Genomic DNA, 57183 nt, shown 5'->3' with positions numbered 1-57183 from the left:
GAATGGTGCAGGGCCTCGGCTACATCATCGCCGGCATCGGCGCGCTGGCCTGCGGCCTGATCCACAGCAGCACGGGCGGCTGGCTGGCCCCGCTGGCCATGTGCCTGGCTGTCCTTTGTGGACAGGTCTGGTGCGGCATCCACGCCGGTCGCCCGTACATCGTCCGGGCGACGCCGCTGCCGGTGGTGCCGCGCAAGGTCCGCCCGCTGCCGATCGTCCCGCTCGGCGAGCCGGCGGTCCAAGCAATCCAACAGGTTGTACAGCCGGTGATCCCGCAGCCGCGGAAACCCATCCTGCCGCTCATCCCGACGGAGCAAGCGACCGAGGCGACCTGACACGCAGGGTGATGTCCGAATATTGCCAGTCACACCGGTGTGCGTGCGCAATGCTATGGGCATGCGCACGCACACCACTGTGGACAGCCCGTGCGGCCCGCTGACGCTGGTCGCGCTGGACGGTGTCCTCACCGGCCTCTACATGGACTACCAGCGGCACCGCCCCGGGCCTGAGGTGTTCGGCGAGCCGGAACCCGAGGCGCTGCCCGAGGTGAAAAGCCAGCTCAGCGAGTACTTCGCGGGCGAGCGGACCGAGTTCGACCTGACCATGACGATGCTCGGCACACCGTTCCAGCTGCGGGTCTGGGCGGCGCTGAAGGACATCCCCTTCGGCGAGACCATGTCCTACGGCGAGCTGGCCGAACAACTCGGCAACCCCAAGGCGAGCCGCGCGGTCGGCCTGGCCAACGGCAAGAACCCGATCAGCATCATCGTGCCCTGTCACAGGGTTGTCGGCAGCAACGGCAGCCTCACTGGTTACGGCGGCGGCATCGAGCGCAAGCGCTACCTGCTGGACTTCGAACGTGCCGGGAACCTGCTTCCCCTCTAGGCGCCGCGTTTGTAGTCGCCGCTGCGGCCGCCGGACTTCTCCTCCAGGCGGATCGCGCCGATCGTCATGTCCTTGTCCACGGCCTTGCACATGTCGTACACGGTCAAAGCGGCGACGCTGACCGCGGTCAGTGCCTCCATTTCGACTCCCGTGCGGCCGGTGACGGTGGCCGTCGCGGTGATGCGCAGGACATCGTCGCCGTCCGGCTCGAGGTCCACGGTGACGCCGTCGATGCCGAGCGGGTGGCACAACGGGATCAGGTCCCCGGTCTTCTTGGCGGCCATGATCCCGGCCACCCGGGCGACCGCGAGAACGTCGCCTTTGGGCACGTCGCCGGTGACGATGCGGGCCAAAGTGGCCGGGTTCATCCGCACCTCGCCGGCGGCCACCGCGCGCCGCGCGGTCACCGGTTTCGCGCCCACGTCCACCATTCGCGCCCGGCCGGCCTCGTCGAGATGGGTCAGGTCGGTCACTTCAGCCTCCGCGCGTGTGCATTTCCAGGTGGGGATCGCGTTTCAGGCTCTCCACGCTGACGAACACGCGGCCGGTCTCCCGCTGCGACAGCCGGTCCACGGCGCCGCGGTCGGTGCGCCGCTGCCAGGTCCCGGCGATGAGTTCCCGCAGCTCCGCGTCGGTGGCGCCGTCGCGCAACGGGGTGCGCAGATCGGTTCCGGTCATCGCGTAAAGGCAGCGCAGCCACATTCCGTCCGCGGTCAGCCGGCTGCGGTCGCAGGTCGCGCAAAACGGCTGGGTGGTGGACGAGATGATGCCGAACACAGTGCCGTCCGGCAGCCGGAAACGATCAGCGGGCGCCACATCGGTTTTGCGAATTTCTTCGCAGGAACCGTAGTGTGACGATATTTCTTTCAGTATTTCGGCGCGGGAGAAGACTTTTTCTTTCGACCAGTGGGTCGCGCCGCCGACGTCCATGTACTCGATGAACCGGATCTCGGCGGACATTTCCCGGCCGAATTCGATCAAGTCCACCAGTTCGTCGTCGTTGAACCCGCGCATGACCACGGTGTCGATCTTGAGGTCGGTCAGCCCGGTCGCCACCGCGGCGGTGATCCCAGCCAGGACGTCGCCGTGGGTCCCGCGCCTGGTCAGCTCGGTGAACCGGTCCGGCCGCAGGGTGTCCAGGCTGACCGTGATCCGGTGCAGGCCCGCCTCGCGCAGCGTCTCGGCGTTGCGGCCGAGCAGCACGCCGTTGGTGGTCATGGCCAGGTCCTTCACCCCCGGCACGCCGGCCAGGCGGCGGACCAGGTCGGGCAGGCCGCGGCGCAGCAGCGGCTCGCCGCCGGTCAGCCGGACCTTGTCCACGCCGACCGAGACGAACACCTCGGTGAGCCGCTCGATCTCCTCGAACGTCAGCAGGTCGGCCCTGGGCAGCCAGGCGTACTCCTCCTCCGGCATGCAGTACCGGCAACGGAGGTTGCAGCGGTCGGTCAGGGAAATCCGCAGCGCGCCCATCGGGCGGCCGTGGACGTCACGGACCTGATTCGAGCCTTCCACCTCCCCAGTTAACATCATCTGTTCCCGAAACCGGCAATGTGACCGTGGCGCTTGGCGGGGACACGCCGAGGGGTTTCGGATGACGGAAGCGGCGCGGCGGGATCGGGCCGCCGGCTGCCGGAAACAGGCAGGCGGACGGCCGCTCAGTTGCCGATTGACAAGGTGCGCCGGTAGATGGTGTGATCCGACTCACTATAAGGAAACTTTCCTAACCAATTACCACCTCTTGACCAAGCCGCCGCCGCCCCGACCCTGCAGGAGGCATCAGTGGCCCGATCAAGATGGCCCGCGCTCGCGCTGGCCGGTTGCACCGCGCTCTGCGGGCTGGTCCTCGCCCAGCCCGCGAGCGCCGCGCCGGTCCGCTACGAGTCCGAGGACCAGCTGATCTCGCAAGGCCAGGTGGACTCGAACCACCAGGGCTACACCGGGACCGGGTTCGTCAACGTCGACAACCTGGTCGGAAGCTACGTCGAGTACACGGTGAACGCGCCCACCGCCGGCACCTACTCGTTGATCTTCCGGTACGCCAACGGGACCACGGCCAACCGGCCGATGAACCTGACCGTCAACGGAGGCGCGCCCAAGAGCGTCGCCTTCCCGGCGACCGGCGAGTGGACCAACTGGCAGAACGTCACCACCACGGCCACGCTCGCCGCCGGCAGCAACAAGATCCGCACGACCTCGACCACGGCGACCGGCGGTCCCAACACCGACTCGCTCACCGTCGACACCGCGGGCACCGACCCCGAGCCGCCTGCCGGCGACACCCCGGTGGCCATCAACGGCCAGCTGCACGTGTGCGGCACCAAGCTGTGCAACAAGTACGACAAGCCGGTTCAGCTGCGTGGCATGAGCACGCACGGGATCCAGTGGTACGCCCAGTGCGTCAAGACCGCCTCGCTGGACGCGCTGGCCAACGACTGGAAGGCCGACATCTTCCGGATCTCGATGTACATCCAGGAGGGCGGCTACGAGACCAACCCGCGCAAGTTCACCGACCTGGTGCACGGCTACATCGAGGAGGCCACCAAGCGCGGCATGTACGCGCTGGTCGACTGGCACCAGCTGACCCCGGGCGACCCGAACGCCAACCTGGCCCGCGCCAAGACGTTCTTCACCGAGATCGCCCAGCGGCACAAGGACAAGATCAACATCATCTACGACATCGCCAACGAGCCCAACGGGGTGAGCTGGCCGAAGGTGAAGAGCTACGCCGAGCAGATGATCCCGGTGATCCGCGCCCAGGACCCGGACGGCGTGGTGTTCGTCGGCACGCACGGCTGGTCGACGTTCGGCATCTCCGACGGCGGCAGCGAGACCGAGGTGTTCAACAACCCGATCAACGCCACCAACTTCATGTACACGTTCCACTTCTACGCGGCCTCGCACAAGACGAACTATCTGAACGCCCTGTCGCGAATCGCCGACCGCGTGCCGGTCTTCGTCACCGAATTCGGCACGCAGACCTCAAGCGGCGACGGTGGGAACGACTTCACGATGTCCCAGCAGTACATCGATCTGATGGCGAGCAAGAAGATCGGCTGGACGAACTGGAACTTCTCGGACGACAACCGGTCCGGTGCGGTGTTCAAGACCGGCACCTGTTCCGGCAACACCTTCGCCGGCACCTCGGTGCTGAAACCGGCCGGGGTCTGGGTGCGGGACCGGACCCGCACGCCAGACGATTTCCCGACCGGCTGACGTGAGTTCCCCGCGTGAGTGGCCCTCCCCCGAGACCGGCCACTCACGCGAGGAAGTTCTGGTTCCCAAGCATCTTCATTTCGTTACCTTCCGGCCCGGCACCCGCTGATGGGAAAGGTGTAGCCCGGAATCGATGTTCGGTGTCGGTCGAGCGAAGCCGAACGACGAGATCCGAACATCAGCGCGGGCAGGTGCCCGGCATCTGCTCGGCCCGCTGCGGGAAGTCCGCCCACATCGCCGTGCACAGCTGGCGGATGGCCTGACCTGGCTCGGTGGGCCAGGCGATGATCGTTCCGTCCACACTCCCGGACACGAGAACGCCGTTGTCCGCGGACCAGCCGAGTGCGCTGACCGAACCGGTGTGCCCGGTGAGCGTCGCGAGCCGTTGCCAGGTCTTGGTGTCCCAGATGACGACCGTGTTGTCCTTGCTGCCGGACGCGAGCATGGCGTGGTTGGGGCTCGGGGAAAGCGCGGTGACCGAACGGGTGTGCGCGGGAAGGTCGATGATGTGCTCTTTCCGGGCGGTGTCCCAGACCGAGATCCGGCCGTCCTCGTAACCGGCGTAGACATACGTTCCGGCCGGGTCGAAGGCCAATGACTCGACCTTGTTCGGCAGTGTCTGGAAGTTCGCCACGAGCTGACGGGTGGCCGCGTCCCAGACCCGGATGCGTCCCTGGCTGAAGGTCGCGATCATGCGTCCGGAATTGCCGTAGGCCTGTTTTCCGGGTCCGTCGGTCACGCTGGTGACGGCTTTACCGGTCTCGGCATCCCAGATCGTGACGTCCGTTTGTCCTTCGGTGAGTGTGGTGGCCGTCGCCAGCGTTTTGCCCTCGGAACCGAAACCGATCGGCACGGTGTCGCGGTCCGTTTCCAGCATGACGATCCGGTTGCCGGTGCGGGTGTTGAGGACGGCGGTCCGGCCGTCCGGCTGGGTGGTCGCCAGCCGGGACCGGTCCGGGCTGAACACGCTGCGGCCGGTGTCGATCCCGGAGGACAGCGTCTTCGGGTACGCGCGGGCGGTGGTGTCCCAGGTCTGCAACGGCAGCGTTGGCCCCGCCGCGTAAACCGTCTTGGTGTCGTTGAAGTAGGCCAAGTCGTCGGGCGTGCCGAAGGCGAGCACGGGCAGCCTGGCCAGGTTCCAGATGGTCGTGCTGGCCGGACCGACCACGACGATGGTGCCGTTGGCGCTGGCCACCGCGGAGGCGTCGTCGGCGGACAGGCGGACCGGTGAGCTGTGGTCCGTGCTCCAGATCGTCGTTCCCGCGCGCTGGCCGGACACGACGAGGTTGCCGTGGTCGAACGCCAGGCCGGTCACCAGGCCGGAGATCGGCAGCCGGCCCACGAGCTGCAGCGTGTCGACGTCCCAGATGCCGACGTCGGCGCCGCCGGACCGGCTGGAGGCGGCGATCCGGTCGCCCTCCGGGGTGAGCGCGAACGGCCAGTCGGCCACGTCCAGGTGCTGCTTGGTCTCGCCGGTCACCGTGTCCCGGAAGGTGATCTCCTGCTGGGCCGAGGTGATCAGCGTCCGGCCGTCGGGGGTGAACCGGAGCATGCCGGACCGGCGGCCGGCGTCCTCCCGGTCCTGGTTGCCCGGCCCGGGCCACCACCGCAGCTGGGTCAGGGTCCGGGTGTCCCACAGCCGGACCGTCCCGTCGAGGTCCATGGTCGCGATCCGCGTGTTGTCGTTGCTGATCGCCACCGACTGGATCGTGGGCGACGGGTGGGAGTCGTCCGGCACCGGGATCTTCTGCTCGCGCGCGTAGACCGGCACGGTCAGCGTCCACACCCGCAGCGAGCCCGAGTCCGAGCCGACCACCAGCAGGGTGCGGTCGTTGCTGATCGCCATCGCCTGGGTGACCCGGGTGCCCTGGCTCAGCGTGGTGATCTCCGTGTGCTTGACCAGATCCCACATCTTGACGACGTTCTTGTCGCTCTCGGCCTCGCGGCCGTCGCTGGAGGTCTGCACGCTGGAGATGGCCAGCATCGAGCCGTCGTTGCTGAGCGCGATCTCGCCGGTCGCCGGGATCATCCCGTTTGTGGCGGGCCGGCCGGCCACGCTGAGCAAGGCGCTGCGGGCCTCGATGGTGGGGGAGGCGTTCACCGCCTTGATCGCCAGCTGCATCGCCTGGCCGGTGTCCTGCTGGGCGACCGCGGTGGCCTGGGCGGCCAGTTCGCGGGACAGGCCGATCTGGCGTTGTTCCTCGGTGGACCGCTGGTTGGACAACGCGAGCACGGCCAGGCCCGCGGTGGCCACGAGCAGGATCGTCAGCGACACGGCCAGCCAGCGCAGTTCGCGGATCCGTTTGCGTTCGATGCGTTGGGCGGCGTTGGCGGCGTCGATGCTGGCGTTGAGGAACTCGCGCTCGCGTGGCGCCAGGGTCAGGTTCGGGCTTTCCTTGGCCGTGGCCAGCAGGCTGCCACGGTAGAGGGCGCCGGGGTCGCGGTCGAGGGACTCCCAGGTGGCGCTGGCCTCGGTGAGCTGGCGCTGGATCCGCAGCGTCTCCCGGTCCTCGGTGAGCCAGCCGCCCAGCCGGGGCCAGGCCGTGAACAGCGACTCGTGGGTCACCTCGATGGTGTCACTGTCCACTGTGATCAGTCGCGACTCGGTGAGCCTGCTGAGGATCAGCTCGATGTCCGGATCGTCCGCGTCCAGCTCGCAGCGGTGGATCCGGCGTTTGGTGTCGGTGGAGTCCAGCGCCACGAGACGTAGGAACAGCTGGCGCACCTTGGTCTGCTGGCCTTTGTCCAGCGCGGTGTAGTGCGCTTCGGCGGTCTGAGCGATGCAGCCCTGGATGCCTCCGGCCGCGTGGTACCCGTTGAGCGTCAACGTGGTTCCACGCCTCCGGTGCCAGGTTTCGCGCAATGCATGGGACATCAGCGGAAGCGCGCCGACCCGGCCGCCCGCCTCCGCGATCAGCTGCGCCACCAGGTCGCCTTCGACGCTGAACCCGGCCTGGATCGCGGGTTGGGTGATGGCCGACCGCAGTTCGCTCGCGGTCATCTGCCCCACGAGGACCTGCGAGTCGGACAGGGCCGCGGTCAGCTCGGGGTGTTCGGCGCACTGCGTGTAGAAGTCCGAACGCATGCCGATCACGACCCGGCCGTCGATGGTCGCCGCGAGCAGGGCACGGACGAACTCGGAGCGTTCCTCGGGGTCCGTGCAGAGGGTGAAGATCTCCTCGAACTGGTCGACCACCACGACGAGGTTCTTGGTGGCCTGGCGGATCACCAGATCCGGGCTCTGGGCGAGTTCGGTGTGCAGGCGGCCGGCCGTGGTCCCGGCGTGCGGCGCCAGCTGGATCGCGAACTCCGCCAACGGATGCGCACCGGGGGTGAACAGGATCGTGGTGGTGAACCGGGGAAGCAGCCCGGCGCGCAGCAAAGAGGACTTGCCCGCGCCCGACGGGCCGAACACCGCGAGGAACCGGCGGGTGGTCAGCCGGGCGTACAGGTCGTCGATCAGCCGTTCCCGGCCGAAGAACCGGGCGCAGTCCTCGGCCTGGAACGCGGCCAGCCCCAGGTAGGGCGACTGCGAGCCGGGTTCGGGCCCGGCCGGGGTGGCCAGTGCGGCGGCGAGCCGGTGCCAGCGGTGTTCCCAGTCCGCGGTGTCGCCGTCACAGGCCTGGACGTAGGCGAGGGTGACCGCGAGGGTGGGCAGCTTGCGGCCGCTCGCCGCCTCGGACAGGGTGCCGGCCGAATAGTGCGCCCGGCGGCCCAGTTCGCGGTACGGCGGACTGCCCGCCTGGTCGCGCAGTTGGCGTAAGGCCGCGGCGAATTCGGCGAGCGGGCCGCCGTCGGAGTCCAACGGCCGTTCACGAGCAGGCATATGGCCCCCTCCCGGACAGAGGGTCCATTGTCATTAACCACAGAACTGATCGCCACCAGCCAGCACTGTCGACCGTCAATCGGGTTAACACAGCGGTAGGCCCGCCGATCGGGCTGACCTGGGAGATCAGCAGGTGGTAGGGGCCACGTCGCGCAGGGTGAAGTCCACCCGGATCACCCCCGTGGACGTTCCTGACCAGTGATGAGGCCGGTCAGCCGGGAGTGCAACTGCCTGACGTAGAACTCCTCCTCCGGCTTCATCAGCACGCTGCGCAGGATCCGGCCCGCGTCCACGTCGGCGGCGACCCCGGGGTGGCGCGCGGTCATCGCGTCGGCGGTCACGCGCATGGTGGAGACGTAGACCGGATCGTCCGGGTCGGTCATCCCGGCGTGCAGGATCCGGTCCGAGTCCTTGTCTATTGCGGACATGGAGTCACCCGCGAAATAGGTGACGATGTCCAGCTCCGGCCGTTGGTACAGGGTGAACTCATCGGACTCGTCGATCAGCACGGCGAACTCCAGCGCCGCTCGCCTGCCCGCCGCGAGCACCTCGCCAAGACCGCTGCGGGTCAACGGGAACAGCTTGAGCGTCAGCCAGAACGCGGCCGCCGAGGCGCCGGACCGGGAGCACTCCAGGCTGATCTCACCGGGGTGCAGCTCTTCGGAGGTGAAGTACGTGTAGGGCGAATCGTGCAGGTAGAACCGGCCGACTGCGGGATCGCTGAACAGCACCGCACCGCAACCGTAGGGCTGGAGGCCGTGTTTGTGCGGGTCTACCACGACCGAGTCGCACCGGGCGATCGCCTGCCATGGGCCGTTCGGCTCGGCGAGCAGTGTGTGGAAGCCGCCGTATGCGGCGTCGACGTGGATGCGGACGCCGTACTTCTCCTTGAGCGCCAAGGCTTCGTGGATCGGTTCGACGACTCCGAGGCTGGTCGTCCCGGCGGTCATCACGACCGTGCCGATGTCCTCACTGGACAGCAGGTGGTCCAGCGCGTTCAGGTCCATCTTGCCGGTTTTGTCCACCGGAACCTTGTACGACGGGATGCCCAGCACGTGGCACATCCGGGGATGCGTGTAGTGCGACTCGGCGCTGTACGCGATTCCCTTGCCAGGGTGGGTTTCCCGGGCGACGAACAGGGCTTCGAGGTTGGCGATGGTCCCACTGCTGGTCAGGTGGCCCAGGTGGGTGCCGAAGCCGAACATCGTGGCCAGCTGGGCGACCACCTCGCGTTCCATCTTCGCGGTGGCCGGGCCGCCGTCGAGGGCGTGGTTGTTGGGGTTGTTCAACATCGTGGTCAGGTAGCCCACGACCGCCGCGGGGTGCGGCGGTTTCTGCATCTGCCCGGCGTAGCGCGGGTGGAAGTACGGGTTGTCACCCGCGAGGCGCTCGGTCAGCTCCGCGAACGCCGCGGCGAACTTGTCGTCCTCGACGTGCAGCGCCGGATGTGCCTGGTACTCCCCGAAACCGCCGGCCCAGGTGCCGAACGCGGTGGTGGCGTTGCCCAGCCAGGTCCGCAGGTCCATCACTTCTTCCTTCCGCGCAGCTCCCAGTCGCCGCCCAGGGCGGTCGACCGGACCTCGTCCGACTCGGTCGGCTGGGCGCCGACATCCGTGCGCACCGGGGCGCCGGTCACGATGTGGTTGGTGAGCCGTCCCAGGCCGTCCACTTCGACCTCGACGGTGTCGCCGGGCTGGACCGGCCTGGAGTTGGCGGGTGTCCCGGAAAGCAGGACGTCGCCGGGGTTGAGCGTGATCAGCCGGGCGATGTCGGCGACGAGGTAGTGCATGTCCCACTGCATCTCGCCGGTCGATCCACTTTGGACCAGCTCGCCGTTGACGTAGGTCCGGATGCCCTTGCCGTGGAAGTCCCAGCCGGTGACCAGGCCGGGCCCGAGCGGGCAGAACGTGTCGGACCCCTTGACCCGCAACATCGACCCGGCGTCAGTGTCGCGGAAGTCGTGCAGGCCGTAGTCGTTCGCGACCGTGTAGCCTGCGATGTAGTCGCCCGCCTCCTCGGGCGCGATGCCGCGGCAGGTGCGGCCGATGACGATGGCGATCTCGCCCTCGTAGTTGAGGTACTTGCAGCCCTCCGGCCGGATCACGTTGCCGCCGTGCGAGTTCAGCGCGGAGGTCGGCTTGTGGAAGTAGGTCGGCGCGGGCGGGAGTCTGGTCATGAACTCCTCGACCCGGCTGCGGTGGTTCAGGTGCACGGCGATGATCTTGCTCGGCTCGACCGGCGGCAGGTGGGTCGCGGTGTCCGCGGGAACACGCCTGCCGTCCCCGGCGACGAGTTCATCGCCGTCGCGGCTGACGGTGACGATGGTGCCGTCGAGCAGGATCCTTCGGGTCTCACTCATGTCGCTGTGGTCCATCCTTGGGCCGGACGGTCGAACCAGAGGTGCACCTGGCCGGTGCCGATCGCGTTCTCGTAGTCGCCGTACTGGCGGCCGGGCGCGGTGCAACGCTCCTCGCCCAGCGCGCCGATCATCATCAGGTAGTGGCCGAACTTGGCCTCGGGCTTGACTTTCAGGAACTCCGGCATGGTGGTCAGCACCCTGGCGTGATCGCCTTGTTTGAACCAGTCGATCCGCTCCGCGTCGGCGGCCCGCGCCTGGGCGCTGAAGATGTGCACGGGATCGCTGGCCTCGTGTGAGCGGAGTTCGCGCAGCGGCCAGAAGGTGTGCGACAGCGCGCCGGACGCGATGAGCAGCACCTTGCGGCCGGCATCCCGGATGCCGTCGCCGAGCGCTCGGCCCAGGCGCAGGAAGTCCTCGGTGTCCGCGGTCTGGCAGACCCCGATGGACACCCAGCGCTTTCCCGGCACCCCCAGATAGGTCCACAGGTTCAGGGTGGCGTAGAAGATCGGCAGGTTCTCGTCGTCGATCGGGGTGATCCAGGTCTGGTGCGTCTCCTGGTGGCTCGCTATGGCATGCGCCAGTTCGGGGTCGCCGTCGAAGTCGTAGGGCATCCGGCACATCCCGCGGGGGAGTTCCTCCGATGTGTACAGTCCCGTGCGGCGTTCGTGGGCTGTCACAACGAACTCGACCGTGGTCGCCCAGTGCGAGTCGAGCACGACGACGGTGTCGTAGTCGAGCTTGTCGAACACCTCGGCACGGAGTTGCTCGAGCCCGGTCACGAGGGAGATCTCCTTGCCCTCGTTGAGGTCCAGGCGATCCGCTTCGGGCAGAACAATGGTGGGCACGTGGGACAGCAGGCCCGCGCCGACGACTTCACCCATGAGGACTCACCGTATTCTTTACATCGCAATAGAAGTCGAAGCTCCAGTTTCCGCCCTCGCGGCCGATCCCGGACTGCCGTGACCCGCCGAACGGGGCTCGCAGGTCGCGGACGAAGAAGCAGTTCACCCATACCGTGCCGGCCACGAGCTGCCCCGAGACGCGTTGGGCCCGTTGCGGATCCGTCGTCACCACGACCGCCGCCAGCCCGAACCTGGTGCTGTTGGCCATGGTCACGGCCTGCTCCTCGGTGCTGAACGTCTGCAGTGTGAGGACCGGGCCGAACACCTCCTCGGTGACGATCTCCGAGTCTGGCGCCACGTTCGTGAAGAGAGTCGGCTGGTAGTACAGGCCGCCGAGGTCGGTGTTCGGGCCGCCGCCGGCCAGGGCGGTCGCTCCGGCGGCCTTCGCGCGCTGGACGAACCCGTCGATCCGGTCGAGGTGATCGGGGTGGATCTGCGGGCCGATGTCGGTGCTCTCCTCGCGCGGATCGCCCTGGTTGAGCATGGCTATCCGGTGCAGCAACCGCGCGGTGAACTCGCCGGCGATGCTTTCCTCGACCAGCAACCGTGTTCCGGCCAGGCAGACCTGACCGGCGTTGTCGTACTGCTCGATCGCGAGGTCGGCGGCCAGCGTGAGATCGGCGTCGGCGAACACGATCAGCGGCGACTTCCCGCCCAGCTCGAAACTCGTCGGCGTCAGGTTCGGCGCGGCCGCGGCGGCGATCAGCCTGGCGGTGGGCACGGACCCGGTGAAGCTGATCCGCCGCACCTCCGGGTGTGAAACCAACGGCGTGCCAACCTCTTCGCCGTAGCCCTGGACGACATTCAGGACACCGTCAGGCAATCCGGCCTCGGCGGCGATGTCACACAGCAGCGACGCGGTCATCGGCGTCCACTCCGCGGGCTTGAGCACGACCGTGTTGCCCGCGGCCAGGGCGGGCGCGATCTTCCAGGTGGCCAGCATCAGCGGCGCGTTCCACGGCGTGATCAACGCGCACACCCCGGCCGGGTCCCAGCTCACGTGGTTGGTGTACGTCCGCGTGTCGAAGCCGGGGTGGTGCAGCTCGCCGACGAGCCAGTCCGCGAAGAACCGGAAGTTGTGCGCCACCCGCGGCATCACACCGCGCAGGTGCGACCGCAGCAGCGCCCCGTTGTCCGATGTCTCCACTTCCGCGAGGACGTTGGCCCGCTTGTCCACGCCGTCCGCGATGGCGTGCAGGACGCTCGCGCGTTCCTCGCGGCTTGTCTTGCTCCAGGACGAGAACGCCGCTTTCGCCGCGTGGACGGCCGCCTCCACCTCGGCCGGACCGCCGCGGGCCACTGGGGTCGGCGGCACGCCGTCGATGGGGGAGTGGTCGGCGAAAGTGGTCTTCGATGCGACCCGGCGGCCGCCGATCCAGTGCTCGATCATCGCAGCGCCGCCCGTCGCTCCTCGCCGTGATCCTCCACTTGCGACACCACCTTGCGCAGTAACGCGGCCAGGGTCTTGGCTTCCGATGTGGACAGTCGCTCGGTCACGAAGGCCTCTTCCGCGTTGAAGGCCGGGAACAACGTCCGCATGAGTTCCTCGCCCTTGCCGGTCAGGGAGATCAGCACCAGCCGGCCGTCCGCGGCGTGTTTGGTGCGGACGGCCAGGCCGCGTGCTTCCAGGGTTTTCACCACGCCGGTCAGGGTTCCCTTGGTGATCCCGGCTTCCTTGGCGACGTACCGGGTCTCCATCTCGCCCCAGATCCAGACCACCCACAGCACCACGAAGGCGGTCCAGGTCAGGTCCGGGCCGCGCAGTACTGAGTTCTCGAAGTGCAGCCGGACGGCGGCGGCCGCGCGGTGGATGTTCGCCGCGGCCTGCATCTGTTCCCATTGCAATGGCAGGCCGCCGAGCTTGGCTTCGACGGCTTTCTCGGTGTCCTCAAGGGAATGGTGGCCCGTCATCGCGTTTGTCCCGAGGTCAGCAGGGTGCCCGCGTCCCAGCGCACGCCGACCTGCCGGTAGTAGGCGCCGATGATCTCGTGCACTTCCAGCGACGCCAGCTCCTCAGTCGGCGCCTCTAACAGTGTTAGAGAAGCGTCGCCGCGCCAGGCTGGACCGGCTTCGAACGATGACGCTCCACTTTGGACCAGTTCGTCCAGGGCGAGGCCGTTGCCGTCGATGGACTCCACCCAACGGTTGTGCGCCATCGGGTGGGCATTGACGAACCCGTTGGTCTCACTCGGTTCCCGCAGGGTGACGACGGCTTCGGCGAGCCGCCGGTCGGCGGCGGCGAGGGTCGCGCCGAACCGGGCGCCGGCCTCGAGGCGCGGGGCGGGGCCGTACGGGTGCGGCCGGGTCTGGTGAATCGAGCCGAGTTTCTTGGGATAGCCCTGGTGCAGGCCGCGGGCGATGGCGAAGTCCTTGTCCACCCAGATGTACACACACCGGGAGAACAGTCTTCCCTGGTAGCGGCAGCGCACGACGGCGAAGCACTCCTTGTACTGCGCCCGCACCGGGTCGAGGAGCTCCTCGCGCGAGGACCCGCAGGACTGCCAGTCCGCCCAGATCAACGCGACCGCGCCCGGGTCGTCCTCGGCGAGGTCCAACGGCGGCGGCAGCAGCTCGGCGACCCGGGCCGGGTCCGTGCGGTACTCGACGGTGAGCAGGTCACCGGAGTAGAACCACGGCGGCTCCGGCACCAGTGCGGACCGGCCGGTAGCGGATTTCGGGTACGAGAACCCTCGCATGAGCCACCTCCGGGCGGTATCGTTTGGATCCAAACAATAGGGAGGTCCGGTGGCTGAAGGCAAGGTCGACCTTGACGCGATCGAGCTGGTCCGGGTGCTCTGGAGCGACCTGCACGGCGTCGCCCGGGGCAAGGATGTGCTGCCCCAGGCGTTCGGGAAGATCGTCGAGCAGGGCATCTCGTTCGCCCGCGCGTCCCTGCTGACCGACCTCGGCGCGAACCCGGTCCACGGCCCGGAGAGCACCGGCAGCGGCTGGCCGGACGCCGTCGCCCGGCCCGACGTGTCCACCGCGATCAGGGTCGGCGACGAGCTGGTCTGCGTCGCGGACGTCGACGATCCCGGCCTGTCGTCACGATCCGTGCTGCGCGCCCAGCTGAACGGCCTGGAAGGTACTCCGATCGTCGGACCCGAGCTGGAGTTCTCCCTGCTCCGGCCGGATCCCTGGCGGCTCTACGTCGAACGCGACACCGCCGGGTACGTCGTCGGCACGGCCAACGACCCGGACGGCATGCTTCCCTTGCTGCTACGGACGCTCGCTCCACTTGGCGCGTACGCGGGCAACCAGGAGGTCGGCGGCGGCCAGTTCGAGATCAACCTGGACCACACGCCCGCGCTGACCGCGGCGGACAACGCGTTCCTGATGAAGCACCTGGTCAAGGAGGTCGCGGCGAGCAAGGGGCTGCGGGCCACGTTCATGGGCCGCCCGTTCGACGGTGAGGCGGGCAATGGCCTGCACATTCACCTGTCCCTCCGGGGTGACAACGGTGTCAACCTGTTCGACGACCCGTCGGCCCCGTACGGGCTGAGCAGGCGCGCACTGTCCTTTGTGGCCGGTGTGCTGGCGCACGCACCGGCGTTGTCGGCGATCCTCAACCCCACGGTCAACGCGTACAAGCGCCTCGGCTTCGGCCTCGCGCCGATCTCCGCCTACTGGGGCCTGGACAACCGCGCCGCGTACATCCGGATCCCGCCCGGCCGCGGCGAAAGCGCCCGGCTCGAGGTACGGATTGGCGACGGCGCAGCCAATCCGTACCTCGCCCTGGCGGCACTGCTGGCCGCGGGCGCAGACGGCGTTGACTGCGCGATGCTCCCGCCGGAGCCCGTGACCACGGACAACCCGGCGGGCGGCCCGCCTCTGCCCTCGTCCCTCGGCGCCGCGCTGGACGCGTTGGAACAGGACAAAGTCCTTGCCGACCGGCTCGGCGGCGGGTTCGTCGAGGCCTACCTCCGGCTCAAACGCCAGGAGCTGGACCGGTTCGCCAAAGCGGTGACCGACTGGGAGTTCCGGGAATATTCTTGGTTGCTATAGCGCCCACTGCGGACATGCTGCCGTGAGAATGTCCTGGGGGAGCGGGATTTCCAGCTCCTCCAGGAGATCGGTGACCCGCCTGGCATAGGTCACCAAACGGCCCGCGCCGCCCAGGACGTGTTCGGCGCTGTGCTCATAACCGCGCAGCATGTACAGGCAGCTGACCACGCCGGTCGCGATGGCGTAGGCGGCGTTGGTCAAGCCCAGTCCGGCACGGCGGCGGATTTCCGCCAGATACGGGTCCAGCGCCTTGTCGACGAGGTACGCGCACGCGTCGTCCGGGTCGCAGACGCCGACATCCGGCGCGTCCATGTCGGAGAAGTCATACCCGGTCAGGGTTTCCACCAGCCGGTCGCGCACCTCCTCGCGGGACGGCGCCGAGAGCAGCGACGTGGCGGCCCACTCCGCCTCCGCCGCCAGCTCCGGGTGGGCCCGCAGCAAGGTGGCCAGGACCTGGGCCTGTTCCCCGGTCCGTAGCGCGTCAAGGGCTGTAGCTGCCTGCACAGGCACGAGTTTCCTTCCGGCTCACGATGAACTGGTGTGCTCACATTGAGCCACCTGAAGTTACCCGCTGAGAAGTGCCGGAAGACCTACTCCATTCGGGTTCTACAGCCAGCCTATCCGGCCGGACAGCGCATTTTCCATCGGCGACGCCGCGCTTCGCGGACCCACCCGGTCCAGCACGGATGCCCATTCCAGGATGATTGTCGCCACGGTTTCGGCTTCGCGTTCCTGCTGCGAATCGTAGGATGTCCGGCGCAATGCGCGGCGGACCGCGTCCGGCGCGAGATCGGGGTACTGCGCACGCAACGTGTCCGGCTCCAGCCCGGGCGGCGGTTCGTCGCCGCCCTCGTCGCGGTGACCGGCCAGCAGGTGCCCCAGCTCGTGCAGGATGATGTGATCCTGGTGCGATTTCGAGGTTTCCCGCTGGTAGAGGATGTAGTCGGCGTCGCGGGCGGTGATCCACAGGCCGAACGGCCCCGGCACCGGGATCGGGTGGCTCACCAGGGTGATCGGCCTGCCGCGCTGCTCACCGACCCGGCGGCACAGTTCCGCCACATCCAGCGGTGGCCGGATGTCCAGGTCGCGCAACAACCTGCGGCACCGTTTGCGCAGCTCGCGTTCGCTCACAGCTCCAGCGCGCCCCGTTTCGCCTGCTCCAGCTGGTACACCACGTCCAGCAGATCCATCACCTGCTTGCGCCCCTTGGCCGACAGCTCACCGGCGCGCATGGCCATCAGCTGCACGTCGCTGCTGCCGGCCAGCTCGGTCAGCCGGTCCTGCTCGGCGCGCAGCATCGCGAGCTGCTCGTTCACCCGGCCGGTGACGTCGTCGTCGAAGAAGTACGCCGCCGGTACGCCGAAAAAGTCGGCGAGCGCCTGAACGTGGCGCAGCGTGGGGTTGTCTTTCTTGGCTTTTCGCAGTTGCCAGATATAGCTCTGCGAGATGGTGACACCCTTCGCGCAGATCGACGCGGCAACCTGTTCATTGCTGTACTCATGACCACTGCGCGGCCGGACATGGGCGAACAGGTGGTTGAGCTTGTCCGCTAAGCGGTTGCTCACCTGGTCGGACATCCCGCTGACTCCAAACCATTTCGTCGACACTGGCGCGACTCCTACGAAAGGGTAGGGCGCCGACGGCGTTTACACCAGTCGGTAGTGACACAATCCTGCCATGCTGCGAATCGGAGTTCTCGGCGCGGCCAGGATAGCGCCGCCCGCACTGATCAAGCCGTCGCAATCGGTCGCGGATGTCACTGTCAGTGCCGTCGCCGCGCGGGACCGCGTGCGGGCGCAGGCGTTCGCGGCGAAACACGGCATTCCGGGCGTGCACGGCTCGTACGAGGAGCTGCTCGCCGACCCGGACATCGACGCCGTGTACAACCCGCTGCCCAACGGGTTGCACGGCCGCTGGACACTGTCCGCTTTGGACGCCGGGAAACACGTGTTGTGCGAGAAGCCTTTCACCGCGAACGCCGAGGAGGCCGCGACGGTGGCGGACGCGGCGAAAGAGGCCGGGCTCGTCGTGATGGAGGCGTTCCACTACCGGTACCACCCGTTGTTCCAGCGTGCGGTCGAGATCGTGCGCGGCGGCGAGCTGGGCGAGGTGCGGCGCATCGAGACGGCGCTCAGCTTCCCGCTGCCCAGGTTCTCCGACATCCGGTACAACCTCGCGCTGGCCGGCGGGGCACAGATGGACGCCGGGTGTTACGCGGTGCACATGGCCCGCTCGCTGGCCGGCGCCGAACCCGAGGTCGTCAGCGCGAAAGCCAAGCTGCACAAGCCGGAAGTGGACCGGGCCATGACCGCCGAGCTGCGGTTCCCCGGTGGCGCCAGCGGCCGGGTGAGCTGCTCGATGTGGTCCAGCTCGTTGCTGCGCCTGACCGCCCGGGTGGAGGGCACCCAAGGCACCCTGAGCATCCTCAATCCCATTGCGCCCCAGGCGTTCCACCGGTTCACCGTGCGGACCGCCGCGGGGCGGCGGACCGAGTCGTTCCCGAAGCGGGCTTCCTACGCTTACCAGTTGGACGCATTCGCCGCGGCCGTGCTGCGCGGCGAGCCGACGCTCACGCCGCCTTCGGAGTCGATCGCGAACATGGCCGTGATCGACGCGATCTACACCGCCGCGGGGCTCTCGCCCCGGTCACCCTCGGCCTGATCCGGTTCGGGTTCGGGTCCGGGTTCGGACGGCAGGACCGGGACGTCCACCGGGCGTCCCGCCTCCCGCCGGCCGATGGCGCGGGCGCCGGTCATCCGGCAGGCCAGGTCGGCGAACCGGTCGGCCAGCGCCGCCCTGGTCAGCCGCCCATTGGGGTTGAACCAGTTGTGCACCCCGTTGCACATCTCCATGATCGCCAGCCGGGTGGTGGTCAGGTCGGCGATGTCGAAGTCGCCGTTGGCCCTGCCCTTGCTGAGCACATCCCGGAACAGGCCCTCGTAGGCGTCGCGCATGGCCATGATCTCGGTGCGGTTGCCACCGGTCAGCGACCGCACCTCGTGATCGGTCACGCGGGAGGTCAACGGGTTCGCGGACTCCATCGCGACATGCGCGCGGACCAGGCGGGCGAGTTGGACGGGCGGGTCGTCGCTGCCCGCGACGGCTTGCTGCCCGGCCCGCAGCAGCGCCTGCAGGCAGGCGCGCATGATGGACGCGAGCAACTCCTCCTTGCCGCCCGCGTAGTGGTAGAGCGTGGCGGAGTTCAGCCCCGCCGCGCCGCTCAGCTCGCGGATCCCCGTCGCCGCGAAGCCTCGTCCGGCGAACAGCCGCACCGCAGCCCGCTGAATCACCTCAAGGCTGGCCATACCCCCAGGGTAACCCCTTAGACAAGCGTCTGATCAGCCTGCGGAGCGGGTTTGTCGGGCTGGGGCGCGGTTCGGTTTGACATGGTCCCGTCGGCGGCCTCGGCAGGGGAAGCGGGCAGGTCCAAAGTGAGGCTCGCGGGGACGGGGTGGGGCAGCCCTGGGGCGGAGCAGGGGTGAGTGGGTCCTGCTCCGCCGTCGGGTTGGGTCAGCTGTCAGTTGTCGTGGCCGTGGTGGTGGAGGTAGTGGAGGCCGTAGCCGAAGGGGAAGAGGGCTGGTTTGCCGTCGCCGACGTTGATCGGCTGCTGGTCGGCGGACTGCATCCAGGTCACCGGGAGCCTGCCGGTGGGGTTGTAGTCGCCGAACAGGACGTCGGACACGCCGTTGCCCTCGGTGCCCGGGAGCCAGGCCTCGAGCAGGGCGCTCCACGATGGGAGCTGGGCCGCGATGTCCAGCGGGCGGCCCGACACCATCACGACGACCGTGGGGACGCCGGAGGCCTTCAGCTTCGCGAGGGTGTCGAGGTCGGCTTGGTCGAGGCCCATGGTGGTGGGGCGGTCGCCCTTGCCCTCGGCGTACGGGAGTTCGCCGATGACGGCGACGGCAACCTTGTAGGTGCTGTCGATGCCGGTGCCGTCCTTGCTGTAGGTCACCGTGGTCGAGGGATTCACGGCCGCCTGGATGCCCTGCAGGATCGTCGTTCCGGGGGTGACGGGGCCGCTGGTGCCCTGCCAGCCCACGGTCCAGCCGCCGGTCTGGTTGCCGATGTCATCGGCGTTCTTGCCGGCCACGAAGATCTTGTTGCCGGACTTGTCCAGGGGCAACACATCGTTGTCGTTCTTCAGCAGGGTCTGGGACTCGCGGACCGCTTGCCGGGCCAGGTCGCGGTGCTGCTTGCTGCCGATGGTGTTCAGCCACCGGCGGTCGGTCAGCGGCTTCTCGAACAGGCCCAGCTCGAACTTCTTGGTCAGGATCCGGCGGTTGGCGTCGTCGATCCGGGCCATGGTGATGTGGCCGTTGGCGATCTCGGCCCTCATCGTGTCGATGAACTGCTTCCAGGCGAACGGCACCATGATCATGTCGATGCCGGCGTTGATGCCCGCGGTGACCTCTTCGGGGGTGAACCCGGACTTGTCGTCGATCTTGTCGATGCCGTTGTAGTCGGAGATGACGAACCCGTCGAAGCCCAGCTCGCCCTTGAGCACGTCGTTGATCAGGTAGCCGTTGGCGTGCATCTTCACGGCGTTCCAGCTGGAGTACGAGATCATCACCGAGCCGACGCCGCGCTTGACCGCGGCGCGGAACGGGGGCAGGTGGACGCTGCGCAGCTCCTGCTCGCTGATCTCGGTGTTGCCCTGGTCCTTGCCGTTGGTCGTGCCGCCGTCACCGACGTAGTGCTTGGCGGTGGCCAGGATCGAGCTTGGGGCGCCCAGCCAGGGGCCCTGGAAGCCGTCGATGATCGTGGTCATCGACGAGGCCAGCTCGGGCACCTCGCCGAACGACTCGTAGGTGCGGCCCCAGCGGTCGTTGCGGGCCACGCACAGGCACGGCGCGAACGTCCAGTCGATGCCCGTACCGGACACCTCCTCGGCGGTGGCCTTGCCGATCCGGCGGGCCAGCTCCGGGTCGCGGGTGGCGCCCAGGCCGATGTTGTGCGGGAAGACGGTGGCGCCCTTGACGCCGTTGTGGCCATGCACCGCGTCCACGCCGTAGATCAGCGGGATCTGCAGCGGCGACTTCATGGCCGCGTTCTGGAACGTGTCGTACATGTCGGCCCAGCTCACGGGCGTGTTCGGGGTGGGCTGCGAGCTGCCCCCGGACAGCAGCGAGCCGATCCGGTATGTGGCCAGGTCGGTGAGGTCGGTGATACCCAGGCGTTCGGGCTGGATCATCTGGCCGAGCTTGTCGTCCAGGGTCATCCGGGACATCAGGTCGTTGACCCGGACTCGCACCGGCAGCCACGCGTCCTTGTACGCGGGACCATGGCTTGCCAGGACAGGTGGGGCGGTGCTGACTACCAACGCCCCGGCTAACAGCCCGAGCGTCAGTGTGCGTCGAACCCGCATTTCGCGGTTCCTCCTAGCGGCGGCGGAAACACCGATAGTTACTTCGAAACGTAAATTAACGGACCTCCCGGACGTGGTCCAGACCTCACCGGGTGGCATTGCCGCTGTTCACGGACGCGAACCGGCGCACTGTCCACATCAGATTGTCAGAAAGCTGTTAGGACCAGGGGTTGTCCGCCGAATGGCCCTATAGTCGCCGGTATGTGCGCACACGTGGTGCTCGCCGAGGACGACCACAAACAGGCCGAGCTGGTCCGCCGGTACCTGGAGCGCGAGCAGCACACGGTGGTCGTGGTGCACGACGGTCGCGCGGCGCTCGACGAGGTCCGCCGTCAGCGGCCGGACCTGCTGGTCCTCGACGTGATGCTGCCCGGCGTGGACGGGCTGGACGTGTGCCGGATCCTGCGCCGGGAGTCCGACCTGCCGGTGCTGATGCTCACCGCACGGTCCACTGAGGACGATCTGCTGCTCGGCCTCGACCTGGGCGCGGACGACTACGTGACCAAGCCGTTCAGCCCGCGCGAGCTGATGGCCCGCGTACGCACCCTGCTGCGCCGGACGAAGGCTGTTGACCAGCGGCAACCCGATCCGGTGCTGCGGGTCGGCGGGGTGACGGTCGACCCGGTGCGGCACGAGCTGCACAGCGACGGCGAGCTGGTCCAGTGCACGCCCGGCGAGTTCCGCCTGCTGGAAACCCTCGCGGCCCAGCCCGAGCGGGTGTTCACCCGCGCGCAGTTGCTGGAACGGATGCACGGGTTCGACCGGTACATCACCACCCGGACCATCGACGTGCACGTGATGAACCTGCGCAAGAAGATCGAACCCGACCCACGCAAGCCTGTCCGGCTGCTGACGGTGTACGGCGTCGGCTACAAGCTGACCGATGGCAAGGCGTAGGTTCCGCAGCAGCCTGCTGGTGCGGCTGCTGGTGGTCTCGGTGGTGGTGGCGCTGTGCGCGATCGCCGCGACGGCGTGGCTGGCCGCCGAGACGACGACGGTCGCGATCACCCAGCAGCAAGGCCAGGCGCTCGCCGACGACGCCAAGATCTACGACACGCTGATCGGGTACGCGGCCACGCACAACGAGTGGGCCGGGGTCGGGCCGGTGGTCGCCCAGCTGGTCAAGGACACCGGACGGCGGATCGAACTGTCCACACCGGACCGCAAGCTCATCGCCGGGGAAGGGTCGTTGCCGGACAAGGCGTCCGCGGTGATCGACCCGCTCGCGGTCGACCCCGCCCTGGCCACTGAAGCCGACGCCAACCGGGTCGACAAGCGAGCCGTGGGCCCGTATCTGCTGACGCCGGACGAGAAGACCGCGTTGGACCAGTCGGCGCAGGTGGTGCTCGCGTGCGTGCGCGGCCGCACCGGTGATGGGTCCATTGTGGAGACACCCAGTGGCCGCCCCACGGTGCGGGCGTCGAACCAGGCCTCGCTCAGCAGTTGTGAACGCCCGCCGCTGTCCGGGCCGGTCGGGACCGAGACCCGGGCGCTGGACCAGCTCACCGAGCTGACCAACCGGTGCCTGGCCGGCCGGAACGTCCCGCCGGTGCGGGTGAACCTGGACGGCACGTACAAGTACACGGAATCCGCGCCCGCGCAGGCCGAACCGTTGCGTGCCAACGAGGTCATCGCCACCTGCATCGCGACCGCCAAACACGACCAGCTTGTGCCCTACGTCGCCCCGGCGGCGCTGTTGTTCGTTTCCAGCCCAGCGGGTCGGGCTTCGGCCGGGCTGGACCTGTCTCCCGCCAACAAGGCCCGGATCATCGGTGTGGCTGCCCTGGTTCTGCTGGTCGCGGTGCTGGCGACGGTGTTCGCCGGAGGCAGGCTGGTTCGTCCGTTGCGGGCGTTGACCGGTGCGGCGCAACGGATGCGGGACGGCGACGACACGGCCCGTGTGCGGCTCAAGGGGTCCGACGAGATCGCGCAGCTGGCGTTGGCGTTCAACGAGATGGCCGACATCCGGTCACGCAACGAGCAACAGCGCAAGGCGATGGTCAGCGACATCGCGCACGAGCTGCGCACCCCGTTGAGCAACATCCGCGGCTGGCTGGAGGCGGTCGAGGACGGCGTCACCAAGCCGGACAAGGCGTTCGTCGCGTCCATGATGGAGGAGGCGTTGCTGCTCCAGCACATCGTGGACGACCTGCAGGACCTCGCCATGGCCGACGCGGGCAAGCTGCGCATCCACCCCGAGCACGTGCACCTGTCCGCGATCCTGTCCCAGGTCGCCGCCGCGCAGAACCCCAAGGACGTCTACCTGTCCGTGCGCACCGAAGGCGAGCCCGAGCTGGAGGCGGATCCGGTGCGGCTGCGCCAGGCCGTGGGCAACCTCGTCACGAATGCCCTGCGGCACACCCCTCCTGGCGGCTCGGTCACCGTCACGGGCCGCCGGGACGGCCCGTGGATCGTCATCGACGTGATCGACACCGGTGCCGGCATCGGCCCGGACGACCTGCCCAAGGTGTTCGACCGGTTCTGGCGCGCGGAGAAGTCACGCAGCCGTCAGGGTGGCGGCAGCGGGCTCGGCCTGGCGATCGTCCGCAAACTCGCCGAGGCGCACGGCGGAACCGTCTCCGCCGCAAGCACTTTGGGCAAGGGGTCGACGTTCACGCTCAGGCTGCCGAGCGAAGGCACTACAGGTTCCTGACAAGTTCCACATATCCGCCCGGCACTGTCAGCAGGTATGAAGGCACTCATCGGCATCGCCGCGGTCCTGCTGGCCGCGACGGCCTGTTCGTCCACCCCGGACGCGCAGCCACCGCGGAACAAGGTCGCCTCGCTGGCCACGTCGGACGCGCCTTCGCCGGCGGCGACGGCCCCGGGCCGGCCACCCGTCCGGGAACGGCCGCGCTACCGCATCGACATGACCGACCAGGAGCAGCAGGACCTCTACCGGGTCTACATGAACTGCATCAAGGACCACGGCGTCGACGTCGCGGCCTCCCGCCAGGGCGGCCCCAAGGTGGACAAGACCAAGTACGACGCGGCCGCCAAGGCGTGCGAACAGGTCCTGCCGCTGCCCGCGTGGGAGGAGGACGCCAGCAACCCGGAGGCGCTGGACTTCGCCAAGAAGGTGGTGGACTGCCTGCGCGGCAAGGGAGTCAAGAAGGTCGAGGTGTCCACCAACGAGGGCATGGTCGGCCCGGCCTTCGGCGGCCCGGAGAACGACCAGGACTCGATCACCAAAGGCCTCGCCCTCACCCCGCAATGCCAACGCGAAGTAGCCGCGGCGCCCAGATGACGGGTTACGATCGGGGCTGTGGAGCTTCCCGTGATGCCGCCGGTGAAACCGATGCTGGCCAAGGCCGTGCACGCGGTGCCGCATGACCCTGGGCTGAGCTATGAGCCCAAGTGGGACGGGTTCCGGTGCATCGTGTTCCGGGACGGGGCCGAGATCGAGCTGGGGTCGCGCAACGATCGCCCGCTCACGCGGTATTTCCCCGAACTCGCCGAACTGTTGCTCGAGGCCTTGCCGCAACGGTGCGTTGTGGACGGTGAGATCGTCATCGCCACCGAGGCCGGGCTGGATTTCGAGGCGCTGCAGCTGCGGCTGCACCCCGCCGCGTCCCGGGTGAACAAGCTCGCGGAGGAGACCCCGGCCAGCTTCGTAGCGTTCGACCTGCTCGCGCTCGGTGACCGGTCGCTGATGGACACGCCGTTCGTGCAACGCCGCCGCGAGCTGGAAGGCGTGCTGGACGACTCCCTCGCGCGCGTTCACCTGACGCCAGTGACGTCCGATCCGGCGGTGGCCGAGGACTGGTTCACCCGGTTCGAGGGCGCGGGCTTCGACGGGGTGATGGCCAAACCCGTTGACCTGCCGTACCAGCCGGACAAACGCGTGATGTGGAAGGTGAAGCACGAGCGGACCGCGGACTGCGTGGTCGCGGGTTTCCGGTGGCACAAGGACAAGGAGACCATCGGGTCGCTCCTGCTGGGCCTGTACGACGACAACGGCGTGCTGCACCACGTCGGCGTCGCCACGAGTTTCACCGCACAGCGCCGGCGTGAGCTGGTCGACGAGCTGGCCCCGTTGCGGGAGAACGCTCTCGACGGCCACCCATGGCGCCAGTGGGCCGAGTACAAGGCGGAGATGCGCACCCCCGGCGCGTACAGCCGGTGGGCGGTGGGCAAGGACCTGTCGTGGGAACCCGTGCGGATCGAGTGGGTCGCCGAGGTCCGCTACGAACACCTGCAGGGCCACCGGTTCCGCCACGGCAGCCGCCTGGTCCGCTTCCGCCCCGACCGCACCCCCGAATCGTGCACCTACGGCCAGCTCGACCAGGTCGCCCCGGCGGAACTGCACAAGTTGTTCAGCTAAGTTGAGGCCATGCTGTTGCCGAGGTACGGCTCTGGTGCGTTGTCCGATGTGGTGCCCTCGCTGCTCGCCGGTCTGGGCGTGCCCGGGATGACCGCCACGCTGGACCTCCCGCAGGTCCGCAAGGTGTGCCTGCTGCTGGTCGACGGCCTCGGGTGGGAGTTGCTGCGGCAGTTCCCCGAGGACGCCCCGACGTTGACGGGCATGGCCGGGTCGTCGATCACGGCCGGGTTCCCGGCGACCACCGGGACCAGCCTGGCGACCATCGGCACCGGGATGCCGTCGGGGGAGCACGGCGTGGTCGGGCTGTCGTTCGCGGCCTCCGCCGACCAGATGATCAACGTCCTGCAGTGGACGCAGCACGCCGCCGGCAAGCACGTCGACCTGCGCGACCAGTTCGTGCCCGAGGAGTTCCAGCCGCTGCCGACGACGTTCATGCGGGCGGCGGACGCGGGTGTGACGGTGCACCTGGTCACCGACGCCTCGTTCCAGTCCAGCGGGCTCACGCGGGCCGTTTTGCGGGGCGGTTCCTACGACGGGGTGTTCGCGCTGGGCGACCTCGCGGCGAAGGCGATCGCGGCCCTGCGCAGCGCGGACCGGGCGTTCTGCTACGGCTACCACTCCCAGCTCGACCTGCTCGGCCACATCTACGGCCCTGGCACGGAGGACTGGCGCTACCAGCTCCGGCAGGTGGACCGCCTGGTGGCGACGATCGCCGCGGAGCTGCCGTCCGACGGGCTGCTCGTGGTGACCGCGGACCACGGGATGGTCGAGGTCGGCGACGCCGACAAGATCGACTACGACACCACGCCCGAGCTTCAGGACGGGGTGCGGATGCTCGGCGGCGAGCCCCGCGCCCGGCACGTCTACGTCTCCGAAGGCGCGCTGGACGCGGTGCTCACCGCGTGGCGGTCGGTGCTGGACTCGCGGGCCTGGGTGGCCACGCGGGACGAGGCCATCGAGGCGGGCTGGTTCGGCCCGGTGGTCACCGACCGGGCGCGGGCCCGCATCGGCGACCTCGTCGTCGCAGCTCAGGACACGTCCGTCGTGGTCCGGTCCGGGGTGGAGCCGATGCTCACCCGGCTGGCCGGGCAGCATGGTTCGCTGACCGCGGCCGAGCAGCTGATCCCGTTGCTTACCCTTAGCCATGGCTGAGATCACCGACGAGTACATGCAGAGCGAGATCGCGAACATCAAGGTCTACGCGCTGTGCCTGCTGCACAAGGGCCCGGCCTACGGCTCCGAGGGCAGCGAGAAGATCATCTGGGAGCACGGGCGCAACAACTTCAAGCTCCGCGAGGCCGGCAAACTCTGTGTCATGGGCCCGATCCCGGGCGACTCTGAGCTGCGCGGCACCGGCATCTTCAGCACCTCCGTGGAGGAGGCGACCGCGATCATGGAGGCCGACCCGGCCATCCAGGCCGGCATCTTCACGTTCGAGATCTACCCGTTCAGGAGCTTTCCGGGGTCAACACTCCCTTAGCCAGGTGGTTCGTCTTCGCGCGCAGGGCGGCGAGGTCGTGGTGCCTGAGAACGCCGTCCTGCTTGACGATCCGGCCGTCCACCAGGACGGTGTGCACGTTCTCGGGGCCGAGGGTGGTCACGATCGCGCCTTCGACCTCGGGCGTGCCCAGCAGGTGTTGCAGGCCGTCGAGCAGAACCAGGTCGGCCCGTTTGCCCGGCTTGATCTCGCCCGTGTCGAGCCGGAGTGCCTTGGCGCCGTTGACGGTTGCCGCGGTGAGCATGTCCCGTGCGGGGATGGTCTGGTCGATTCTCCTTTCGTGGCAAAGGGTCGCCAGCATCTCGCTGAACATGTCCGGCCGGTTGTTGACCACCACGTCGACGCCGAGGGCCGGTTTCCCGCCGGCCTTGACGATCCGGTCGTAGGCGGGAGAACCGTGGCCCATCAACGACTCGACGATCGTGGTGACGGTCAGCGCCGACCCGCTGTCGATGATCATCTTGATCTCATCGTCGCTGCTCCTGTTGCCGTGCAAGAAATGCAGGTCCGGCCCGAGCAGGTGGCGCATGGCCTCGATCCCGCCGGGCCGCCGGCCGCCGATGTGCATCGACGTCAGCAGCCCGAGCTCGCGGGCCAGCGCGAGGTGCCGTTCGGTGTCCTCAATGGACAGGTAGTCCAGGCCTAGCGGCGCTAGCGCCGTGGTGACAAGGCCTTGGCGTCCGGCGTGTTTGCGGATGTCGGCCTCGTCGTCGACGTTGTTGTGCGCGAAGACCGCGCGGATCCCCGACGCTTCGAGCGCGGCGAGGCTGACCTGCGAGGGGATCGCCGCCGTGCTCCAGTCGATGATCGTGGTGATTCCGGCGTTCAGGGCCTCCGCCGCGCCCAACAGGATCGCGTTGTGGGCCTCTTCCTCGGTGAACCGCATGCGGCTGAGCACGTTCGTCAGGTAGTGCTCGAGGTTCATGTCCGGGCCGATCCCGCGCAGCGGCGCCTGGACCAGGTGCCGGTGGGTGTCCACGAACCCCGGGATGACCACCAGGCCGGTTGCGTCGAGGGTCTGGCCGTCCGATGTGGACTCCGCGATCACCCCGTCCTCGATGGCGATGTCCCGCACACCCACGCCCGGCAGGTACCCGTTCTTGATCAGCATTCCGTTCCCCTTTGATGAAAGCTTTCTAAAAAGCTATCGCGAAAGCTTTCTGGGTGCAAGGTTAGACTTCCGGGCATGCGGGACGTGGTCGACGGCATCCTCGCGAGCTGGCAGCGGGAACTGCCGGAGATCGCCGGGATCGAGCTGGAGCTGAGCAAACGCGCCCACCGGCTGGCCGCGATCCTCGAGCAGGCCACCAACCGCCAGCTCGCCAAGTTCAAACTGACCAAGGCCGAGTACGACATCCTCGCGGTCCTCCGGGCGGCCGGCCGGCCCTACCGCCTGCGTCCCACCGACCTCGCGGCCCGGCTGCTGCTGTCCTCCGGCGGCACCAGCAACGTCCTGCGCCGCCTCACCGACGCCGGCCTCATCACCCGCGACCCCGACCCCGACGACGCCCGCAGCTCCTGGGTCCAGCTCACCCCCCACGGCCTGACCATCACCGAGGCCGCCGTCCGCGCCAGCACCGAAGGCCAACGCCAGACTCTGTCCGCCGTCGACCCGGCCAAGACCCGCGCTGCCGCCGACATCCTCCGCGAGATCCTGCTCGCCCTGGGTGATCACGTGGAGTGACGACTCGAATACCCCTGTTCTTACCCCTTACCCCCTTGGGGTATAAAGGAGGGAGGTGCCTGTCGTGCCCCCGGCCTGGGTGGCCGGCCGCGCGGCGGGCTGGAGGAACGGGAGTGGCCGGGATGCGGGGATACACCGGGAACAAGGAGGATCATCTGCGGCGGTTGCGCCGGATCGAAGGTCAGGTCCGGGGGCTGCAGCGGATGGTGGACAGCGATGAGTACTGCATCGACATCCTGACCCAGATATCGGCTGCGACCAGGGCGTTGCAGGCGGTGTCGGTGTCGCTGCTCGACGAGCACCTGCGGCACTGTGTCAGCGAGGCGATCACCGAGGGCGGGCAGGCCGCCGACGAGAAGATCAAGGAAGCCAGCGACGCAATCGCGCGGCTGGTCCGGTCATAGAAAGGCTGGGAATGTCAGCCGGATTGTCACAGTCCACGTACACGGTCCAGGGCATGACCTGCGGTCACTGCGTCAGCTCGGTGACCGAGGAGGTCAGCGAGATCGACGGCGTGCAGGGTGTCGACGTCGACCTGGCCAGCGGCCTGGTCACGGTCACCAGCGACCGCGACATCGCCGAGGAGGATGTGCGCGCGGCGGTGGTCGAGGCCGGTTACCAGCTGGTCTGATGCGCAACCTGGCCGTTTACCTGGTGATCCTCGCGGCGGTGTTCGCCGCGGGGTTCGCGGTCGGTGCCGCGGTGGGGCCGGCCCGGAGCACCGAGGTGAGCCATGACCACCACTCATGACCTGGGCCGGGTCGAGCTGTCGATCGGCGGCATGACCTGCGCCTCGTGCGCGAACCGGATCGAGCGCAAGCTGAACAAGCTCGACGGGGTGTCCGCGTCGGTCAACTACGCCACCGAGAAGGCGGTCGTCAGCTTCCCGGAGTCGTTGTCGCCCAACGACCTGATCAAGACCGTGGAGACCGCGGGCTACACCGCGCAACTCGACGAACCCGAGCGGGACACCACCCGTGAGCTGCGGTTGCGGCTCGGCGTGGCGATCGTGCTGTCGATTCCCGTGCTCCTGCTGTCGATGGTCCCGGCCTGGCAGTTCGACTACTGGGGCTGGCTGGCCCTCGAACTGGCCACGCCGGTCGTGTTGTGGTCGGCTTGGCCGTTCCACAAGGCCGCGTGGACGAACCTGCGGCACGGAACGGCCACAATGGACACCCTGATCTCGATCGGGGTCGGCGCGGCCTACCTGTGGTCGGTGTACGCGCTGTTCTTCGGCCCCGCAGGCGAACCCGGGTTCCGGCACGGCTTCAGCCTCACCATCGAACGGATGTCCGGCGCGCTCTACCTCGAGGTCGCCGCCGCGGTGACCACGTTCATCCTGGCCGGCCGGTACTTCGAGACCCGGTCCAAGCGCCGCGCCGGCGCCGCCCTCAAAGCCCTGCTTTCGTTGGGCGCCAAAGATGTCGCCGTTCTCCGCAACGGCGAGGAGATCCGCGTCCCGGTCGAGAACCTCAAGGCGGGCGACCAGTTCGTGGTCCGGCCGGGCGAGAAGATCGCCACCGACGGCGTTGTCGCGGACGGAAGTTCCGCGGTCGACGCGAGCATGATCACCGGCGAGTCCGTCCCGGCCGAAGTCTCCCCAGGTGGCGCTGTCGTCGGTGGCTGCGTGAACGTGGGCGGCCGTTTGGTCGTCACCGCGACCCGCGTAGGCAAAGACACCCAGCTCGCGCAGATGGCCAAGCTGGTCACCGAAGCGCAGAACGGCAAAGCGGCCGCCCAACGGCTCGCCGACCGGATCTCCGCGGTGTTCGTCCCCGTGGTGATCGCGCTTGCCGTGGGAACGCTGGGGTTCTGGCTCGGCACGGGCGCCGGAGCGAACACGGCGTTCACCGCTGCTGTGGCCGTCCTGATCATCGCCTGTCCGTGCGCTTTGGGCCTTGCCACGCCGACGGCGTTGCTGGTCGGCACAGGCCGGGGCGCGCAGCTGGGCATCCTGATCAAGGGCCCCGAGGTGCTGGAGTCGACCCGCAAGGTGGACACGATCGTGCTGGACAAGACCGGCACGGTGACCACCGGCACGATGAGCCTGGCCCACGTGCACACCATCGACGGCGTCACCGAAGAGGAAGTCCTGCGCCTGGCCGGGGCCCTCGAACACGCCTCCGAACACCCCATCGCCCGCGCGATCGCCGCCGCGGCGCCGTCGATCGAACCGGTCACCGGGTTCCGGAACCTCGAAGGCCTGGGCGTCAAGGGAACCGTCGAAGGCAAGAACGTCCTCGTCGGCCGGGCCCGGCTCTTCGATGACATCAGTGAACTCGAAGATGCCAAAGCAGCGGCGGAACGCAAGGGCCACACCGCGGTCGTCGTCGCCTGGGAAGGAAAGCCCCGAGCCGTTCTGTCCATTGCGGACACCGTCCGGCCCACCTCCGCCGAGGCCGTCCGGCAGCTGAAGAGCCTCGGCCTGGCCCCGATCCTGCTCACCGGCGACAACGAGGCCACCGCCCGGAACGTCGCCGAAGAGACCGGCATCGGCGAGGTCATCGCCGAAGTCCTGCCCAAGGACAAAGTGGACGTTGTGAAACGCCTGCAGGCGCAGGGAAAGGTCGTCGCCATGGCGGGCGACGGGGTGAACGACGCCGCCGCGCTGGCGCAGGCCGACCTCGGGCTGGCCATGGGCACCGGCACGGACGTGGCCATCGAGGCGAGCGATCTGACGCTGGTCCGCGGCGATCTGCGGGCGGCCGCGGACGCGATCCGCCTGTCCCGCCGCACGTTGGCGACCATCAAGGGCAACCTGTTCTGGGCCTTCGCGTACAACGTCGCCGCCCTGCCGCTGGCCGCCGCGGGCCTGCTCAACCCGATGATCGCGGGCGCGGCGATGGCCCTGTCGTCGGTGTTCGTCGTGACCAACAGCCTGCGGCTGAAGAGCTTCAGCTGATGGACGTCGACCTGCGCAAGCTGAGGTATTTCGTCGCCGTGGCGGAACACCTGCATTTCGGCCGGGCGGCGCAGGATCTGCACATCGCGCAACCGGTGTTGTCCCGGCAGATCCGGGCGTTGGAAGACGAGCTGAAAGTCCAGCTGTTCGTCAGGGACCGGCGGGCCACCGAGCTGACCGCGGCGGGGGAGCAGCTGCTGGCGGACGCACGGCCGTTGCTGGCGAGCGCGGATGCGTTGCGGCGCCGGGTGGGGCGGGCGGCTCGCGGGCAGGACACGTTCACCATTGGCTTCATGCCGGGACTCATCGTGACCGGCGCGGTTCGGGCACTGGAGGCCAGGCATCCGGGGCTGCGGGTGGAGGTTGTCCGGACCAGCTGGGCCGACCAGACCGAGGTCATCCACGACGGCCGCGTGGACGTGAGCCATGTGCGGCTGCCGATAGACCAGCGCGGCCTGCAGGTCCGGCCGCTGCTGACCGAACCGAGAGTGGTCGTCCTGCCGGCGGGCCACCGGCTGGCGGGCAAGGACACCGTCAGGATCGCCGACCTGGCCGCCGAACACCTGCTGCAGGACCCGGACGCCGTGCCGGAATGGCGGGACATCGCGGTGGAACTGCGTGACGGCAGCCGGGAACCCGTGCCGTACATCGCGAACGTCGAGGAGAAGCTCGAACGCGTCGCCGCCGGTCACGGCGTGGTCATCCTGCCGTTGTCGACAGCCACCTTCTACACGCGGCCGGACATCACCCAGGCCGCGGTCGAGGACATCGCTCCCAACCAGGTGTGCCTGGCCTGGGACGCGACGAGACGCAGCCCGCTGATCGCCGAGTACGCGTCCTTCCAGGCGGAAACTTTCGGGCATCCTTGTCATCCCTTGTGAGGATCGCGGACACGGCCGCTTTGTCTCTTCTTTAACCGGCGTATACGAACGTGGCTGACTGTTGTCCGGGCCAGGTCGGGGTCTGGCGAGGAAACAGGTTCACCATGGCTTCCGCTCGTTTTCAGGTCTTCACGAGGTGTTCCACTGACGGACGTAACAACGGATCTGCCAAACGGCACGCCGGATCGGTGACATGGCGCTTTCTCTCCGCTAACAATCGCAGTATCGGCCGGTCGGTCAGTGACTTCCCGGATGGTGAAGCCTGCGTCAGCGCACTGCTTGACCTGCAGAAAGTCCTGCCTGGTTCATCGGTTGTCACTGTTCGCGACGAACTGGGACTGTGGGTGTGGCGGTTGCGGGTAGACCGTTCGGACGTAGCAATGTCCACCCGTTGCTATCAACGCCGCCTGCACGCGGAAAACGCTGGTTCGGCTTTTCGCGATCTGGCCGCGACCGTGCGCGATATAGATGAGTTACAGGTCGTGCACTTCTGATTCCCGGCAGTTAGGGAGCGGCCAATTAGTCCGTAGTTCATGAAGCGGTAGACGGCTGTCCAACTGTGCTGGATTGGCTGGTACGGCACAACAGGAAACGAGGGGCGATGACTCAGCTCGACGCGGCACCGGCTGTGGTGCCCGCGGTCACCCGGAGGAAGGTCGCGCCGCCGGGCGGCGCGGACCGGGTGTTCCGCATCGGCATCCGCGCGGCCGGGCTGATCGTCCTCGCCATCATGATCACCGTTGGCTTTTTCTTGCTGCAGAACGGAACCACGGCGCTGTCCACAGCGGGCTGGCGGTTCCTGACCACCCAGACCTGGCAGCCGGACTCCGGGAACTTCGGCATCGCCGCGGTTCTGGTCGGCACCATCCTGATCGCGACTGTCGCACTGTGCGTGGCGTTCCCGCTCGCGCTCGGTGTGGCGCTGTACATCTCGGAGTACGCGCAGCCGCGGTGGAAACGGTTCCTGGTCAGCCTGGTCGACCTGATGGCCGCGGTGCCCAGCGTCGTGTACGGCCTGTTCGGCGCGGTCTACCTGCAGTGGAACGCACTGGACGTGCCGCGCTGGATCGCCGTCCACTTCAGCTGGCTGCCACCGTTGCGGGTGGACGGCTTCGACCCGAACGACCCGCTGGGCAGCAACACCGTCTTCGCCAGCTCCACGTTCTTCGCCGGGGTGATCGTGGGCATGATGGTCATGCCGATCACCTGTTCCGTCATGCGTGAGGCGTTTTCCCAGGCACCGCAGGGGGAGCGGGAAGGTGCCTACGCACTGGGGGCCACTCGCTGGGGCATGATCCGCAGTGTCGTGCTGCCGTTCGGCCGCAGCGGCATGATCGGCGGGACCATGCTCGGGCTCGGCCGCGCGCTCGGCGAGACCATCGCGGTGTACATGATCATCGCGCCGGTGTTCGCCATCCAGCCGCACATTCTCTCCAGCGGCGCCAACTCGGTGTCCGCGCTGATCGCCCAGCAGTGGGGCGCGGCGAGCCCGTTCGGCCTGTCCGCGCTGATGGCGGCCGGGCTGGCGCTGTTCACGCTGACCCTGGTGGTCAACTTCGGCGCGTCCGCGGTGATCGCGCGCAGCCGGTCCGGCCAGGGGAGCGACGCGTGACCGAGATCCGGCGCAACACCAGCGACGCCCGCCGCGCGGACCGGATGGTCCAGTTCGGTGCGTGGGCCGCGGCCATGGCCATGACCGGCCTGCTGTTCCACCAGCTGGCGCCCTTCGGTGGCGTGGTCGGGTTCCTGCTCATCGACTGGGTCATCTTCCTGTGCCTGTACGGGCTTCTGGTGTCGTTCGACAACGACCGGCAGGCGGTGAAGGACCGGCTGGCCGCCGCGGTCATCCGCGGGATCGCCGTGAACGCCTTCATCGCGCTGATCGTGATCGTGGGCTTCCCGTTCGTCAAAGGCATCGGCGCGCTCCGGCACGTCAACTTCCTCACCGAGGACATGGCCGCGGCCGGGCCGCTGGATCCGTTGACCCAGGGCGGGATCCTGCACGCGGTCGTCGGCACGCTGGAGCAGATCTCGATCGCGCTGGCCATCACCGTCCCCTTGGGACTCACCTGTGCGGTGTTCCTCAACGAGACCCGGGGTGCGTTCACCCGGTTCGTCCGGACCATTGTGGACGCCATGACGGCGCTGCCGTCCATTGTGTCCGGGCTGTTCGTCTACGCCTTCCTGATCCTGCTGGTGGGCTTGGAGAAGTCCGGCCTGGCGGCGGGCTGTGCGATCAGTGTGATGATGCTGCCGATCGTGATCCGGGCCGCGGACGTGGTGATCCGGCTCGTGCCCAGCTCGCTGCGGGAGGCCTCGCTGGCGCTGGGCGCGGGACAGCTTCGGACCGCTTGGCATGTCGTCCTGCCAAGTGCTCGGTCCGGTTTGATGACAGCGGTTCTGCTGGGCACCGCCCGCGGGATCGGTGAGACGTCACCGGTGCTGATCACCGCCGGTGTGACGGCGTACGTGAACGCGAACCCGACCACGGGTCCGCAGATCTCGTTGCCGCTGGCCACTTTCACGTTCGTCACCTCGCCGGAGGAGACGATGAAGGCACGCGGCTTCGGTTCTGCCGCGGTGCTGATGATCCTGGTGCTCGTGCTGTTCCTGATCGCGCGGCTGGCCGCCGGCCGCCCGGCCGGTGAACAGTCCCGCGGCCGGCGGGTACGGGCACACCGGGCCTCGATGCGGGACCGGGAAAGGTTCATCGCGCGGATCAAGGAGGAGGAGCAGCCGTGAGGCGCTGGCTCGGACTGCTCGTGGTGCTGCTGATGCTGGCACCCAGTTCGGCGATGGCTCAGGACTACGTGCCGATCAGCGGCTCGGGGTCGACGTGGAGCGCGAACGCGCTGGACCAGTGGCGTAAGAACGTCCAGCAGTACGGTATGCGGATCTCGTACTCGCCAACGGGTTCCACGGACGGCCGCAACCAGTTCAAGGCGGGCCAGGCGGACTTCGGTGTGTCGGAGATCCCGTACGGCCTGACCGACGCCGGGGTGAAGGACAACCCGCCGGACCGCGGGTTCGCGTACATGCCGATCGTCGCCGGTGGCACGTCGTTCATGTACAACCTGAACATCGGCGGCAACCGGGTGACGAACCTGAGGCTCTCCGGCGAGACGATCACCAAGATCTTCACCGGCGTGATCACCAACTGGTCCGACGCGCAGATCAAGAACGACAACCCCGGTCTGAAGCTGCCCGCGCGCAAGATCATCCCGGTGGTCCGGTCGGACGGCTCCGGCACCTCGGCCCAGTTCACCATGTTCATGGCCAGCCAGTACGGCGGGATCTGGGATGCGTTCTGCCGCAAGGCGGGCCGCTCGACGCCTTGCGGGTTCACCTCGAACTATCCTTTGACCGCGCCGGTGATCGGCCAGTCCGGGTCGCTGGGTGTGACGAACTACGTGCGGCAGGCGCAAAGCGAGGGCTCGATCACCTACGTCGAGTACTCCTACGCCCGCAACGCCGGGTTCCCGGTGGTGAAGGTGCTCAACAAGGCGGGCTACTACATCGAGCCCAAGGCGACCGCGGTCGCGGTGGCGCTGCTGAAGGCCCAGATCAACTCGGACCTCACGCAGAACCTCGACGGTGTCTATGTGGACGGTGACAAGCGGACGTATCCCTTGTCCAGCTACAGCTACATGATCCTGCCCACCACGGAGACGGCGAAGTTCAACAAGGACAAGGGCCGCACGCTGTCCGACTTTGCCTACTACTTCCTCTGCGAGGGTCAGCAGCAGGCCGACCAGCTGGGCTACTCGCCGCTGCCGATCAACCTGGTCCAGGCGGGGCTCAAGCAGGTCGAGCGGATCCCGGGCTCGACGAAGAAACAGACCGACATCTCCAGGTGCAACAACCCGACGTTCTCCGGTGACGGCACGAACACCCTCGCCAAGAACGCGCCGATGCCGCCCGAGTGCGACAAGGCCGGTGCGGTCCAGTGCGCCGAAGGCACCGGCGGCGCCAACAACCCGACGCCGAACAACAACGGCGGCGGTGGAGGTGGCGGCGGCGGTGGTGGCGGTTCGGGCGGCGGAGGTCCGGGCGGTGGCGGCGATGGAGGTGCCGGCGGGAACGGAGCCGGTGCGGGGACTGATGTTCCGGCCGATGCGCCGATCGACCCGGACACCGGTCAGACCGTCGGCGGCAACAGCCGCAACGGCACGTCGAACGTGGCCGCGGAGCCGGTGTCGGTGGAGGTCTTCGACCCCGGGCAGGCGGTCCTGTTCACCGTGCTCGCGGTGGTTCTGCTGACCGGCTTGGTGATCGGGCCGCCGGTGCTCGCCAGGGCCTTACGCCGGGGAGACCCCCGTGACTAGACGGCTCGCGATCCTGTTCATTGCCGGCATTCTGGTGGTGCTGATGCCGGTTCCGGCGGCCACCGCGGACGAACCGGTCACCAAGCACGGCACCGGGCAGTTCGCCGACCTGGCGGTCACGGTCAGCCAGACCACCGAGCTGATCAACCAGACCATCCGGATCAGCTGGACCGGCGGGAGACCGACCGGCCCGGCGGGCAACTTCGGCCGCGACTACCTGCAGATCATGCAGTGCTGGGGCGACGACCCGGCCGGGCCGGACCGGGAGCAGTGCCAGTTCGGCGGCCTGCTCACCCAGTCCGCGCCCGCGGCGGGCGACTTCGTCCGGCTCCGGCAGGTCAGTTATGGCGCCACCCTGAAGGATCCGGCCGAGACCATCACCGCGCCCGCCGGACAGCAGGCCGTGGTGCCGTTCCGGTCGGTCACCGGCAAGTCGACCACCGCGTACGGGGAGTTCTACGACGCCGGGACCACCAATGAGGTTCCGCTGGCCAAGACCCGGCAGGATGGCGGCGGCGAGGTCGACTTCGAGGTGCAGACCGCGCTGGAGTCCTACGGCCTTGGCTGCGGCGGGATCCGCCAGGACAACACGCCCCGGCCGTGCTGGCTCGTCGTCGTCCCGCGTGGACAGACCGAAGTGGATGGACGTCAGGTCGGCGGCGAGGGCCTGAGCTGGCTGGTGTCCTCACCGTTGAGCGCGACGAACTGGCGCAACCGGATCGTGTTCCCGTTGCGGTTCCAGGCGGCCGGCCGGGCCTGTCCGATCGGTTCCGCGGAACGCCCGACGGCCGGGCACGAGTTCATCGCCGACGCCATGCTCAGCTGGCAGCCCAAACTGTGCGCCAGCACGGGTTCGGTCTACGGATACACCCAGGTGCCCGACGTCACCGCCCGGGACACGCTGAGATCCGGCAAGCCCAACCTGATGTTCATCACCAACCCGTTGCCAGACCCGGACAGACCGACCGTGTACGCGCCGGTCGCGCTGTCGGGCCTGGCGATCGCTTTCATCACCGAACGACAGTCCGCGGGCGAAGGTGTTGTGCCGCCGGAGATCTGGCAGCAGGACGGCCAGCAGATCGCCGAGATGAAGCTGACCCCGAGGCTCGTGGCCAAACTGCTCACCCAGTCCTACCAGCTGTCCCTGCCGGTGCGGGCGGACTACCTGAAGAACAACCCGGACTATCTGACCAGGGACCCGGACTTCATCGAGCAGAACCAGAACTTCAAGGACCACGCCATCCTGATGTCCACAGTGGACGCCCTGGTGTCGACGATCGGCATGGACGCCAACATCGCGCTGTGGACCTGGATCAACGGCGACCCGGACGCCCGGGCCTTCCTGGACGGCAAGCCGGACAAGTGGGGCATGACGGTCAACCCCGGCTACAAGGGCCTGGCGCTGCCGATCCCGGACTTCCCGCGGGCCGACCTGACCTGTGCGCAGCCCAACACCGTCGTGGAGAACTGCGCGCTGACCTTGCACCCGTTCGCCGGCGACATGCACGAGGCCGGGCGCGCGATCAGCCGCGGCGACACGCTGGGCAAGCAGCCCACCGGGTTCGCCACCCCGGACGGCAAACCACAGCTCAAGGCGGTCGATCGCGAGCCACAGGGCCAGCGCAGCCTGCTGGCGATCGTGAACACCGCCACCGCCAAGCGGTACGGCCTGCCGATGGCCCAGTTGCGCAACGGCGCCGGTGAGTTCGTCGCGCCGACCAACGAGACGATCACGGCCGGTCTGGACGCGATGAAGCACAACGACGTCGCCAAAGAGGTCCTGCAGACCGACGCGCTCACCACGCGTAAGAACGCCTACCCGCTGGCGACGCTGACCTACGCGGCCACCGCACCGTCCGCTTTGGACAAAGCGGCCGGAGCGGCCTACGCCAGGTTCCTCAGGTACGCGGTTGGCGACGGCCAAGTGCAGGGCATCGAACCCGGTGAGCTGCCCGACGGTTATGTGCCGTTGCCGCAGTCGTTGCGCGACCAGACCCGCAACGCGGCCACCGAGATCGAGCAGAAGGCGGGAATTCCCATCAACAAGGGCGAACCGCCACCGCCTCCCGGGAACGGCAACAACAACCCGGGGAACAACCAGCCGATCGTGAACAACACCACGCCAACGTCGAGCGCGCCCGCGCCCGCCCCGCCGCCCGCGAGCGCACCCGCTCCGGCGCCGGGCAAGCAGGGTGGTGCGCCCCAACCGGTCGCGGCCTCGCGACCGACCCCGTCCGCGCCGGTCGGGCTGATCCGGTACGCACTGGCGGCGGTCCTCGTTCTCGGCGCGGTGGCGGCCGGCTGCGGCCCGCTGCTGCTGCGGCTGAGCGCTCGAAGGAGGAGGTGAGCGGCTGTCGCGAGCCGGCCGTGACCGGGAGCGGCTACTCCCGGCCACACATGGCCGAACACAAAGTGCTTGACATCAGTCAGGCACACCTGCGTTGTAAAGGATACCCGCAGTGAAGAGATCGCACAGATTCATCGTCGCGGGCATCGCGACGGTGGTCATGGGTGCCGCCGCAGGCGCTGCCCAGGCGGACCCGACCGGTGCGCCGACGTACCGTGACATCGTCGGCGTCGGCTCGGACACCACCGAGTTCGTCGTCGGTGGCCTGGCCGACACCATCACCGTCGGTGGCACCAAGGTGCTGGGCTCGTACGACTCCACCGGCCCGTCGCCGATCGTGACCAAGGACCCGGCCGGCAACCCGGCCTGTTCCATCCAGCGCCCGGCCAACTCGGGTGAGGGCGTGACCGCCCTGGTCACCTCGCTCGACGCGAACAACAACTGCGTCCAGTTCGCCCGTTCGTCCTCGAACAACTCGGCGAGCTTCCCCGGCAAGAACCTGACCTACATCCCGTTCGCCGTGGACGCGCTCACCTACGCGGTCCGCTCGGACAGCTCCATCTCCAAGAAGCTGACCACCGCGCAGCTCAAGAGCATCTACAACTGCACCGCCCCGGGTGTCGGCACGACCTACAAGCCGCTGCTGCCGAAGTTCGGCTCCGGTACGCGTTCGTTCTTCCTGTCCTCCCTCGGCCTGACCAACTCCGCCACCTTCACCACGCAGTTCCCCTGTGTGGCGGACAAGGACGGCACCGGCGCGGACATCCAGGAGAACACCGGCACGTTCCTGACGCAGCCCCAGCACATCGCGCCGTACTCGATCGCGCAGTACCAGTCCCAGGTCAACGGCGTCAGCCCGGCCGTGCAGGGCAAGGCCGTGCTGGCCACCCTCAACGGCATCTCGCCGACCTCGCTGAACACCAGCTCGTCGTTCAAGCGTGACGTCTACAACGTCGTGCCCACCGGCAAGCTGGCCACCGCCCCCTACGACACCGTGTTCGTCGGCGGCAACTCGGCGATCTGCCAGAACGCCGACACCATCAAGAAGTACGGCTTCGGCACCGCAGCCAACTGTGGTGACACCGTCATCGTGACTCCCGCGGGCTGAAAGGCACCTCGAACGTGAGCATCGGAAACGTGTTGCGGCGCCTGGGTGCCGGCACGATCGTCTTCGGCGCGGCCACCGCGGCCACGCTGGCCCTGGCGGGCACCGCGTCCGCCGGCACCCTCGGCACGCTGACCATCCAGCCGCCGTCCGGCCAGGACACCACCGCGCCGATCGTGCGGACGTCCGCGGGCTGCACCGCCGACTCGGACGCCTACTACGCGTACGTGTTCGGCCCGGGCGGCTTCGCCCCCGGCCTGATCGCCACGCCCACCACGGACGTGAACCTGTCCACCACGGCCGGGTTCCCGGTCCAGCTCGGACTGTCCTTCAAGGACATCGCGGTGGACAACAGCACCACCGTCACCCCGGGCAAGTACGACATCCGGGTGTCCTGCATCGACTCCTTCTCCCAGGAGGTCAAGGGCACCTTCGACACGTCGATCTGGTTCACCAGCGCGACGGCCTACCAGAACACCGACCCGGCCGCCCCGGTCACCACGAGCACCGCGCTCGCGGTCACCCCGGCCGGCCCGGTCAACCAGGGCACCAACGTCACCCTGACTGCGACTGTCACACCGGGCGCCGCGGCGGCGGGTGGCACCGTCCAGTTCAAGGACGGCGCCACCAACCTCGGTTCTCCGGTCGCCGTCAACCAGGGCACAGCGACCTTGTCCACCACGGCTCTGCCGGTGGGCACCCGGTCGCTGACCGCGGTGTTCAGCCACACAGCTTCGAACATCTCGGGCTCGACCTCGCCCGCGGTGTCCTATGTGGTCAACGCGCCGGTCGCCACGCCCACCACCACGGCGCTTTCGGTCACCCCGAGCGGCAGCGTCGCGCAGTTCAGCACCGTCACCCTCAACGCCACGGTCGCCCCGGCCGGTGCGGCGGGCTCGGTGCAGTTCACCGACAACGGCGCCAACCTGGGCTCCCCGACGGTCCTCAATAGAGGGTCGGCGACGCTCAGCACGTCCACGCTGGGCGTTGGGGCGCACTCGTTCACCGCGAAGTTCGTCCCGGCGAACCCCGTGCTGTACGTTGCCTCCGAGTCGGCTCAGGTGCCGTTGACCGTCAGCCCGTTCGCCGGGGTCAGCGCCTCGGAGAGGATCTCCACCACGGTGCTCGCGGGTGAACTGCTGATCAGCGTGGAGAACCAGAACGTCACGCTGCCCTCGCCGGTGATGCTGCCGGACGGTTCGCTGCTGCAGACCGCCGGTGCGATCAACCCGGTGCGGGTCACCGACACCCGGGCCGGTAACCCGGGCTGGAACGTCTCCGGCCAGGTGACCGACTTCGGTGACGGCGCCTCGCACGCCATCAACGGCGCCAACCTCGGCTGGACGCCGAAGGTCATCGACAAGGTGGCCGCGCAGACCATCACCGCCGGGCCCACGGTGGCCGCGGGCAACGGCCTCGCTCCCGGTGCCGCCGCCCCGGCCGGTGTCGGCCTGTCCGCCGCCCGGACGCTCGCCACGGCGACCGCCCTGGCGGGCAACGGAACCGCGCACCTCGGCGCCGACCTGGCGCTGAACGTCCCCACCTCCACGGTGGCGGGCACCTATACCGCGGTGCTGACGCTGACCGCGATCTGATGAACGGCGGTGGGACGGCCGAGTCGACTTCGGCCGTCCCACCGCCCCAAGCGCTGTCCCAGAGGGGAATGCCGATGCTCCGAGTACTCGCCGCGGCCGCGCTGCTGTGGGTGTTGCTTGCCCCACAGGCCTCAGCCGCCGCGCCGGTGACGTTCGGGGTGCGCCCCGCCACCGAGACCGCGCCGGACAACCGCAACAACTTCAGCTATGGCGCCACTCCCGGTGCGGTCGTGCGTGACTTCGTCGCGGTGTCCAATGTGAGCGAGACGCCGATCGGGCTCAAGGTCTACGCCAGCGACGCGTTCAACACCCCCGAGGGCGGCTACGACCTGCTCGCATCGGGCAAGCAGCCGACGGACATCGGTGCCTGGACCAAGACCCGCGACCACCAGGTGTCCGTGCCCGGGCGTTCGGTGGTGATCGTGCCGTTCACCGTGACCATCCCGGCGGACGCGACCCCCGGTGACCACGCGGGCGGTATCGTCGCCGCGCTGACCACCGAGCAGACCAACGCGCAGGGCCAGAAAGTCTCGGTGGAGCAACGGGTCGGCGCGCGGATCTACCTGCGCGTCGCCGGTGAGCTTCGGCCGGAGCTGTCCGTGCAGGACCTCACGGCGAGCTATGACGGCCAGTTCTTCGGCCGGGGTGACGCGACCGTGACGTACACCGTGAAGAACACCGGGAACGTCCGGCTCGGCGCCACCCAGGCGGTGAAGGTGAGCACCCCGTGGGGGTCCAGTGTGGACTCCGACCCGGTGGAGACGCTCCCGGAACTCCTGCCCGGTGGGGCGGTCAAGAAGTCAACAGTCGTGCACGGTTTGCTGCCCGCCGGGTGGCTGACCGCGAATGTCCACTTGGTACCCATTCCGCCGGCCGGCACGTCCGACCCGCGAGTGCCTGATGTGGAACAGGATTCGTCGTTCGCCGCGGTGCCATGGGTTGTGTTGGCGGCCCTGGTGTTCATCGCGGTGCTCATCGTGCCGGCGAGGATCCGCAAACGGCGGCGGGTCAAGCCATCGACCGAGGAGGTGCCGGAAAGTGTCACCGCGTGAGCTCGGCGGTCTGGTCGTCACCCCCGGCCAGGGCGCGGACATCTCGACCGTCCGGATGCACACGTCCGGCGGCTGCCCGAACGAGGCGGACGCGTACTACGCCGTGATGAAGGGCAAGGGTTTCCCAGCGGACGGCCAGATCATCACGGCGAACACCGATGTGGGCCTGTCCCACACGGCAGGGTTCGACGTGTACCTCGGTCAGACCCTTGGCGACTTCGCCGCGGACAACAACACCAAGCTGCAGGGCAAGTACGAGATCACCGTGCAGTGCATCGACTCGTTCAGCCAGAACTCGTTCGGCCAGTTCTCCGCTTCGCTGGAGTTCGGCTCGCCCACCAAGTACGTGGCGGTGGGCGCGGCCAAGGGGCCGGACCGGCTGCCCGACCCGCCCAGGCAGACCATCGCCGAGCAACCCCCGCCGGTGGCGGCACCTCCGCCGACCGGAATGTCCACTGTGGCCAGTCAGCAGCAGGTCGCCGCTCCGGTGCAGCCCGCCGCGTCGACGGGCAGCCTCTGGCCGATCCTCGTGCTCGCCGGGTTCTCGATCGCGCTGGTCGCGGTGCTGGTCACCGCGGCCGTGCTGCGCCGGAAGAACAAGTCCGGAGGGCAGAAGGATGCGTAAGTGGGCCGCCTTGCTCGGCGCCGTGACCATTGCCGGCATGGGGATCGCGGTGGCGTGGGCCGACCCGCCAGCCGGCACCCTCGGCACGCTGACCATCGTCCCAGCGTCCGGTTTGGACACGACCGCGCCGGTGGTGCAGACCTCCGCGGGCTGCTCGGCCGACTCGGACCAGTACTACGCCAAGGTCTACGGCCCCGGCGGGTTCGCGAACGGGCTGATGGCAACGTTCGGCTCGTCCGATGTGGGGTTCTCGGCGACGGCGCCGTTCCCGGTGCAGTTCGGGAACAACATGAAGGACATCGCGACCGACAACAGCACCACGGTCCAGGCCGGCACCTACACGGTCGAGGTCAGCTGCATCGACTCGTTCTCGCAGCAGGTGAAGGGCACGTTCACCACCAAGATGTACTTCACCGACGCGCAGCACTACCAGTCGACGCCTCCGGGTGGCGGCGGCACGTCGACGACGAGCACCAGCACCACCAGCACGCCCTCGACCTCCACGACGTCCTCGTCGACCAGCTCAACGACGACGACCGAGGGCAGCACCACGACCGAGACGACGTCGACGCAGACCACCACGCCCGCGAACAACGAGAACATCAGCGTGGCGGTCAACAACCAGAAGCTCGCCAACACCGGTTCGCCGGTGGACTCCTTGCTGCTGCTGGGAATCGCGTTGCTCATGCTGGGTGCATACATCTTGTACACGACGCGTACACGCAAGGTATACGAGCCGACGCCATGGCCGGAGGACTGATCCGTGCGGATCGCCGGCCAGGCCATCAGCATCATCGCCGCGCTGGCGCTGTGTCTTGTCGCCCAGCTGACCCTGCTGGGCGTGTTGACGCACAACAGTGACCAGGAACGCGCGTACACCGACTTCCGCGTGCAGCTGGCGAACGCCACCGCGCCGGTCCGCGGCCTGGACGGCGACCGGCGTCTGCTGGCCGACGGCACCCCCATGGCCATCCTCGCCATCCCCAAGCTGGGGCTGCGCGAGGTGGTGGGGGAGGGGGCGACCCCGGAGACGCTGAAGTCCGGTCCCGGTCACCGCCGGGACACCGTGCTGCCCGGCCAGGCGGGTACGAGTGTCCTCTTAGGACGGCGGGCGGCGTACGGCGGCCCGTTCGGTGCGATCAGCACGTTGAGCGCCGGCGACGAGATCACCCTCACCACCGGCCAGGGCGCCCACACCTACCGCGTGTCCGGTGTCCGCCGGGCGGGCGCGCCGCAACCCAAGGAACTGGCCAAAGGCGAGGGCAGGCTGACCCTGGTCACCGCGGACGGCCCGGAGTTCCTGCCCGAGGACATCCTGCGCGTCGACGCCAAGCTCACCTCCCAGGCGGTGCCGTCCAACGGCGCCCCGCCGTCGATGGCCGTGCGTGACGCCGAGCAGCCGATGGCCACGGACAGTGGCGCTCTCGTCGGGCTGGTCGGCTGGGGCCTGGTGCTCTGCGCGGGCGTCGCCGGGGTCGTCTACCTGCGGCAACGCGCGGGCCGCTGGCACGCCTGGGTGGTCGGCGTCCCGCTGCTCGGCGCGCTCGGCCTGACCGTGGCCGACCAGGCCGCCTCGTTGCTGCCCAACCTGCTGTAGGAGATCCGATGACACTGACGCTGGAAGCCGTGGCCGAGCTCGAGGCGCGGGAGATCTCCGCCTGGTTCGGGGAGCGCAAGGTGCTCGACCGGGTCTCGCTGAACGTGCCCGCCGGGACGGTGACCGCGCTGATCGGCCCGTCCGGCTGTGGCAAGTCGACCTTCCTGCGGATCCTCAACCGGATGCACGAGCTTGTCCCCGGGGCAACCCTCGCGGGGGAGGTCCTGCTGGCGGGCTCCGACATTTATCACTCATCTTGGAAACTGACCGAAGCCAGACGTGCGATCGGGATGGTCTTTCAAAAACCCAACCCGTTCCCGGCGATGTCGATCTACGACAACGTGACCGCGGGCCTGAAGCTGACCGGCACCAAGGTGCGCCGCGCGGACAGGGATGACCTGGTCGAGCACAGTTTGATCAAAGCCGGGCTGTGGAAGGAAGTCCGCGACCGGCTGCGCCAGCCGGGCGGCGCCTTGTCTGGCGGGCAACAACAACGCCTCTGCATCGCGCGCGCTCTGGCTGTGCGGCCGCGCGTTCTGCTGATGGACGAACCGTGTTCGGCCCTTGACCCGACGTCGACGAGGCGGATCGAGCAGACCATCGCGGAACTGGTCGACGAGGTCACCATCGTGATCGTCACGCACAACATGCAGCAGGCCGCGCGGGTTTCCCAGCAGTGTGCCTTCTTCCTGGCCGAGGAGGGCGCGCCCGGCGCCATCGTCGAGTCCGGCCCGACCGACCGGATCTTCAGCACTCCCGAGGACCCGCGAACGCTCGACTATGTCAACGGCCGTTTCGGCTAGGTCGCGATCGAGACAGCTGAGACCCGCCTGGCAGCACGTACAGTGGGAGCGCCCCCACCACGAGGAAACCGCGATGTTCGAGGCGCTCCAGCTGGACAAGTCCCCTTACGGCACCCGCACGCTCTGCAGCTGGGCCGATGCGGGCTGGCGGTCTTTGCTGGTCCAGGTGTACGACGACCGGCCGGTGGTGGAAGAGATGTGCCTGCCCGCGATCGAGGAGCAGGGTGTCGTGCTGGCCACGCACGGCCGGTCGATCATGGAGTCCAGTTCGGACGGTCGGTGGCGCAGCGCCTGGTACGAGCCGGGGCAGATCGGGATGACCGCTCCGGGGCGCCCGACCAGGCTGAGATGGCGCTCCACAACGGATGAACAGTTGCGCAGTGTGCACGTCTATGTCCCCGCGAGGGTGATGAAACGGGTCGCGGCGGAGTTGTGGGAGACCGACCGTGAGTGGCCGGACTTCCTGGCTGGCCGGGACCCGCTGCTGGAGCAGATGATCCGCGCGCTCGTTACCGCAGCCGCGGAAGGCGCACCGGACATGTACGCCGAAACTGCGGCTGAATTCCTGGCCGTGCACACGCTGACGCGGTACAGCAAATGGAGCGTGCCCACCACTCCGGCGCATGAGGACAGCCGGGTCCGGCGGGCCGTCGAGTTCATGCGGGACAACCTGCACCTGCAGCTGACCCTCGCGGACATCGCGCGGGAGGCCGGGTTGAGCGCGTTCCACTTCGTCCGGGTGTTCAAGGCGGCCACGGGTGAGACGCCGCACCGGCACCTGACCGCGTTGCGCGTCGACGCGGCGCGGCGGCACCTCGACAAGGGGGTGCTGCCGGTGGGCGAGATCGCCTATCTGTGCGGGTTTGCGAACCCCGCTCACCTTTCCACGGCATTTACTCGCCACATCGGCATGTCACCGTCTGCCTATCGAAGGCGTGGTTAGCAACTATTCGGCGGTCACACCGCAATCTGGTGAATGCGATCCCCGTTGGGCAATGCCTAGCATCGCGCCATGAAGCAGCGAACCGGCACCGTTTTCGAGACGAGTGTGCAGGTCCGGGCACGGGTGAACGGCAAGGACGTCGAGCTCACGGTGGACCCCCGTGAGTCCCTTGTGGACGTTCTGCGCGAGCGGCTCGGGCTCACCGGCACGAAGAAGGGCTGTGACCACGGTCAGTGCGGTGCGTGCACCGTTCACCTCGACGGCAGGCGCGTCGTCTCCTGCCTGACCCCGGCGGTTCAGGCCGAGGGCACGGAGATCACCACGATCGAGGGGGTCGCCGGGCCGGACGGTGAGCTGCACCCGCTGCAGCAGGCGTTCATCGACCATGACGCGATGCAGTGCGGCTACTGCACTTCCGGCCAGATCATGGCCGGCCTGGCCGCGATCGCGGAAGGACACGCGGACACCGACGACCGGGCCCGCGAGTACCTGAGCGGCAACCTGTGCCGCTGCGGTGCGTACTGCGGGATCCTGGCCGCCGTGCGGCAGGTCGCGGAGGGTGATGCCTGATGCGCCCGTTCGCCTACGCCAGGGCCGACTCCGCCGAGTCCGCCGTCCGCGCGCTGTCCGAGGCCGGTCCCGGGGTGAAGGTCCTGGCCGGCGGGACCACGCTGTACGACCTGATGAAGCTGGACATCGAGGCCCCTACCTCGGTCGTGGACGTGCACCGCGTGCCTGAACTGTCCTATATCGACACTTCCGGCGACGAGCTCGTGTTCGGCGCGGGCGCCCGGATGGCCGACATGGCCGAGGACCCGGTCGTCAGGAACGAGTACCCGATGCTGTCCGAATCGCTCTGGCGCGCGGCCTCCGAGCAGCTGCGGATCATGGCCACCGCCGGTGGGAACCTGTTGCAGCGCACCAGGTGTGCGTACTTCCGCGGCGGCGAGCCGTATGCGTGCAACAAACGGAATCCGGGCAGCGGTTGCGCGGCCATCGGTGGTGCCGATCGTGGCAACGCACTGTTCGGGATCAGCGATTCATGCGCCGCGGTGTACCCGGGTGACTGGCCGATCGCGCTGATCGCGCTGGACACCGAGGTGGACATCCTGGGGCCGGACGGCGAGCGCACGATCCCGCTGGCCGAGCTGCACCGCGAGCCGGGCGACCGGCCCGAGGTGGAGACCACGCTGCGGCCCGACGAGCTGATCCTGCGGATCCGCGTGCGCAAGACCCCGGCCGGGCGCGGGTCGGCCTACGTGAAGGTCCGCGACCGCGAGTCGTACGCGTTCGCGCTGGCCTCGGCGGCCGTGGCGGTCGCGGTCGAACCGACCGGTGTGGTCACCGACGCGCGGATCGGGATCGGCGGCGTGGCCACCCGGCCGTGGCGGGTTCCCGCCGCGGAACAGGCCCTGATCGGGCAGCCGCTGACGCCGGAGTCCATGCGGCACGCCGGTGAGGTCGCTTACCAGGGCGCGCGACCGGGCACACACAACGTTTTCAAGGTCGAACTGGGCATTCGCGTGGTCGCCGACGCGCTGCGGATCGCCGGGGAGCGGGCGGCGCGATGAACGTTCGGGTAGACGCACGGGACAAGGTGACCGGAGCGGTCCACTACGGCGACGACCGGGTGCCGCCGGGCCTGCTGTACGCGCGGTTCGCGGTGGCGACCATCGGCCGCGGCCGGGTCGTCTCGATCGACACCGAGGCGGCCGAGGCGGTCGAGGGTGTGCGGCTGGTGCTCACGCACGAGTCCGGTCTCGGCCTGAAGAACTCCGGCTTCCTGATGAGCGGCCAGGGCTTCGGGTTCCAGAGCCTGCAGCCGCTGGCCAGTGACCACATCGCCTACCGCGGCCAGTACATCGCGATGGTGGTGGCGGAGACCCCGCACGCGGCCGTGCACGGAGCCTCGCTGATCCACGCCACGTACGAGGAGGAGCCGTTCAGCGTCGAGCTGGACGCCGACGGCGTGGAGGTGTTCGAGCAGAGCAACTTCATCCCGAACCACGTGGCCGGCGACGCGGACGCCACGCTGGAGGGCTGCGAGTTCGTCGCCGAGGGCGTGTATGACCACCCGGCCCAGCACGCGGTGCCGATGGAACTGCACAACACGACGGTGATGTGGGACGCCGACACCCTGATCGTGCACGAGAGCACGCAGAACGCGAGCTCGATCCAGGCCGGGCTGGCCGCCCAGCTGGGCATCTCGGCGGAACAGGTCCAGGTGATCTCGCCGTCCGCCGGTGGCGGCTTCGGCAACCGCAACTCGCTGCAGATGCACACCAGCCTCGCCGCGATCGCCGCCCAGCGGCTGGGCCGGCCGGTGAAGGCGCTGGTCACCCGGCCGCAGGCGTTCCACAACGGCAGCTTCCGGCCGGCCACCCGCCAGCACATCAAGATCGGGATGAACGCCGAGGGCATCTTCCAGGCCGCGGTGCACGAGATCGACCAGCAGACCTCGCGGCACGACCTGTTCCCAGCCCTGTTCACCGAGGTCAGCGCCCGGCTGTACGGGATCAAGAACTTCCGCGGCCACCAGCGGCTGATCCGCATGGACACGCAGACACCCGGCTTCATGCGGGCGCCGTTCGAGCACGCGGCCACGTTCGCGTTCGAGTCGGCGGTCGACGAACTGGCCGTGCTGTCCGGGCGGGACCCGGTCGAGCTGCGGCTGCTCAACGACACCATGGTGGACCCGATCTCCGGGCTGCCGTTCTCCGACCGCCACGTGGCCGAGTGCCTGCGCACCGGTGCGGAGAGGTTCGGCTGGTCGGCCCGCAATCCACAGCCCGGCTCGATGACGGCCGAGGACGGCAGCGCCATCGGCTGGGGCGTCGCGCTCGGCAACTACCCGGCGCACGTCGTCCCGGTGATCGTCCGCGTGCACGCCGACGCCCGCGGTGGCCTGCGGGTCGAGGCCGGCGGGCATGAGATGGGCCAGGGGCTGCGGTCGGCGCTGATGGCGACGATTGCCGACAACCTGGGCATTCCGGCCTCCGACGTCACGCTGATCGTCGGCGACACCCGGGCGGTCCCGCAGCACGTGACGGCCGGATCGTGGGGTACCGCGTCGGCGATCACGCCGGTGCACAACGCGTTGCAGCAGCTGCGGGAACGGCTCGGCCTGCCCGAGACCGGCCCGGTCGACCTGGCCGCCGCGGTGACCGCCGCGGGCGGGGCCACGGTGACCGTCGAGTCCGCCAACCGCGGGCCCGGCCAGCCGGAGGCGATCTTCGATCGGCTGCGGTCGGGTCTGGTGGCCATCTCCGGGCCGCAGTACGCCGACCACGTCTCGTTCAGCCACTCGGCGCATTTCGTCGAGGTGCGGATCGAGCCGTCCATCCACCGCATCCGCGTGCACCGGGTGGTCAGTGTGATCGACTGCGGGCGCGTGGTCAGCCCGGTCACCGCCGAGAGCCAGGTGCGTGGCGCGGTCGTGTGGGGCCTCGGCGGGTCGCTGCGCGAGGCCAGCGAGGTCGACCCGCGCTACGGCGGGTTCCTCAACTCCGACATGGCCGAGTACGCGATCCCGGTGAACCTCGACATCCGCGACATCGACGTGAGCTTCGTCAACAAGCCGGACACGAAGTTCAGCCCGCTCGGTGCCAAGGGCATCGGCGAGGTCGCGATGTGCGGCGTCGGCGCGGCGATCGCGAACGCGGTTCACCACGCCACCGGCCGCCGGATCCGCAAGCTCCCGATCCACCTGGAGGACGTGCTCTAGGAGAGCCCACCGCGCTGGATGAGGTGCGCGGCGATGACGTTGCGCTGGATCTCGTTGGTCCCCTCGCCGACGATCATCAGCGGGCGTCCCGGAAGTAGCGCTCGACGTCGAATTCGGTCGAGTATCCACAGCCACCATGGATACGGACGGCGTCGAGCGCTATTTCCATGGCCACCTCGGAGGCGACCAGCTTCGCCATCCCGGCCTCCATGTCATAGCGCAGTCCTTGCTCGTGCCGTTCGGCCGCGTACAGGACCACCTGGCGGGCGGCGGTCAGTTTGGCGGCCATGTCGGCCAGGTAGTTGCCGAAGGACTGCATCACCTGCGCGAAGGTCCTGCCCCCGTTGACGATGTAGTCCTGTCCATTGTGTCTGGCCACTGTGGACATTGCTTACTCCCGGACGGTCGCGATGATGGCCGGCTCTTCCCCGGTCATTCGGCGTACCCCAATTCGGCCAGGATCTTCGCGGTGTGCTCACCCGCGGCCGGGACCGGGTCCATTCGCGGTGCCACGCCGTCGATCCCGGCGGGCGGGACCAGCGCCCGCATTGTGGCTCCAGGGAGTTCGACCTCCCGCCAGCGGCCGCGTTCGGTGAGCACGGGGTGTTCGAGGAACTCGTGCACCTCGTTGACGCCGGTGTTCGCGATGTTCGCCGCGTCCAGGGCGGCCATGATCTCGGTGCTGTCGCCGCGGGCGAACCTTTCCAGGATGATCTCGTCGAGCTCCTTGCGGTGCTGGACTCTGGCGCCGCCGGTGGCGAACCTGGGGTCGTCCGCGAGTTCGGGTTGTCCCAGGACTTGGGCGCAGAGTGCGTGCCACTCGGGCTCGTTCTGGATGGAGAACAGGACTTCCTTGCCGTTGGCCGCGGGATAAGCGCCGTACGGGGCGATCGTCGCGTGCTGCGTGCCGATCCGCGGCGGTTGCGTTCCGCCGTAACGGGTGTAGTACGCGGGCTGGCTCATCCACTCGGCCAGCGCGTCGAACAGCGACACCTCCACGTTGTGCGCGACGCCGGTGGTCGCGCGCGTGTAGAGCGCCGTGAGAATGCCCGAGTACGCGTACATCCCACCCGCGATGTCCGCGACGGAGATCCCGGGCCTCGCGGTCTCCTCGGGCGTCCCGGTCAACGACACCAGACCGGTCTGACACTGGACCAGCAGGTCATACGCCTTGCGGTCGGCCCAGGGCCCGTCGGTGCCGTAACCGGTGATCGAACACGTGATCAGCCCCGGCGGGATCGCCAGCCCGAGCCGTTGCGCCGCCCCCGGTGCCAGGTTCTGCACGAACACATCCGCCCTGGCCAGCAGCTTGTTCATGACCTCGAGCCCGTGCGGCGTCTTCAGGTCGAGGGTGATCGACTCCTTGGACCGGTTGAGCCAGACGAAGTAACTGGACTCCCCGTGCACAGTGGTGTCGTATCGACGGGCGAAATCGCCCCCCGGCCGCTCGACTTTGATCACCCGGGCACCCAGATCGGCCAGCTGGCGGGTGGCGAACGGCGCCGCCACCGCCTGCTCAAGGCTCACAACAGTCACGCCGGACAGCGGAAACGTGGTCACGGAGATCAACGTAACCCGCGCCCGACCGCTTGTCTGTCCGGGATACGCTCGGTCGGCGGGCCCAGCGGGTGATCATGGTCTGGACGCTTTCCACCGCATCGAAGGCGTTGGCGCCGAACACAGTCTCGTAGGAGAGCGATCGCATTCACCGCGGCCGGCAACTCCGGCCACGGCGATGTCAGCGCCAGATCACCCCGCGCCGCCATGACCATGCCCGCCGCCGCACAGATCTCCGCGAGATTCGCGACCCCAGCCGCGGATTCGATCTTCGCCACCACCGGGATATCCCGATGGGGCCGCGCAATCGTCCGAGCATGCTCAACATCCGCCACCGACGACCTCAACACCAGCATGGGCCGTCCGGTGGGCGAGGCGACCGGCTGGCGGGCGCGTACGACTGGCTGGCGGAACACCTCGACACTTCGAACATCGACGACCAGGATGCGCGGGTCGAGAGCTATAACGCCGAGGCCGAGTCGGGCTCGGAGTGGTTGCAGTGGCACACCATTCTGTTGCACTACGGCCTGCCGATCGCGATGTCGGCCTTGGTGCGCAAGCCGCAGGCGCTGGCCGGTGCTTGTCGGGTTGGTGCTGGTCAGTGCGAACTCGTTGGAGATGAAGGACTAGCGGCAGAACCCCTCCACCTCCTGACTCAGGCACTCCTGACCGAGCGAACGCGTACCAGGAGGATCACGATGACCGCGACCATGGTGCCCGCGAGGTAGGGGAACGTGGACGCCAGCTGGGTTGCGGCGTCGAGGAGGGGGCGGCCGAGGAGGACGGCTCCGGCTACCACGACGGCGGTGATGACGGGTGGCTGGACGGCGACGGCGAAGAACGCCGAACGCTCGGCGAACAGCGCCGTGATGACGCCGCCGATGACCACGGAGATCGGGAAGTACAGGCCGCCCAACAGGAATCCGCCGACGGCCAGGGCGAGGGTCAGCAGCACGGCCAACCAGCCGGGCAGTGTGGTCAGGTTCCTTCTAGTCGACACAGGGGATCCCTCCCGCGTCGATCGGCTGGACGTTGGCAATCTTCTGCACTTTCTCCTGCTGGACAACGATCTTGCGGGCGTCCGGTGTCCCCTCGCCCGGGGGTGTGGGTGGGGCCGGGTCGAGGAGGTTCTGCACGAACGCCTTGACCGCGGCGGGGCTGACCTCGACCGCCACGCCGTCGGAGGGGGTCGGCAGGTTGGGGCGGATCGTGGGGATGGTGGTGAACTCGATGTGGTCGCCGGTCAGGTCGCGCAGCTGCTGGGCGAACCCGAGCAGGTCCCAGCCCTTGTCCAGCACGACGGCCTTGGTCAGCGCGTCGACCAGCGAGCTCACCTTGCCGGGGTCGGCGAGGGTGCCGGCGCTGAACATCCGGTTGGCCAGCCCGGCGAGGAACGCCTGCTGACGCCGCACCCGGTCGAGGTCGCCGCCGGCCAGGCCGTGCCGCTGCCGCACGAACTTCAGCGCGTCGATGCCCTGCAGGGTCTGCGGGCCCGCCGGGAAGTTCGCGCCGGAGTACGAGTCGTGCACGGGGTTGTTGAGGCACACCGGAACCCCGCCGACCGCGTTGGTGATCTCGCTGAACCCGAACAGGTTGATCTCCGCGTAGTGGTCGATGTGCAGGCCGGTCAACGCGGTCACGGTGGCGATCAGGTTCTTGCGGCCCGCGGTGGTGGACTCGCGCGTGACGGTGTCGGCGTCCTTTCCCTGGTTGCGCAACGTGTTCGCGGCCGCGATCTTGCCGCGGGCGTAGGCGGAGTTGAGCTTGTGCATGCCGAACCCGCCCGCGATGGACACGTACGAGTCGCGCGGCAGCGACACCGCGAACGCCTTCTTGGTCGAGTCGGCGGGCACGTGCACGACCATCATCGTGTCCGTGTTCTGCTCCCCGTCGGAGTTCCCGGCCTGCAACGCGTCGAGAACCTGACGGGGCAACGGATGCCCCTGGTTGTCGGTGCGGCTGTCGATGCCCACCAACAGGATGTTCACGTCCTGAGCGGGTTTACGCACCGGAGCCTGCGCCGACGAAGACGAGGAGGACGGTGTGTCCGACACGATCACGTCGTCGGTCGCCAGGTTCGTGGTCACGTTGCGGTAGGTCACGTAGGCGTAGGCGGACACAGCGAGCATCGCAGCCGACACCAGCACCACGACCGACCTGGCGATCCAGGACGCCACTCGTTTCGCGTTCATTTCAGGTAGTCCGTCAGTAAGGCGGGCGTCAGGCCGTTCGCGCGCGCTTGCGCCATGAACGCGGTGACATCCGCTTCGAAGGTGTCCTTGAAGTGCATCAGGACGATGGATCCCGGCCGGAACTCGTGCGGCCCGGAGAACTTGATCTGACCATTGGCCACTTCGGACCCCCAGTTCACCACGTACTTGGCCCCGGCCTCACCGGCCGCTTGCAGTGTCGCGTCGTCGCTGCTGCCGAACGGTGCGCGGAACAGCGTCGGCCGGGTGCCGAACCAGCTCTGGTACTGGTCGGACACCGGCCCGATCTCCTTCTCCTGGTCGACTTCCGAGCGGCCCTTGAGGTTTACGTGGGTGGCCGTGTGGTTCTCGATGACCGAGCCGGTGTCGTCGCGCAGCTTGCGGAAGAACTCCGGGTTCTTCTGCGCGTAGAACTCGGTCAGGAAGAACGTGGCCTTGATGCCGTTGCGCCTGAGGATGTCCGCCATCGCGGGGTCCTGGTGGGCGCCGTCGTCGATCGTCAGGAACACGACAGGGTCGTTCGTCTCGACCTTGTAGACCAGCTTGGCGGGCCCGATCTTGGGCGCGGGCCGCGACTCCGGCCCCGGTCCCGGCGGCGGTGGTGTGACCTGCGCCGCACTGGCCGGCTGCGACCCGGTATTCTGCCGCGCAAGCACGAGACCGGCGATGAGCAGCGCGAGAGCCGCGACTGCCACGTACCGGAACGGCTTGAGACGCTCTAGCATGGCACTCCCCGAAGTGTCCCTGTCGAAAGATCCACCTTCGAAGCTAGGCACGGTTTTCGGCGGCTGGCCGACGGTTGTGTAACAGGGATCCGGCGACTGGCCCGCGGCCGTGTAACAGCCGACTGGCCGTCGCAGCGGGACTGGGCACAATGGGTGAGTGCGCAAGGTACTGACGCTCGTGGCGTGCTGCCTCGCGCTGTCGGGCTGCGCTACCGCGGGCGGCGTGCAGGTCGAGGGGGCGGCGGCGCAGGTCACACCCCCGCCCAGCACGCCACCGCCGCCCAGCGGCAGCGCCCCGTCGGTCGACCCGGTCTCCCTGCTGCGCGCCGACCCCAAGGTCAGCGCCGGGATCAAGGGCGTGCTGACCACACCGTGCCTGGTCGACGGCAGCTACCCGGCGGTGGGGCGCTACGTGGACGTCACCCTCGACGGCAAGCCCGAGCTGCTGGTGACCGTCGTCTCCTGCGACGCCAAGGGTCCGGCGGGCTGGGACTACCGCTACAACCTGGGCGTGTACGTGTACAACCTGGGCGTCACGCCACCCACGCAGCTGTTCGCGGTGGAGGAGCCGGGTGCGGACATCACGCCCCAGCCGGACTACGGCCTGGTCGTCACCCATCTGCGGTACAAAGCCAGGGACAAGAGCTGCTGCCCGAGCGACTCCATCGACGAGGCGTTCAAATGGACCGGCAGTGCGTTCGAGCCGCTGAAGAAGTGACGCCGAAGAAGTGACCACCGGAGAAATGAGCCCGATGCACGTTCTGCTGGTCGAGGACGACGCCGTGATCCGCGAGGCCACCCAGCTGGCGCTGGAGCGGGACGGCTTCAAGGTCACCGTCGCCGAGGACGGCATCAGCGGGCTGGCCGCGTTCCGCGAGCAGGACCCGGACGTGGCCCTGCTGGACCTGATGCTGCCCGGGATGAACGGCGTCAGCCTGTGCCGGCAGATCCGCGAGGAGAGCCACACGCCGGTGATCATGATGTCGGCCCGGTCCGACCCGATCGACATCGTGCTGGGCCTGGAGGCGGGCGCGGACGACTACGTGACGAAACCGTTCGACAGCACGGTGTTGGTGGCCCGCATCCGCGCGGTGGTCCGGCGGATGAGCCGGGCCGAGGCGACTGCGGACGACCAGGTGCTGCGGTTCGGCGACCTGGAGGTGCACCGCAACGGGCTCGAGGTGCGCGTGGGCGGCAACCCGGTCGAGCTGACCCCGACCGAGCTGCGGCTGCTGCTGTGCTTCGTGGACGCTCCGGGCAGCGTGCTGACCAGGGACGTGCTGCTGGAGCAGGTGTGGGACTACCAGTGGGGCGGCGACTCGCGGGTGGTGGACGTGCACGTCCAGCGGCTGCGGGCGAAGGTCGGCCAGGACCGGATCGAGACCGTCCGCGGCTTCGGGTACAAGCTCAAGAGCAGTCCGTGAAGCTGGTCCCGTCCGCCATGCGCTGGCGGCTCAGCGCCGCGATCGCCGTGGTCAGCGCCCTGGTCGCGGTCGCGTTGAGCCTGCTGGTGCGCACCGAGTTCAGCCAGACCCAGCTCGCCGACGCCCGCCAGCTGCAGGACGAACGCATCCAGCTCGTGGTCCGCGACTACGCGTTGTCCGGCCAGGCGGCCCTGGGCGCGGAGTTGAACGCGCCGAACATCCCGCAGGAGCTTCGGGACGCGATCCGCGGCGGCAACCGGGCCACCTATCTGGAGCGCGGCCCTGGCGGCTCGTGGATCTGGGCGGCCGCCGAGACCGACGGCAAGATCCTTTCGCTGCGCAACCCGTACACCGACCGGGATGACGCACTGTCGCGTTTGGACCGTCTGCTGATCCTGGGATCGGTTTCGGTGGTGGTGCTGAGTTCCGTGCTGGGTGTGGCCATCGGTGGACGGTTGTCCCGGCGGCTTCGGTTGGCGGCCGCGGCTGCTCGCCGGGTGGCCGAGGGCGATTCCTCGTCGCGGGTGGGGGATGCGATCGGGGACCGGCCCAAGGACGAGGCCGCCGACCTGGCGCGGGCCGTGGACGCGATGGCGGATGCCTTGCGGGAACGCCTTTTGGCGGAACAACGAGTGACCGCGGACATCGCGCACGAACTGCGGACACCCGTGACGGGGTTGGTCACGGCCGCGGAGTTGTTGCCGCCCAGCCGACCCGCGGAACTGGTGCGTGACCGGGTGCGGGTGTTGAGGGCACTGGTCGAGGACATCCTGGAGGTCGCTCGTCTCGACACCGCGACAGAGCAGGCCGAGCTGTCCGAGATCTCGTTGGGGGACTTCGTTCGCCGACGGGTGGGTGGGGTGACGCCGTCGGCTGAGGTTTCGGTGGTCTCTGACACGACCGTGCGGACAGATCCTCGGAGGTTGGAACGGGTGCTCGTCAACCTCCTTGTGAACGCGGCAAAGCACGGGGCGCCGCCGGTCGAGGTCACTGTGGACGGGTCCACTGTGGTCGTCCGGGACCACGGTCCCGGGTTCTCCGAGGAACTGCTGAAGGAAGGCCCGAGCCGGTTCCGCACGGGCAGCAGCGACCGCGGCGGCGGGCACGGCCTCGGCCTGACCATCGCCGTCGCTCAGGTCCGTGTCCTGGGCGGCAAAGTCGAGTTCGCCAACGCCGGAGAAACCGGCGCCCAAGTCACCCTAACCCTCCCCACCTAATGGGGATTGATCGGCGTGGCCTCCCACCGATTGTGGTTGGTGGGGGTGAGGCTGGTTGCCGAGCCGCTGGCCGGTGAGCACTGTCAT

Annotated in this window: 55 protein-coding genes and 1 pseudogene (1 of these 56 only partly in view); 35 read left to right on the top strand and 21 right to left on the bottom strand. The window is 68.5% G+C overall.

Going from position 1 to position 57183, the window contains the following annotated elements:
- Positions 1 to 335, top strand: partial view of an MFS transporter gene (locus tag AB0J95_RS10335; protein ID WP_364755210.1) — the 3' portion only. The gene continues 985 nt to the left of window position 1, outside the view; the window shows 335 of its 1320 coding nt (coding positions 986–1320); its start codon lies off the left edge, out of view; its stop codon occupies positions 333 to 335.
- A gap of 61 nt (positions 336 to 396) precedes the next feature.
- Positions 397 to 885 carry a methylated-DNA--[protein]-cysteine S-methyltransferase gene (locus tag AB0J95_RS10330; RefSeq protein ID WP_364755207.1) on the top strand — a complete coding sequence of 163 codons (489 nt, stop codon included), beginning with the start codon at positions 397 to 399 and terminating at the stop codon, positions 883 to 885.
- Here the strand turns inward: AB0J95_RS10330 and moaC are convergent.
- A complete protein-coding gene (gene moaC, locus AB0J95_RS10325; protein ID WP_364755205.1) occupies positions 882 to 1358 on the bottom strand; it encodes a cyclic pyranopterin monophosphate synthase MoaC in 477 nt (158 codons plus the stop codon). The genes AB0J95_RS10330 and moaC overlap by 4 nt on opposite strands.
- 1 nt (position 1359) lies before the next feature.
- A complete protein-coding gene (moaA, locus tag AB0J95_RS10320) occupies positions 1360 to 2397 on the bottom strand; it encodes a GTP 3',8-cyclase MoaA (protein WP_364755202.1) in 1038 nt (345 codons plus the stop codon).
- A gap of 267 nt (positions 2398 to 2664) precedes the next feature.
- Between moaA and AB0J95_RS10315 the strand changes: the two genes are divergently transcribed.
- On the top strand, positions 2665 to 4098 hold the full coding sequence (locus tag AB0J95_RS10315; RefSeq protein ID WP_364755199.1) for a cellulase family glycosylhydrolase: 1434 nt from the start codon (positions 2665 to 2667) through the stop codon (positions 4096 to 4098).
- Between the two features lie 178 nt (positions 4099 to 4276).
- On the opposite strand, the gene AB0J95_RS10310 is transcribed toward AB0J95_RS10315, so the two are convergent.
- From AB0J95_RS10310 to AB0J95_RS10280, 7 genes are all read right to left on the bottom strand, one after another.
- Complete coding sequence (locus tag AB0J95_RS10310) at positions 4277 to 7924, bottom strand: helix-turn-helix domain-containing protein (protein ID WP_364755196.1); 3648 nt, start codon at positions 7922 to 7924, stop codon at positions 4277 to 4279.
- 173 nt (positions 7925 to 8097) lie between these two features.
- The gene (locus AB0J95_RS10305) at positions 8098 to 9450 is read right to left on the bottom strand and encodes an aminotransferase class I/II-fold pyridoxal phosphate-dependent enzyme (protein WP_364755193.1); all 1353 of its coding nucleotides are present in this window, start codon (positions 9448 to 9450) and stop codon (positions 8098 to 8100) included.
- On the bottom strand, positions 9450 to 10283 hold the full coding sequence (locus tag AB0J95_RS10300) for a fumarylacetoacetate hydrolase family protein (RefSeq protein ID WP_364755190.1): 834 nt from the start codon (positions 10281 to 10283) through the stop codon (positions 9450 to 9452). Before AB0J95_RS10300 ends, AB0J95_RS10305 begins: the two co-directional genes overlap by 1 nt.
- The gene (locus tag AB0J95_RS10295; RefSeq protein WP_364755187.1) at positions 10280 to 11164 is read right to left on the bottom strand and encodes a 3,4-dihydroxyphenylacetate 2,3-dioxygenase; all 885 of its coding nucleotides are present in this window, start codon (positions 11162 to 11164) and stop codon (positions 10280 to 10282) included. Before AB0J95_RS10295 ends, AB0J95_RS10300 begins: the two co-directional genes overlap by 4 nt.
- Entirely contained in the window at positions 11157 to 12575 is a 1419-nt protein-coding gene (locus AB0J95_RS10290) for an aldehyde dehydrogenase (RefSeq protein ID WP_364755185.1), read from the bottom strand. Before AB0J95_RS10290 ends, AB0J95_RS10295 begins: the two co-directional genes overlap by 8 nt.
- Entirely contained in the window at positions 12572 to 13096 is a 525-nt protein-coding gene (locus AB0J95_RS10285; RefSeq protein WP_364755183.1) for a MarR family transcriptional regulator, read from the bottom strand. Before AB0J95_RS10285 ends, AB0J95_RS10290 begins: the two co-directional genes overlap by 4 nt.
- Positions 13093 to 13881 (bottom strand): acetoacetate decarboxylase family protein, encoded by a 789-nt coding sequence (locus tag AB0J95_RS10280; RefSeq protein ID WP_364755181.1) that lies wholly within the window; start codon positions 13879 to 13881, stop codon positions 13093 to 13095. The genes AB0J95_RS10285 and AB0J95_RS10280 overlap by 4 nt, the downstream gene beginning before the upstream one ends.
- Positions 13882 to 13930: 49 nt before the next feature.
- Here AB0J95_RS10280 and AB0J95_RS10275 point away from each other — a divergent pair, with 49 nt between their 5' ends.
- Positions 13931 to 15190, top strand: a complete 1260-nt coding sequence (locus AB0J95_RS10275) for a glutamine synthetase family protein (protein ID WP_364755179.1) — start codon at positions 13931 to 13933, stop codon at positions 15188 to 15190.
- Here AB0J95_RS10275 and AB0J95_RS10270 read toward each other — a convergent pair.
- From AB0J95_RS10270 to AB0J95_RS10260, 3 genes are all read right to left on the bottom strand, one after another.
- On the bottom strand, positions 15185 to 15694 hold the full coding sequence (locus AB0J95_RS10270; protein WP_364755176.1) for a hypothetical protein: 510 nt from the start codon (positions 15692 to 15694) through the stop codon (positions 15185 to 15187). The two genes, AB0J95_RS10275 and AB0J95_RS10270, sit on opposite strands and share 6 nt — an antisense overlap.
- A gap of 102 nt (positions 15695 to 15796) precedes the next feature.
- Complete coding sequence (locus tag AB0J95_RS10265) at positions 15797 to 16321, bottom strand: hypothetical protein (protein ID WP_364755174.1); 525 nt, start codon at positions 16319 to 16321, stop codon at positions 15797 to 15799.
- Complete coding sequence (locus tag AB0J95_RS10260; RefSeq protein WP_364755172.1) at positions 16318 to 16767, bottom strand: helix-turn-helix domain-containing protein; 450 nt, start codon at positions 16765 to 16767, stop codon at positions 16318 to 16320. The genes AB0J95_RS10265 and AB0J95_RS10260 overlap by 4 nt, the downstream gene beginning before the upstream one ends.
- Before the next feature lie 100 nt (positions 16768 to 16867).
- Between AB0J95_RS10260 and AB0J95_RS10255 the strand changes: the two genes are divergently transcribed.
- Positions 16868 to 17851 (top strand): Gfo/Idh/MocA family oxidoreductase, encoded by a 984-nt coding sequence (locus tag AB0J95_RS10255; protein ID WP_364755169.1) that lies wholly within the window; start codon positions 16868 to 16870, stop codon positions 17849 to 17851.
- Here AB0J95_RS10255 and AB0J95_RS10250 read toward each other — a convergent pair.
- Complete coding sequence (locus AB0J95_RS10250; RefSeq protein WP_364755166.1) at positions 17809 to 18495, bottom strand: TetR/AcrR family transcriptional regulator; 687 nt, start codon at positions 18493 to 18495, stop codon at positions 17809 to 17811. The genes AB0J95_RS10255 and AB0J95_RS10250 overlap by 43 nt on opposite strands.
- Positions 18496 to 18707: 212 nt before the next feature.
- Positions 18708 to 20558, bottom strand: a complete 1851-nt coding sequence (locus AB0J95_RS10245; protein WP_364755163.1) for a glycoside hydrolase family 3 N-terminal domain-containing protein — start codon at positions 20556 to 20558, stop codon at positions 18708 to 18710.
- 201 nt (positions 20559 to 20759) lie between these two features.
- Here AB0J95_RS10245 and AB0J95_RS10240 point away from each other — a divergent pair, with 201 nt between their 5' ends.
- The 6 genes from AB0J95_RS10240 to AB0J95_RS10215 are packed head-to-tail and all read left to right on the top strand — an operon-like array spanning position 20760 to position 26362.
- Positions 20760 to 21455: a response regulator transcription factor gene (locus AB0J95_RS10240; protein ID WP_364755161.1), complete on the top strand. Its 696-nt coding sequence runs from the start codon at positions 20760 to 20762 to the stop codon at positions 21453 to 21455.
- Entirely contained in the window at positions 21442 to 23211 is a 1770-nt protein-coding gene (locus tag AB0J95_RS10235; RefSeq protein WP_364755158.1) for a HAMP domain-containing sensor histidine kinase, read from the top strand. Before AB0J95_RS10240 ends, AB0J95_RS10235 begins: the two co-directional genes overlap by 14 nt.
- Before the next feature lie 36 nt (positions 23212 to 23247).
- On the top strand, positions 23248 to 23805 hold the full coding sequence (locus tag AB0J95_RS10230) for a hypothetical protein (RefSeq protein WP_364755156.1): 558 nt from the start codon (positions 23248 to 23250) through the stop codon (positions 23803 to 23805).
- A gap of 18 nt (positions 23806 to 23823) precedes the next feature.
- A complete protein-coding gene (locus AB0J95_RS10225) occupies positions 23824 to 24882 on the top strand; it encodes an ATP-dependent DNA ligase (protein ID WP_364755153.1) in 1059 nt (352 codons plus the stop codon).
- Between the two features lie 9 nt (positions 24883 to 24891).
- A complete protein-coding gene (locus AB0J95_RS10220) occupies positions 24892 to 26034 on the top strand; it encodes a nucleotide pyrophosphatase/phosphodiesterase family protein (protein ID WP_364755152.1) in 1143 nt (380 codons plus the stop codon).
- Entirely contained in the window at positions 26027 to 26362 is a 336-nt protein-coding gene (locus AB0J95_RS10215) for a hypothetical protein (RefSeq protein WP_364755149.1), read from the top strand. Before AB0J95_RS10220 ends, AB0J95_RS10215 begins: the two co-directional genes overlap by 8 nt.
- On the opposite strand, the gene AB0J95_RS10210 is transcribed toward AB0J95_RS10215, so the two are convergent.
- Complete coding sequence (locus AB0J95_RS10210; protein ID WP_364755147.1) at positions 26331 to 27491, bottom strand: amidohydrolase family protein; 1161 nt, start codon at positions 27489 to 27491, stop codon at positions 26331 to 26333. The two genes, AB0J95_RS10215 and AB0J95_RS10210, sit on opposite strands and share 32 nt — an antisense overlap.
- Before the next feature lie 75 nt (positions 27492 to 27566).
- Between AB0J95_RS10210 and AB0J95_RS10205 the strand changes: the two genes are divergently transcribed.
- From AB0J95_RS10205 to AB0J95_RS10105, 21 genes are all read left to right on the top strand, one after another.
- Positions 27567 to 28064, top strand: a complete 498-nt coding sequence (locus AB0J95_RS10205; protein ID WP_364755145.1) for a MarR family transcriptional regulator — start codon at positions 27567 to 27569, stop codon at positions 28062 to 28064.
- Between the two features lie 122 nt (positions 28065 to 28186).
- Positions 28187 to 28468 (top strand): metal-sensitive transcriptional regulator, encoded by a 282-nt coding sequence (locus tag AB0J95_RS10200; RefSeq protein WP_364755143.1) that lies wholly within the window; start codon positions 28187 to 28189, stop codon positions 28466 to 28468.
- Between the two features lie 23 nt (positions 28469 to 28491).
- Positions 28492 to 28695 carry a heavy-metal-associated domain-containing protein gene (locus AB0J95_RS10195; protein WP_364756157.1) on the top strand — a complete coding sequence of 68 codons (204 nt, stop codon included), beginning with the start codon at positions 28492 to 28494 and terminating at the stop codon, positions 28693 to 28695.
- 102 nt (positions 28696 to 28797) lie between these two features.
- Positions 28798 to 30966, top strand: coding sequence for a heavy metal translocating P-type ATPase (locus AB0J95_RS10190; protein WP_364755140.1), 2169 nt, complete (start codon positions 28798 to 28800; stop codon positions 30964 to 30966).
- Positions 30966 to 31847 (top strand): LysR substrate-binding domain-containing protein, encoded by an 882-nt coding sequence (locus AB0J95_RS10185; protein WP_364755138.1) that lies wholly within the window; start codon positions 30966 to 30968, stop codon positions 31845 to 31847. Before AB0J95_RS10190 ends, AB0J95_RS10185 begins: the two co-directional genes overlap by 1 nt.
- Positions 31848 to 31951: 104 nt before the next feature.
- Entirely contained in the window at positions 31952 to 32341 is a 390-nt protein-coding gene (locus tag AB0J95_RS10180; RefSeq protein WP_364755135.1) for a hypothetical protein, read from the top strand.
- A gap of 107 nt (positions 32342 to 32448) precedes the next feature.
- Positions 32449 to 33459, top strand: coding sequence for a phosphate ABC transporter permease subunit PstC (pstC, locus tag AB0J95_RS10175; RefSeq protein WP_364755132.1), 1011 nt, complete (start codon positions 32449 to 32451; stop codon positions 33457 to 33459).
- Positions 33456 to 34589, top strand: coding sequence for a phosphate ABC transporter permease PstA (gene pstA, locus AB0J95_RS10170; RefSeq protein ID WP_364755130.1), 1134 nt, complete (start codon positions 33456 to 33458; stop codon positions 34587 to 34589). The genes pstC and pstA overlap by 4 nt, the downstream gene beginning before the upstream one ends.
- Complete coding sequence (locus tag AB0J95_RS10165) at positions 34586 to 36172, top strand: phosphate ABC transporter substrate-binding protein PstS (protein ID WP_364755128.1); 1587 nt, start codon at positions 34586 to 34588, stop codon at positions 36170 to 36172. Before pstA ends, AB0J95_RS10165 begins: the two co-directional genes overlap by 4 nt.
- Positions 36165 to 38519, top strand: a complete 2355-nt coding sequence (locus AB0J95_RS10160; protein WP_364755126.1) for a hypothetical protein — start codon at positions 36165 to 36167, stop codon at positions 38517 to 38519. Before AB0J95_RS10165 ends, AB0J95_RS10160 begins: the two co-directional genes overlap by 8 nt.
- 112 nt (positions 38520 to 38631) lie before the next feature.
- Positions 38632 to 39627, top strand: coding sequence for a hypothetical protein (locus AB0J95_RS10155; RefSeq protein ID WP_364755123.1), 996 nt, complete (start codon positions 38632 to 38634; stop codon positions 39625 to 39627).
- A gap of 14 nt (positions 39628 to 39641) precedes the next feature.
- Positions 39642 to 41219: an Ig-like domain-containing protein gene (locus AB0J95_RS10150; RefSeq protein WP_364755120.1), complete on the top strand. Its 1578-nt coding sequence runs from the start codon at positions 39642 to 39644 to the stop codon at positions 41217 to 41219.
- A 74-nt stretch (positions 41220 to 41293) separates the two neighbouring features.
- Positions 41294 to 42271, top strand: a complete 978-nt coding sequence (locus tag AB0J95_RS10145) for a DUF916 domain-containing protein (protein ID WP_364755117.1) — start codon at positions 41294 to 41296, stop codon at positions 42269 to 42271.
- On the top strand, positions 42258 to 42896 hold the full coding sequence (locus tag AB0J95_RS10140) for a hypothetical protein (RefSeq protein ID WP_364755114.1): 639 nt from the start codon (positions 42258 to 42260) through the stop codon (positions 42894 to 42896). The genes AB0J95_RS10145 and AB0J95_RS10140 overlap by 14 nt, the downstream gene beginning before the upstream one ends.
- Positions 42889 to 43656, top strand: a complete 768-nt coding sequence (locus AB0J95_RS10135) for an LPXTG cell wall anchor domain-containing protein (protein WP_364755111.1) — start codon at positions 42889 to 42891, stop codon at positions 43654 to 43656. Before AB0J95_RS10140 ends, AB0J95_RS10135 begins: the two co-directional genes overlap by 8 nt.
- A gap of 3 nt (positions 43657 to 43659) precedes the next feature.
- Positions 43660 to 44493: a class E sortase gene (locus AB0J95_RS10130; protein WP_364755108.1), complete on the top strand. Its 834-nt coding sequence runs from the start codon at positions 43660 to 43662 to the stop codon at positions 44491 to 44493.
- An 8-nt stretch (positions 44494 to 44501) separates the two neighbouring features.
- Positions 44502 to 45296, top strand: coding sequence for a phosphate ABC transporter ATP-binding protein (locus tag AB0J95_RS10125; RefSeq protein WP_364755105.1), 795 nt, complete (start codon positions 44502 to 44504; stop codon positions 45294 to 45296).
- Between the two features lie 73 nt (positions 45297 to 45369).
- On the top strand, positions 45370 to 46239 hold the full coding sequence (locus tag AB0J95_RS10120; RefSeq protein WP_364755103.1) for an AraC family transcriptional regulator: 870 nt from the start codon (positions 45370 to 45372) through the stop codon (positions 46237 to 46239).
- Positions 46240 to 46308: 69 nt separating this feature from the next.
- Entirely contained in the window at positions 46309 to 46809 is a 501-nt protein-coding gene (locus AB0J95_RS10115) for a (2Fe-2S)-binding protein (protein ID WP_364755100.1), read from the top strand.
- The gene (locus tag AB0J95_RS10110) at positions 46809 to 47810 is read left to right on the top strand and encodes a xanthine dehydrogenase family protein subunit M (protein ID WP_364755097.1); all 1002 of its coding nucleotides are present in this window, start codon (positions 46809 to 46811) and stop codon (positions 47808 to 47810) included. Before AB0J95_RS10115 ends, AB0J95_RS10110 begins: the two co-directional genes overlap by 1 nt.
- On the top strand, positions 47807 to 49963 hold the full coding sequence (locus AB0J95_RS10105; protein WP_364755094.1) for a xanthine dehydrogenase family protein molybdopterin-binding subunit: 2157 nt from the start codon (positions 47807 to 47809) through the stop codon (positions 49961 to 49963). The genes AB0J95_RS10110 and AB0J95_RS10105 overlap by 4 nt, the downstream gene beginning before the upstream one ends.
- Here AB0J95_RS10105 and AB0J95_RS10100 read toward each other — a convergent pair.
- The 6 genes and pseudogenes from AB0J95_RS10100 to AB0J95_RS10075 form a co-directional block, all read right to left on the bottom strand.
- Positions 49960 to 50279 (bottom strand): annotated as a pseudogene (locus AB0J95_RS10100) (acyl-CoA dehydrogenase family protein); the annotation flags it as partial. The gene AB0J95_RS10105 and the pseudogene AB0J95_RS10100 sit on opposite strands and share 4 nt — an antisense overlap.
- A gap of 116 nt (positions 50280 to 50395) precedes the next feature.
- Complete coding sequence (locus AB0J95_RS10095; protein ID WP_364755091.1) at positions 50396 to 51523, bottom strand: CaiB/BaiF CoA-transferase family protein; 1128 nt, start codon at positions 51521 to 51523, stop codon at positions 50396 to 50398.
- Positions 51524 to 51528: 5 nt separating this feature from the next.
- The gene (locus tag AB0J95_RS10090) at positions 51529 to 51876 is read right to left on the bottom strand and encodes a pyruvate kinase (RefSeq protein WP_364755088.1); all 348 of its coding nucleotides are present in this window, start codon (positions 51874 to 51876) and stop codon (positions 51529 to 51531) included.
- 299 nt (positions 51877 to 52175) lie between these two features.
- Entirely contained in the window at positions 52176 to 52520 is a 345-nt protein-coding gene (locus tag AB0J95_RS10085; RefSeq protein WP_364755085.1) for a DUF6542 domain-containing protein, read from the bottom strand.
- Positions 52510 to 53712 carry an LCP family protein gene (locus AB0J95_RS10080; protein ID WP_364755084.1) on the bottom strand — a complete coding sequence of 401 codons (1203 nt, stop codon included), beginning with the start codon at positions 53710 to 53712 and terminating at the stop codon, positions 52510 to 52512. The genes AB0J95_RS10085 and AB0J95_RS10080 overlap by 11 nt, the downstream gene beginning before the upstream one ends.
- Complete coding sequence (locus tag AB0J95_RS10075) at positions 53709 to 54455, bottom strand: polysaccharide deacetylase family protein (RefSeq protein ID WP_364755081.1); 747 nt, start codon at positions 54453 to 54455, stop codon at positions 53709 to 53711. Before AB0J95_RS10075 ends, AB0J95_RS10080 begins: the two co-directional genes overlap by 4 nt.
- Before the next feature lie 157 nt (positions 54456 to 54612).
- Here AB0J95_RS10075 and AB0J95_RS10070 point away from each other — a divergent pair, with 157 nt between their 5' ends.
- The 3 genes from AB0J95_RS10070 to AB0J95_RS10060 are packed head-to-tail and all read left to right on the top strand — an operon-like array spanning position 54613 to position 57096.
- Positions 54613 to 55173: a hypothetical protein gene (locus tag AB0J95_RS10070; RefSeq protein WP_364755078.1), complete on the top strand. Its 561-nt coding sequence runs from the start codon at positions 54613 to 54615 to the stop codon at positions 55171 to 55173.
- Between the two features lie 34 nt (positions 55174 to 55207).
- Entirely contained in the window at positions 55208 to 55879 is a 672-nt protein-coding gene (gene cseB, locus AB0J95_RS10065) for a two-component system response regulator CseB (protein ID WP_364755075.1), read from the top strand.
- Entirely contained in the window at positions 55876 to 57096 is a 1221-nt protein-coding gene (locus AB0J95_RS10060; RefSeq protein WP_364755072.1) for a HAMP domain-containing sensor histidine kinase, read from the top strand. The genes cseB and AB0J95_RS10060 overlap by 4 nt, the downstream gene beginning before the upstream one ends.
- Positions 57097 to 57183 lie beyond the last annotated feature (87 nt).

The organism is Actinocrispum sp. NPDC049592 (assembly GCF_040675465.1).
In the GTDB taxonomy this organism is placed as follows: domain Bacteria; phylum Actinomycetota; class Actinomycetes; order Mycobacteriales; family Pseudonocardiaceae; genus Kibdelosporangium.
Note: the sequence above shows the minus strand (reverse complement) of the source record. Positions and strands in the feature narration are given on the sequence as shown.

Bases quoted from the DNA above. Each gene is read 5' to 3' on its own strand.
- AB0J95_RS10330 (WP_364755207.1), top strand. From the start codon at position 397: ATGCGCACGCACACCACTGTGGACAGCCCGTGCGGCCCGCTGACGCTG.
- AB0J95_RS10310 (WP_364755196.1), bottom strand. From the start codon at position 7,924: ATGCCTGCTCGTGAACGGCCGTTGGACTCCGACGGCGGCCCGCTCGCC.
- AB0J95_RS10305 (WP_364755193.1), bottom strand. From the start codon at position 9,450: ATGGACCTGCGGACCTGGCTGGGCAACGCCACCACCGCGTTCGGCACC.
- AB0J95_RS10300 (WP_364755190.1), bottom strand. From the start codon at position 10,283: ATGAGTGAGACCCGAAGGATCCTGCTCGACGGCACCATCGTCACCGTC.
- AB0J95_RS10295 (WP_364755187.1), bottom strand. From the start codon at position 11,164: ATGGGTGAAGTCGTCGGCGCGGGCCTGCTGTCCCACGTGCCCACCATT.
- AB0J95_RS10290 (WP_364755185.1), bottom strand. From the start codon at position 12,575: ATGATCGAGCACTGGATCGGCGGCCGCCGGGTCGCATCGAAGACCACT.
- AB0J95_RS10285 (WP_364755183.1), bottom strand. From the start codon at position 13,096: ATGACGGGCCACCATTCCCTTGAGGACACCGAGAAAGCCGTCGAAGCC.
- AB0J95_RS10280 (WP_364755181.1), bottom strand. From the start codon at position 13,881: ATGCGAGGGTTCTCGTACCCGAAATCCGCTACCGGCCGGTCCGCACTG.
- AB0J95_RS10260 (WP_364755172.1), bottom strand. From the start codon at position 16,767: ATGTCCGACCAGGTGAGCAACCGCTTAGCGGACAAGCTCAACCACCTG.
- AB0J95_RS10255 (WP_364755169.1), top strand. From the start codon at position 16,868: ATGCTGCGAATCGGAGTTCTCGGCGCGGCCAGGATAGCGCCGCCCGCA.
- AB0J95_RS10250 (WP_364755166.1), bottom strand. From the start codon at position 18,495: ATGGCCAGCCTTGAGGTGATTCAGCGGGCTGCGGTGCGGCTGTTCGCC.
- AB0J95_RS10245 (WP_364755163.1), bottom strand. From the start codon at position 20,558: ATGCGGGTTCGACGCACACTGACGCTCGGGCTGTTAGCCGGGGCGTTG.
- AB0J95_RS10240 (WP_364755161.1), top strand. From the start codon at position 20,760: ATGTGCGCACACGTGGTGCTCGCCGAGGACGACCACAAACAGGCCGAG.
- AB0J95_RS10235 (WP_364755158.1), top strand. From the start codon at position 21,442: ATGGCAAGGCGTAGGTTCCGCAGCAGCCTGCTGGTGCGGCTGCTGGTG.
- AB0J95_RS10230 (WP_364755156.1), top strand. From the start codon at position 23,248: ATGAAGGCACTCATCGGCATCGCCGCGGTCCTGCTGGCCGCGACGGCC.
- AB0J95_RS10220 (WP_364755152.1), top strand. From the start codon at position 24,892: ATGCTGTTGCCGAGGTACGGCTCTGGTGCGTTGTCCGATGTGGTGCCC.
- AB0J95_RS10215 (WP_364755149.1), top strand. From the start codon at position 26,027: ATGGCTGAGATCACCGACGAGTACATGCAGAGCGAGATCGCGAACATC.
- AB0J95_RS10210 (WP_364755147.1), bottom strand. From the start codon at position 27,491: ATGCTGATCAAGAACGGGTACCTGCCGGGCGTGGGTGTGCGGGACATC.
- AB0J95_RS10205 (WP_364755145.1), top strand. From the start codon at position 27,567: ATGCGGGACGTGGTCGACGGCATCCTCGCGAGCTGGCAGCGGGAACTG.
- AB0J95_RS10200 (WP_364755143.1), top strand. From the start codon at position 28,187: ATGCGGGGATACACCGGGAACAAGGAGGATCATCTGCGGCGGTTGCGC.
- AB0J95_RS10190 (WP_364755140.1), top strand. From the start codon at position 28,798: ATGACCACCACTCATGACCTGGGCCGGGTCGAGCTGTCGATCGGCGGC.
- AB0J95_RS10185 (WP_364755138.1), top strand. From the start codon at position 30,966: ATGGACGTCGACCTGCGCAAGCTGAGGTATTTCGTCGCCGTGGCGGAA.
- AB0J95_RS10180 (WP_364755135.1), top strand. From the start codon at position 31,952: ATGGCTTCCGCTCGTTTTCAGGTCTTCACGAGGTGTTCCACTGACGGA.
- pstC (WP_364755132.1), top strand. From the start codon at position 32,449: ATGACTCAGCTCGACGCGGCACCGGCTGTGGTGCCCGCGGTCACCCGG.
- AB0J95_RS10145 (WP_364755117.1), top strand. From the start codon at position 41,294: ATGCTCCGAGTACTCGCCGCGGCCGCGCTGCTGTGGGTGTTGCTTGCC.
- AB0J95_RS10135 (WP_364755111.1), top strand. From the start codon at position 42,889: ATGCGTAAGTGGGCCGCCTTGCTCGGCGCCGTGACCATTGCCGGCATG.
- AB0J95_RS10125 (WP_364755105.1), top strand. From the start codon at position 44,502: ATGACACTGACGCTGGAAGCCGTGGCCGAGCTCGAGGCGCGGGAGATC.
- AB0J95_RS10120 (WP_364755103.1), top strand. From the start codon at position 45,370: ATGTTCGAGGCGCTCCAGCTGGACAAGTCCCCTTACGGCACCCGCACG.
- AB0J95_RS10115 (WP_364755100.1), top strand. From the start codon at position 46,309: ATGAAGCAGCGAACCGGCACCGTTTTCGAGACGAGTGTGCAGGTCCGG.
- AB0J95_RS10110 (WP_364755097.1), top strand. From the start codon at position 46,809: ATGCGCCCGTTCGCCTACGCCAGGGCCGACTCCGCCGAGTCCGCCGTC.
- AB0J95_RS10105 (WP_364755094.1), top strand. From the start codon at position 47,807: ATGAACGTTCGGGTAGACGCACGGGACAAGGTGACCGGAGCGGTCCAC.
- AB0J95_RS10090 (WP_364755088.1), bottom strand. From the start codon at position 51,876: ATGCTGGTGTTGAGGTCGTCGGTGGCGGATGTTGAGCATGCTCGGACG.
- AB0J95_RS10080 (WP_364755084.1), bottom strand. From the start codon at position 53,712: ATGAACGCGAAACGAGTGGCGTCCTGGATCGCCAGGTCGGTCGTGGTG.
- AB0J95_RS10075 (WP_364755081.1), bottom strand. From the start codon at position 54,455: ATGCTAGAGCGTCTCAAGCCGTTCCGGTACGTGGCAGTCGCGGCTCTC.
- cseB (WP_364755075.1), top strand. From the start codon at position 55,208: ATGCACGTTCTGCTGGTCGAGGACGACGCCGTGATCCGCGAGGCCACC.